This window comes from Micromonospora sp. NPDC048871 (genome assembly GCF_043198155.1).
Taxonomy (GTDB): Bacteria; Actinomycetota; Actinomycetes; order Mycobacteriales; family Micromonosporaceae; genus Micromonospora.
The window spans coordinates 444,797-501,547 of record NZ_JBICUM010000002.1 but is presented as its reverse complement, the minus strand read 5'-3'; the positions used below and the strand labels follow the sequence as shown (position 1 = coordinate 501,547).

Genomic DNA, 56,751 nt, shown 5'->3' with positions numbered 1-56,751 from the left:
GCCAGGTCCGCCACGGTGGACCAGAGCTGCCCGGCCGGTGCCATGGCCCCGGTGTCCGTAAGCGGTTCCTCCCGCAGGGTGTCGTGCCACGGGTGCACCACATAGCCGGGGGCGAACGGCGCGGTGGCGGCGTAGGTGGTGCGATGCATCCCCAGGGGGTCGAGGATCCGCTCCCGCAGCAGTTGCTCCCACGGGGTCTTCGTGATCCGTTCCAGGGCCCCGCCGAGCAGCCCGTACGCCAGGTTGGAGTAGTGGAAGGCGCGGTGCGGGGGGTACGCGACCTTCGCGGCGGAGAATCCGGCCAGCAGCGTACGTAGATCGACCCCGTCGCTACGTTCCCACCACGGTCCGTCCGGCTCCCGTTGCAGACCGCTGATGTGTCCGAGCAACTGCCGCAGGGTGACCGGCCCGGCCGCCTCGGCCTCCGGCAGATGCCGCCGCAGGGGGTCGTCGAGCGCCAGCCGACCGGCGTCGCGTTCCTGCATGATCAGCGCCGCGGTCATCGTCTTGGTGATCGAACCGATCCGAAACTGCAGGTCGGCGTCGGGAGTCGGGTGGGTGCCGGCGGCGCTCAGATGGACCAGAGCGCCGTCGCGGATCACCCCGACGATCAATGACGGAACGTGACCGGTCAACTGGGCCTCGGCCACCAGGACGTCGAGCTGACGGGCGGTTTCCGGACGTAGCGACATCTTCTACCCTCCGTAGTGGTGACCGAGAGCTTACGATCATGTCAATTCGATGACACGTGCATTCCCATGTCACGATCGTGTTATGGATGCCGTGTTCTGGATCGTGCTGGGCGTGGTGCTGGCGGTCGCTGAGATCTTCACGGCGACCCTGTTCGTGCTCATGTTCGCGGTCGGTGCGTTCGCCGCTGCCGGTGCCGCCGCGCTCGGTGCTCCGGTGGCGGTGCAGGCGGTCGTCTTCGCGGCCGTCTCGGCGCTGACCGTCCTGGCGGCGCGGCCGGTGATCCGGCGACACAGGCAGTCGGCGTTGGAGAGCGGCGACACCGCGTTCGGGATCGAGGCGATCGAGGGCTCCACCGCCCTGGTGTTGGAGCAGGTCGACTCCGACAAGGGCATGGTGAAGATCGACGGCGAGGTGTGGACCGCCCGAGCCTACGACGGCACCCAGGTTTTGGCTCCCGGCGAACGGGTGCAGGTTATTCAGGTCAAGGGAGCGGTAGCCCTGGTCTGGCGGGATGTTGCGACGCCCACTGAGCTACCCGAAGTGGAGAGGTGACCGGATGGAACTCGTGATTCCCGTCCTTTTGATAGGTATCGCCCTGATCGGGGTGATCACCCTGGCCAAGGCGCTGCGGATCGTCCCGCAGCAGCGCCAGGACGTGGTCGAGCGGCTGGGTCGCTACAAGCGCACCCTCAACCCGGGGCTGAACCTGCTCGTGCCGTTCGTCGACTCGGTGCGTACCAAGGTCGACATGCGGGAGCAGGTGGTCAGCTTCCCGCCGCAGCCGGTGATCACCTCGGACAACCTGGTCGTGTCGATCGACACCGTCCTGTACTTCAAGGTGGTCGACTCGGTCCGGGCCACCTACGAGATCTCCAACTTCCTCCAGGCCATCGAGCAGCTCACCGTCACCACCCTGCGTAACGTGATCGGCTCGCTGGACCTGGAGCGGGCGCTGACCAGCCGCGAGGAGATCAACCGGCACCTGTCCGGGGTGCTGGACGAGACCACCGGTCGGTGGGGCATCAAGGTGACCCGGGTGGAGATCAAGGCGATCGAGCCGCCGCCGAGCATCCGTGACTCGATGGAGAAGCAGATGCGCGCCGAGCGGGACCGCCGCGCCGCGATCCTCAACGCCGAGGGGCACAAGCAGTCGCAGATCCTCACCGCCGAGGGTGAGAAGCAGGCCGCGGTGCTGCGCGCCGACGGTGACCGGCAGGCCCGGATCCTCCAGGCGGAGGGCCAGGCCAAGGCGATCCGTACCGTCTTCGACGCGATCCACACCGCCAACCCGAGCCAGAAGGTGCTCGCCTACCAGTACCTCCAGGCCCTGCCGCAGATCGCCAACGGCACCGCCAACAAGGTGTGGATCGTGCCGGCCGAGCTGACCAAGGCCCTGGAGGGCATGGGCGGCGCACTCGGCGGGCTGAGCCAGATGGTCGGCGACGCGCCGAGCCCGAAGGCCTCCGACGACGCCAGCGCCGTCGAGCGCGAGGCCGCCGAGGCGGCCCAGGCCGCCGCCGCTGCCGCCCAGGAGATCCACAACGAGGTACGGGTGGCCGAGGCGCAGGCCACCGGCGGCAAGACCCCGCAGGGGCTGCCCGCCCCGGAGCCGGTCTCGCCGACCAGCCTGCTCAACGACCCGACCGACCAACGCGAACGCGCCTGATCCTCCCGCACAGCCGGCGGGCGCGCCCATCCCCTGGGCGCGCCCGCCGTTTCGCCGTTATGGCGCGGTCCGGCTGGCGTGGTCCCCGCCGTTACGCCGTAACGGCGCGGTCCGGCCCGCCTTGACCCCGCCGTTTCGGCGTAACGGAGTCGATCTTCGGCATCGGTAATGCGAGAAAGCCTCATGGCGGGCTGCGGTGTTTGCCACCATCGGTCGTAGGGCCGGTCCGGCCTGGGGCACCGGGGCGCTCTCGGGTGCGTCCCGCGCGAGGTCTGTGGATGAGCGAGGTGAGGCATGGATCCGCTGCGCCGTTTGTGGTCCGCGCCGCAGGTGCCGGGCAAGCACGATCCCCAGGGCCCGTTGGGTACCCGGCGGACCGGGGGTGGCTTCGGGGTACTGCCCTTCGTCGACGACCCGGGCCCACCCAGGCCGGCCACCAACGCCAGTTGGGCCTGGTCACTGCGCCGGCTGGCCCGAGCGGCGGTCTGGCTGCTGCCGGCGTACGCGATTCTTTATGGTCTGGTCGCGATGGCCAGCGACGGCGGGGTCGGCAATGATCCCTACCCGGCCGACGGGCGGGCCCTGTACCTGGTCGGCTGGGTGGCCGCGGTCTGGCTCGGCCTGCTGGCCCTGCTCGGGCTGACCGGCCTGCTGGCCGCCACCCGCAGCCGTCATTCCGCCGTCGCCGGACTGCTGATCAGCATCGCCGGTACGGTGCTGATGCTGCCGTTCGCCGGGCTGGCCGAACAGACACCGGTCTTCGGTACCACCGCACGGACCCTGGTGCTGGTGGGCGCCACCTGCTACAGCCTGGGCTGGCTGTGCACCGGTTGGGCGGTGGCCCGGTCGGGGGCGTTCAGCATCGGCGACGGCGTCATGCTGATGATCGCCAGCCCGCTGCTGGGTCTGGGGGGCGCGTTGATCGGTTCCTTGCAGACCTTCGGGGCGATCTTCGTGCTGATCGCCAGCATCGGCATCGCGTACCGTTCCGGGCGGCTGATGCCCCGGGAGATCCTCTACGACGCGGCCAGCGCCAGCGTCGCCACGGCCCGCCCACCCGGCCCGATCGGCCCCGGCCCGGCCTGACCAGGGCAAAGAGTGCTGGAGGCTTGCCGTGAATTGGCTGACAACCCGGCCGTTGAGGTGGTCGGTAGGTGGCTTTCGCGGCAATCCTGGGGACCATGGCCTCCCCTACGCCGCTGTCGCGGCTGTTCACCGTGCTGCTGACCGGCGTGCTCGCCGGACTCGTGCTGGCGGTCGCCGTACTGCCGGTCAATCTGGTGTTCGGCTTCGCCGCCCAGGCCGCGCTCGGTAACTACGCCGCACTGCCGGACGCCTTGCGGACCCCGGCCACCCCGCAGCGTTCCTACCTCTACGCCAACGACGGCAAGACGTTGATCACCACCTTCTACGACGTCAACCGCACGGACGTGCCGCTGGTGGAGATCGCGCCGGTGATGCGCCAGGCCATCGTGGCCGCCGAGGACCGCCGCTTCTACGACCACGGCGGGGTCGACCTGCGCGGCATGGCGCGGGCCCTGGTCAGCAACGCCACCTCCGGCACCGAGCAGGGGGGCTCGACGCTGACCATGCAGTACGTGCGCAACGTGCTCAAGACCGACCCGAACCGCACCGCGGAGGAACGGGCCGAGGCCACCGCGCCGACCATCGGGCGCAAGATCCAGGAGATCCGGTACGCCAACGCCCTGGAACAGAGCCTCGGCAAGGACGAGATCCTCAACCGCTACCTGAACATCGCGTACTTCGGTTCCGGGGCGTACGGCATCGCCGCCGCCAGCCAGCGCTACTTCTCCAAGGCACCGGCGGACCTGACCCTCGCCGAGGCGGCCCTGCTCGCCGGTCTGGTGCAGGCGCCGGAGGCGTACAGCCCGATCGACGGTGACGCCGACGCGGCGCTGACCCGGCGGGGGTACGTCCTGGATGCCATGGTCGCCACCGGGGCGATCACCGCCGAGCAGGCGAGGAGCGCGAAAGCCGAGAAGTTGAAGCTGGACCCCAGCGACCAGGCCAACGGCTGCGCGGCCACGGTCAGCTCCCGCGACGGGTGGGGCTTCTTCTGTGACTACCTGCGCCGCTGGTGGTTGGAGCAGCCGGCCTTCGGCGACACCGTCGCCGAGCGGGAGCAGGCGCTGCGCCGGGGTGGCTACAACGTGGTCACCACCCTCGACCCGCAGATCCAGAAGACCGCGCAGCAGCAGGCCACCAGCATCTACGGGTACGACAACAAGCGCGCGGTGCCGATCGCCGCGGTCGAACCGGGCACCGGTCGGATCCTCGCCATGGCGGTCAACCGGCACTACAGCCTGGACGACAACCCGGATGGGCAGGTCAACTACCCGAACACCGTCAACCCGCTGATCTCCGGTGGCGGCAGCGTCGCCGGTTATCAGGCCGGCTCGACCTTCAAGCTGTTCACCATGCTGGCTGCCCTGGAGTCCGGGCGTACCCTGGCGACCGGTTTCGACGCGCCCAGCAGGCTGCCCACCCGGTACGCCGCCGGCACCGACGACAGCAGCTGCAACGGCCAGTGGTGCCCGGCGAACGCCAACCCGCAGTGGATGAACGGCTACCGGATGATGTGGGACGGCTTCGGCCGCTCGGTCAACACGTACTTCGTCTGGCTGGCCGAGCAGGTCGGCCAGGACAAGGTGGTCGAGATGGCCCAGCGGCTGGGCATCACCTTCCGCGCCGAGGCCGACGCGCGCTTTGCCGAGGACAACGCGTCCAACTGGGGGGCCTTCACCCTCGGCGTGTCCGCCACCACCCCGCTGGACCTGGCCAACGCGTACGCCACCGTGGCGGCCGAGGGCACGTACTGCGCGCCGTTGCCCGTGGTGTCGGTGACCGCGCCGGACGGGCAGCGGCTGCCGGTCGGTGACCCCTCCTGCCGGCAGGTGCTCGACCCGGACGTGGCGCGGGCCGCCACCGACGCGGCGCGCTGCCCGGTGGGTCAGCAGTCGGCGTTCGCGCAGTGCAACGGTGGTACGGCCACTGCGGTGAACCGCATCCTCGACGGGCGTCCGGTGGCCGGTAAGACCGGCAGCTCCGAGCAGGCCGCCACGGAGACCTTCGTCGGCTTCACCCCGCAGGTGGCGGTGGCCGGCATCGCCGCCAATCCGGACGACCCCACCGACCTGGTCGGCTCCGCCGTGCAGGCCCGGGTCATCGAGGCGGTGGCCCGGATCATCCGTACGGCGATCGACGGCGAACCGGCTGAGTCCTTCACCGCCCCCAGCCGCACCCTGGTCGGCGACCCCCGCCGCCCGGTCGAGCGTCGTCCGATCGAGCGCGCCCCCTCGACCACGCCCCGCTCACCCGACCCGGGATCCGACCCGGAGTCCGACCTGCCCCGCTGGCTGCAAGGCCGAGGCTGACGGCCGCAGCGCCGGCGTGCTTTGTTAGCAAGGGGCCCTTCCTATACGCCAGGCGTTAATAAGGTGCCCTTCCTTTCATGCTCGGCGGGGGCGGTAGGTGGTGACCATGGTGGGTAGGCCGCGGCGGATGATGCCGGCCCAGTCGGTGTCGCCGCGCAGGATCGCGGCGGCGGTGTTGCGGGCCTGTTCGGCGGTGAAGTGTGGGGGCATCATCAGCTCGGCCGGGTCGACCAGGGCGTTGATGACGGTGGGGCGGTCGGCGTTCAACGCCCGCTCCCAGGCCCCGGCCACCTGATCGGGGCGGTCCACCATCTCACCGTGCAGCCCCAGGACCTCGGCCCAGCGGTGGTAGCCGATGTCCGGCAACTGCTGGCTGTCCGGGAACATCGGGGTGCCCTCGCTGGAGCGCTGTTCCCAGCTGACGAAGGCCAGATCCCGGTTGTTGAGCACCAGCACCACGAACCGGGGGTCGGCCCAGCCCCGCCAGTACTTCGCCACCGTGATCAGTTCGTTGACCCCGTTCATCTGCATCGCCCCGTCCCCGATCAGGGCCACCAGCGGCCGGTCCGGGTGGGCGAACTTCGCGGCCAGGGCGTACGGCATGGCTCCGCCCATGGACAGCAGGGTGCCGGAGAGGCTGGCCAGCATCCCGGGGCGGACCTTGACGTGTCGGGCGTACCAGGCGGTGGTGGTGCCGCAGTCCACGGCGAGTAGCACGTCCTCGGGCAGCCGTTCGCTGAGGCTGGCGAACCACCGTTGCGGGTTGACCGGGTCGGCGTTCTGCTCGGCGAGTTTCCGCTGGGACTGCCGCCAGGCGGCGGTGGCCCCGGCGATGGTCTGTCGCCAGCGGGTCGGCCCGGGGCCGGGGCCCAGTTCGCGCAGCAGGGCCCGCAGGGTGGGTGCGGCGTCCCCGGTCAGGTTCACCTCGGTCGGGTACCGCAGGCCCAGTTGGGTGCCGTCGTGGTCGATCTGCACCCCCCGGGCCTGACCGGGTGGGGGATAGAACTCCGAGTACGGCATGTTGCTGCCGACGATCAGCAGCCGGTCGCACTCGTTCATCAGCTGCCAGCTAGGGCGGGTGCCGAGCAGACCGATCGCCCCGGTCACCCAGGGCTCCCGGTGGTCCACCACGGTGAACCCGAGCAGGGCGGTGGCCACCCCGGCGCCGAGGCGGTGGGCGATCTCGCGTACCTCGGTCTCGGCGCCGATCGCCCCTTGGCCGACCAGCATGGCCACCCGCTCGCCACCGCGCAGCACCTCGGCGGCGTGCCGGATGTCGGCCTCCGGCGGCACGGTCGGGCCGGTGCTGGGCACGCTGCTGGTGTGGTAGAAGCCGTGGGCGTGCGGTGGATCCGGGACGGCGGCCAGGTCCTGCACGTCCAGGGGGAGCACCAACGCGGCGACCGTACGCCGGGCCAGGGCCGTGCGGCAGGCCCGGTCCACCAGGTGCCGTACCTGGGAGGGATGGTCCAGTTGGGCCAGGAAGGCCGCCGCGACGTCCTTGTAGAGGGCCAGCAGGTCCACCTCCTGGTAGTAGCCTCCTCCCTCGGCGGTCGAGGCGGTGTGCCCGACCAGGGCCACCACCGGCTGGTGGTCCAGCTTGGCGTCGTACAGGCCGTTGAGGGCGTGGATGGCCCCCGGCCCGCTGGTGACCAGTACGGCCCCGATCGGCCCGCCGCCGTACTTGACGTGGGCCGAGGCGGCGAAGCCGGCGGTCTCCTCGTGGCGTACCTGGACGAACTGGGTCTGCTGGCCGGTGCGTTGCAGGGCGGAGGTCATGCCGTTGATGCCGTCGCCGGGGTAGCCGAAGTACCGGCGTACCCCCCAGCAGGCCAGTCGCTGCACGATGTGGTCCGCCACGGTGGCGTTGCGGGGCAGGGGCCACGGGTCGGCTGGCACCAGAGTGCCGACATGTCCTGCGCTCACCTGGGCCGCCTCTCGGGTAGTACCGGCGAACGCACATTCCCGGCACCACCCGGACGAAACACCCCGACGTGGGTCAGGTCCGGCGCGGATGGTGGTGAAGAAGGTCCACCGGCCGCCCGGGGACGTACCCGGGCGGTGCGTGAAGTCGGTAACCCCGGCTCACCCCGTCATGGTTCAGGGTCAGGGCATGTTGCCCTGGGCCCGGCGACACGGCGGGGGCCGCCCCCGTCGTCGTGGGTGGCGTTTGCACATCGCCACTACCACACGCCGCGGCCCCCACCACCAGGCAAACCGACACGCACCACCCGAGCAGCCGACGCATGCCGCCCCCTCCCGGCCGTTGGTCTGCCTCACTCTCACCGGCGGGCCGACACCCCGACAACCCTTTCGGCGTACGCCGAAAAGCACCCCGGGTCCCTCCGGCGTACCCGGAAAACGCTTGCCCCCCCTCGGCGTACGCCCGGAACTGCTGGCAACCTTGAGGGGTGATCTCCCTGCGGCTCACTGCGGCGGACCTGACCCGGATCCGGTTCGGTAGCCGTCCACATCCGGTCGGCAACACGATCCTGGCCAGCCAGGCCCTGCGGGATCCGGTGGTGGCCGCGCGGATGCCGGAGATGGCCGCCCGTGCCCAGGCCGCCTCGGCGAGCACCGCCGCCCTGCGCCACCTGCTGCCGGCCCGGGGCCTGCTGCCCGACTTCCTCACCCCGGTGCAGGGGATCGAGTCGGTGGCCGCCGGCATCGAGACCATCCGGGCCACCCCGCGTCGCCAGATCACCGCAGAGCTCACCGAGACGTACGCCAAACTGCCGCCCAGCCTGTGGCGGCGGCGGTTCGTGTCGGCCGACCCGGAGATGCTGGATCTGCTGATGACGGCGGTGGACCACTACTTCGACGCCGTGCTCGCCCCGGCCTGGTCGCACCTGACCGCGGCCCACCGGGCGCATGTCGACCTGCGGGCCCGCACCTACGCCCGATCCGGAGTGGACGGCCTGCTCAACGAACTGCACCCGGCGATCCGGTGGCGTCCGCCGATCCTGGAGATCGACAGTTGGTGGAGCGCGGAGCTGACCGGAAACGGTGAGGGCATCCTGCTCATCCCCGGTCCACTGGCCGGTCTGCGCCCCCGGGTGCTGGTCCGAACCGGACAGCCGGTGCTGCTGGTGTACCCGGTCATCGCCCCGCCCGAACCCCCACCGACCAGGACGGACCCCCTGGCCCAACTGCTCGGCGGCACCCGGGCGGCCGTGCTGCGCCGACTGGCCGAACCCGGCCGGCACACCACCACGGCGGTGGGTCGACACCTCGGCATCAGCGTCTCCTCGGCCTCCGAACACGCCGCCGCGCTGCGGGCCGCCGGGCTGATCACCAGCGAACGTCTCGGCGGCGCCAAGGTGCACCGGCTGACCCCCCTCGGCATCCACCTGCTAGCCGGTGACAGCCGTCCGCCGGGCGGGTAGCGGGCACCTCACCCGGATGGGTGACACTCGGAACATGTCGCTCAGCGCGCAGGACGTGGAACTGTTCGAGGGGGCCAGGGGTCGGCTGGAGGCGGTGGCCTACCGCCTGCTCGGCTCGGCCGGGGACGCCGAGGACATGGTCCAGGAGACCTTCCTGCGCTGGCAGGCCGCCGACCGCGCCCGGATCGAGCAGCCCGTGGCGTGGCTGACCAAGGTGCTCACCAACCTGTGCCTCAACCAGCTCACCTCGGCCCGGGCCCGGCGGGAGAGCTACGTGGGCATGTGGCTGCCGGAGCCCCTGCTGGCCGGGGACCGGATGCTCGGCCCGGTGGACACCGTGGAGCAGCGGGAATCGGTGTCCCTGGCGGTGCTGACCCTGATGGAGCGGCTGTCGGCCAATGAACGCGCCGTGTACGTGCTGCGGGCCGCCTTCGGCTACCCGCACGCGGAGATCGCCGAGATCCTCGACCTCACCGAGGCCAACTGTCAGCAGCTCTACCGGCGGGCCAAGCAGCACCTGGCCGCCGGTCGCCACCGCGTCCAGGTCGACCAGACCGCCGCCCGCAACATCGTGGCGGAGTTCCTGGCTGCCGCGAACAGTGGTCAGACCACACGGCTGGTCGAGTTGCTGACCGAGGACGCGGTGAGCGTCGGTGACGGTGGTGGGAAGGTCCCCGCCCGGTCCACCCCGGTCGTCGGTGCGCTGGCGGTGGCCAGGTTGCTGCGCGGACTCTTCCAGGCCGTCGACCTGCGGCGGAAGGTGCTCGGGGGATCCGCCACCATGTACGCCGAGATCGTCAACGGCGAACCGGCCGTGGTGGTCGTCGTCGGCGACCGGATCGTCGGGGTACTGGCGCTGGAGGTGACCCCCGAGGGGGTGGCGGCCGTGCGCGCCCAGGCCAACCCCGACAAGCTGGCCCGCATCACCCGGCTCTGGTCGGCCAGCCCCCCGGCCGAACCCGTCCTGGACCGGTGGTGACCGGGACCACACCCGATCCCTGTCAGCAATCGCCGGGCTGCCCGGTTCAGAAGGCGTACGCCGACGACCGGCCCCCAGCGGCCGGCGCGGCACCGCCCGCAGACAGGGAGTGGGAGCATGACCCATCGCATCGTCGTCCTCGGTGCCGGTTACGCCGGGGCGATCGCCGCAGGTCGCCTGGCCCGGCGACTGCACCCCGACCAGACCGAGATCACCGTCGTCAACGCCGCCGCCGACTTCGTCGAGCGGGTCCGCCTGCACCAACTCGCCGTCGGGGCGGATCTAGCCGTCCGTCCGCTGCGGGACCTCTACACCGGCACCGGGGTACGGGTCCGACTGGCCCGGGTCACCGGGGTCGATGTCGACCGCAGGATCGTCACCCTAGCCGAGGCCGACACCTCGTCCGAGATCGGCTACGACACCCTCGTCTACGCCCTGGGCAGCACCGCCGCCGAGCACCCCGGCGGCGCCGACCACGCCTACGACGTGGCCGGCGCCCAGTCCGCGCAGCGGCTGCGTGAACGCCTGGCCGCCCTGGAGGCGGGCGGCCGGGTACTGGTCGTCGGTGGGGGCCTCACCGGCCTGGAAGCGGCCACCGAGATCGCCGAGGCCCGACCTGACCTGCACGTCGCGCTCGCCACCCGGGGCGGCCTGGGTGACTGGCTGGACGAGGGGGCCCGCCGCCACCTGCGGAAGGTGTGCGACCGGCTGGGCATCACCGTCCACGAGCACACCGACATCACCGAGGTCCGGGCCACCGGCGCGGTCACCGGCACCGAGGGGCTCATCCCGGCCCAGGTGACCGTCTGGTGCGCCGGCTTCGCCGTACCCTCTCTGGTCGCCGGCATGGCCGTGCGGACCGCACCCACCGGGCAGATCCTCGTGGACGCCACCATGCGCTCGGTGTCGCACCCCGAGGTGTACGCCATCGGCGACGCCGCCTGCGCCGAGGGGCCGGGCGGCAGGCCGCTGCGGATGTCCTGCGCCTCCGGAGTCCCGATGGCCTGGCAGGCGGCGGACGCCATCGCGGCCCGGTTGACCGGTCGGCCGGTGCCCAGGATGTCGATCCGCTACTACAACCAGTGCATCAGCCTCGGCCGACGGGACGGCATCACCCAGTGGGTGACCGCCGACGACCGGGCCAGGGGGGTGCACTTCCGGGGCTGGTGGGCCGCCCGCTACAAGGAACTCGTCTGTCGGGGCGCGGCCTGGGGGGTGTCCCACCCGACGCTCATGCTGCCGACCCGTCGCCGTCGCCTCAGCCCGGCCATCGAACCCCGCCACGCCCGTCCACCGGCCCTCGAGGCCAAGGAAATTTGAGTAGGGTGTGCCGCACGGGCGGCCCGGGCAGCACGTGGTAGCTGGTCCACCAGGGTGAGTCCCCCGGAGATCATGACCACGACGACACGCGATTGGGCGGCCTGAGAATGGGACCTCTGCGGTACTCCATCAATCTCACGGTGGACGGATGCAGCGATCACCTGGCGGTGGAACCCGACGAGGAACTGCACCGCCACCACATGGAGAACCTCACCCGGGCCGATGCCCTGCTGTTCGGTCGGGTGATCTACGAGATGATGGAGCAGGCGTGGCGGCCGTCCGCTGCGGCGGTGTCCAGGCCGGAGTGGACGGAACCCTTCGCACGGACCATCGACGCGGCGAAGAAGTACGTCGTGTCGAGCACCCTGGAGCGGGTCGACTGGAACGCCGAGCTGGTGCGGGGAGATCTGCGTACCGCCGTAGAGCAGATCAAGGAGCGGTGCCCCGGCGGGGTGTTCGTCTCCGGGGTGCAGCTTCCGACGACCCTGGCCGAGCTGGGGCTGATCGACGAGTACGAGTTCGTGGTGCATCCCCGGATCGCGGGTCGCGGGCCGCGACTGTTCGAGGGGCTGGCGAAACATGTCGACCTGAAGCTGGTCGGCCGGTCCGAGTTGGCCTCCGGAGCGGCGGTGATACGGTACGCCCCGGCCTAGGTGACGACGCTCGTCCAGGCCACCCGCAACGACAACGACCCGGCCAGGCTTCTCGCGCCTGGCCGGGTCGGTCGTGTCTGACTAGGCTGATCTGCGGTACCGGTCAGTGCCGTTTGGCCAGTTCGAGGAAGGACCGCCAGGCGGTGGGGTCGAAGGCGAGCACCGGCCCGGCCGGGTCCTTGCTGTCGCGTACGGCAACCACGCCCACCAGATTGTCAGCCACCTCGACACAGTCTCCGCCGGAGGAATTGCTGCGGGTGGCCTTCCGCCAACGGGCGTCACTGAGGTCCATGCTGGCTCTCAACTTCCTTGATGAGGTCGATGGAGAGGTCTTCGGGAAGGGCGACCGTCCGCACACCCTCCCATTTGCCGAGAAGCTTAAGCACCTTCTCGTCGGTGTCAGCCGCCTCGCCGCCGAGCTGGCTGTCCAGGTGCCCGATCCAGGTGCCGTCGGGCAGCATGGCGAGCAGCAGTGGCCCGTCCAGGCCGACGTGCAGGCCGGTGCGGGCCGGGATGATGTGGATGTGGACGTGCGGTAGCTCGGTCATCCGCAGCAGATGCGCCAGTTGCTCGGCCATGATGGCGTTGGTGCGGCGTAGCGCCGCCTCGTCGATCACCGCGAAGACCTGAGGTGGGCGCTCGCGGCGCAGGATCTCCTGGCGTTCCAGTCGGGCCGCCACCTGCTGCTCGATCTCCTGCTCGGGGCAGGTGTCGTCAAACCGCAGCACCGCCCGCGCGTAGTTCTCGGTCTGAAAGAGACCCGGAATCAGGGTCGGATTGAAGTAGCGCAGTTGTTTGGCGGCGCGTTCGGCTTTCAGCCAGGGCATGAACCAGGCGGGTTGGCTGTCCTGCTGGGCGGTACGCAGCAGAGACTCGAAGAGACCGCCGGTTTCCAGGATCTCGTCCGCGCGGCGGGCGTAGGGCAGGTCCACCGGGCGGGTGCCGGTCTCCACGGCGGACACTGTGGAGGCGGAGTAGTTCGTGCGTTTGCCGAACTCCTCCTGGTTCATGCCGGCCAGGGCCCGCTGCTTGCGTAGCTGGACCCGGATCAGATCCACGCTCTGTTCACCTTCCACCGCACCCCCAGGGGCCTCGTCAAGATCGCCAACTGTCGCCGAGTGGTGGCCGTGATCCACGCAGTGTCACCGCGGTCAGGCTCGATGCGTTCCGAGGGTAGCGGTGTGATCAGCAGACTGTCACGTAAGCGGATCCGCTCCCATCCAGCAGGGACGGGGCGGGTTCTGCCCCGGGGCCGCCCCGCGCCTTCCCCCCCCCCCCCCCCCCCGCGTCGGGGTGGCCCCGGTTCCATCGCTCGCTCTGGGTGCGTTTGTTGCTGCCAGGGCGACAAGAAACGCACCCAAAGATGCCGGCCCTGGGAGGTCATAGGTGATCACCACGCGGTTGCCGGGGGCGGGCCGTGGGCCGTACCCGGATCGTCCTCGGCGGGTCGGCGCGGACCCGCCGCACACCCCGCTGCGTCCGATGTGGTGCTGCCGGGCCTGCGGGCAGCCGTGGCCGTGTGCCACCGCGCGGCTGTTGCTGCACACGGAGTACGCCCACAACCGCACCGGCCTGTCGATCTACCTGGCCGGGCTGATGTACGAGGCCATGCGCGATCTGTACCACCTCAACCCGCACGACGGCCCGGACCCGACGAGCCTGTTCAACCGGTTCCTCGGCTGGGGATCGCCGCGTGGTCCGGGGCCTGGAGGGAGTCGATGATCAGGCGTTCGACCTCCGCCCAGGTGGGTGTGGGGTGACCGTAGTCGGGGACCGGGCGGCGCTGGGGGCCGAAGAAGTACTGGTGCTCGACGGTGCCCTGGATCGCGGCGTGCACCTCGGGATGGTCGTCGACGAAGTGGGTGAGGGTCAGGTCCAGGCAGTGGGACCGCTTGTCGGCCCGAGCCCGGCAGAACCGGACCTGCCGGGGGTCGACCCCGGTGCGGGTGTAGAAGTCGTGCGCGGCCAGCCAGCGCAGGGTACGGGCCTGCACCCGGGGGCCGCACTTGGAGATCAGCCAGACCCGGCCGTCGAAGTGGGGGACCAGTCGGGCGATGGTCGCCACCGCCTCGGGTACCTCGGGGGTGGCCAGCATGGCCGCCTCGTCGCCGCTGAAGAAGGCGGTGTCGTCGCCGCTGGGATGGGCGGAGCCGTCGATGATGACCCGGCCGATGTCGATGCCGAGTCGGGGAAGGTGCGCGTTCATGTGGCCCAGCATCGGCGGCATCGGGCGTACGCAGAACTATTGTTCTTTCGCCCATCTATAGTGTGGCGTTATGACTGGGCGGGAGTTGCTGGAGGCCGACGCCCTCCGGTCGTTCGCGGTCTTCGCCGAGCACCGCAACTTCACGACCGCCGCGGCGGCGCTGCACATCAGCCAACCCGCCCTGCATGTGAAGATCCGCAAGCTGGCCACGGCCCTCGACGTGGAGCTGTACGAACGCGAGGGTCGGCGGCTCAGCCTGACCGCCGCCGGGGAGCGCCTGGCCGCGTACGCCCTGGATTGTCGGCGGCGGGCCGACGAGTTCCTGCGGGAACTGCACCACGATTCGACCCCCACCCTGACCATCGCGGCAGGTCGGGGCGCGCTGCGTTGGGTGATCGGCGAGGCGATCCGGCAGGTGGGCCGGCAGGGACGTCGGGTCAATGTGATCACCGCCGACCGGGATGCCGCGCTGGCGGCCCTGCGCGCAGGGCGGGCCGATCTGGCGGTCATCGCCCACGATCCGCCTACCCGGCAGGTCGAGGCTACCCAGATCGCCGCGTACCGGCAGGTGCTCGTGGTCGACGAGCGACACCCCCTGGCGGAGCGTCGGGCGGTCCGGCTGCGCGACCTGGACGGTCTGGACCTGGTGGTACCCCCGGCCGACCGACCGCACCGGCGGGCGCTGACCCGGGCCCTGCTCGACGCGGGCGTACGGTGGCAGGTCGCCGCCGAGGTGGACGGCTGGGACCTGCTGGTGCACCTGGCCGGGTTGGGGGTCGGCGCCACCGTGGTCAACGGGTGTGTCGAACTGCCCGACGGGCTGCGTGCCGTGCCGATCCACGGCCTGCCGCAGATCCGTTACTGGGCCACCTGGCGGCTTCCCCGTGCAGAGCTGGTGGGCGACTTTTTGGGCCAGTTCCCGCCGGTGGCCGAGCGGGCACCCCGGTGACCGGGCGGCTCACCTCGACGAGCAGGTTCCTGGCGTACGTGCTGCGGCATCGCCCGGAGGCGGTCGGGATCACCCTGGACGAGGCCGGCTGGGTGGCGGTGCAGGAGCTGCTGGCCGCGTTGGCCCGGCACGGTCGACCGGTCACCGTGGAGTTGCTGGACCACCTGGTCACCGGTACCGACAAGCAACGTTTCGAGATCCGCGCGGGTCGGATCCGGGCCGCCCAGGGCCACAGCGTCGCGGTGGACCTGCAACTGGCACCGCAGGTGCCGCCGCAGGTGCTCTATCACGGTACGGTGGCCCGTTTCCTGCCCCGCATCCGTGTCGAGGGACTGGCGCCGGGTGAGCGTACCCATGTGCATCTGTCTGCGGACGCGGAGACCGCGGCCCGGGTCGGTGCCCGCCGGGGCGAACCGGTCGTGCTGCGGGTCGACGCCGCCGGTATGCACCGTGTCGGCCTGGTCTTCTACCGGGCCGCCAACGGGGTCTGGCTGACCGCCCAGGTGCCGCCGGATTTCCTGGCCTGATCGCCACCGGTCCGTCGACTCAAGACATCCAAATGTCTTGATATGTTATCGCTCACACGATACCTTCCGAGCGGGAGCCGGGCACACACTCGACGCGTCCCCGCCGGTCCGGGATCCCGGCGAGTGGGCGAGACACCCACGGTGCAGTGGCACCTTCCGCGCGTCCGTTGCGACGCGAGATGGAGCAACAAGATGGTGAGATCCAGATCGATCTTCGGGCCCGCCGCCCTCGCGGCGTTGCTCGTGCTGAGCGTGGGCGGGGTGGCGATGGCCACCGGCCCCAGCGCGACCGCCTCGACCACCGAGGTCGGCACCCAGGCGGCCACGGCGGGCTGCGGTCGGGCCCCCGGGCTCAACAGCGGCACCCACACGATCCAGAGCAACGGCAAGAGCCGTAGCTACATCCTGCGGATCCCGGCCAACTACAACAACAACCACCCCTACCGGCTGGTGCTCGGCTTCCACTGGCGCGGCGGCTCGGCCGTCGACGTGGACACCGGGCAGACGGTGCAGCGGGACGCCTGGTCGTACTACGGGCTGCGGCAACTGGCCGACAACAGCACCATCTTCGTGGCCCCGCAGGGGCTCAACGCCGGCTGGGCCAACTCCGGCGGCGAGGACGTGACCTTCGTCGACGACCTGCTGCGGCAGGTGGAGGCGAACCTCTGCGTGGAGACCACCCAACGCTTCGCCCTGGGCTTCAGCTGGGGCGGCGGGATGAGCTACGCCCTGGCCTGCGCCCGACCCAACGTGTTCCGGGCGGTGGCCGTGTACGCCGGTGGCCTGATCAGCGGATGCAGCGGCGGCAACGGTCGGATCGCCTACTTCGGCGCCCACGGCATTCGGGACAACGTCCTCGGCATCTCCGGTGGACGGTCGCTGCGGGACCGGTTCGTCAACAACAACGGCTGCACCCCGCAGAATCCGCCCGAGCCCTCCCAGGGCAGCCTGACCCACCGCACCACCACCTACTCCGGCTGCGCGGCCGGCTACCCGGTGGTGTGGGCCGCCTTCGACGAGGGCCACATCGCCGCACCCCAGGACGGGGCGCCCGGCGACAGCGGCTCCCGCACCTGGCTGCCGGCGGAGACCTGGCGGTTCTTCACCCAGTTCGGCAGCAGCACCCCGCCGCCGCCGGACCCCACCACCCCGCCGCCCGGCCCCACCACTCCGCCGCCCGGCCCGACGACCCCGCCCCCGGGTGGTGGCGCCTGCCGGGTGGCCGTGGCGGTCAACGCCTGGAACAACGGCCTGACCCAGGACCTCACCATCACCAACACCGGTGGCAGCGCGATCAACGGCTGGTCCCTGGTGTTCACCCTGCCGGGCGGGCAGAACATCACCGGTGGCTGGAACGCCAGCTACTCGCCGACCTCCGGACAGGTGACCGCCCGCAACGTGTCGTACAACGGCAGCATCGCCCCGGGTGCCTCGGTGGCCATCGGCTTCCAGGCCACCCACACCGGCAACTCCGCGAGACCCTCCTCGTACACCCTCAACGGCGCCACCTGCACCCTCGCCTGACCACCCCGGACCTGACCGACGTCCCGGGCCACGCCGCCTGCGTGGCCCGGGACGCTGGGCTGGTCGGCTGGCCTGGTCGGCTGGGCTGGTCGGTCGGGCTGGTCGGTCGGGTGATCGACTCCGTTTCGCCGTAACGGCGGTGTCCGACGGCTGCGGACCCCGCCGTTACGGCGTAACGGCGATCGCCGGCCCTCGCGGACCCCGCCGTTTCGTCGATACGGCGCGCGTCGGCGCTGCTGGGGCGCGGGCGTCGTGCCGGGGCCGTCCACTGGGGGGCGGCACGCTAACATTGCCGCGTCTTGAGACGGCTGCGGAGCGAGGCTGTATGGGGTGGCTCCAGCGTGTGCTGGGTGGGCGGCGGGTCGAGCACGATCCGGGTCGACAAGAGGCACTGCTAGAAGAGGTCCGGCACCGGTACGGCCTCCGCGTCCAGGTCGGCCTGCACGACCAGATCAAGGCGATCACGCAGCTGCTGGACGATGAGGACGGTCTGCTGGTAGCCATCCGGATCGTGCGTGAGGTCGCCGAGGCGGCCCACTCGGATCTCCAGGCTCAGGCCGCCGACCTGCACCGGCGTAACGGTTACCGGTTGGTGGTCGATCGGCGCAACTACCGTCCGTTGTGGCGGGAAGCCGGGCGGGCGCTGCGATGGCCGCTGTTCGATCCGCCGGGTGGCCTGCATCCGTACGTGCAGGTGGCCGCGGCGGTCACGGTGATCGGCGACCGCGCGGCCCGGGTCGTGAAGATCACCGACCCCGCGCCGGTCCTGGCCTCGGTCTTCGAGCTGTTCGACCTCGTCACCGCCGGTTGGGAGTACGGCCGGGTCCGGCCGGACACCAACGGGGCCGAGCTGGTCCTGCGGCTGATCTCTGCCGCGCAGCAGATCAACGCGGCGTGGCCGGATCCGCCGCCGTTGCCGCAGTCGGTCCGGGAACTGATGCGCCGGAACAACACCACCAACGTGTACGACCCCACCGTCGACCGGGTGGTAGGTGGGATCAATCTCGGCGGGGAACTGCGGCCGGCCCTGCTGTCCTGATCGCGGTCAGCACACCGGGCCGGTCATATCCGGCTGTGGCAGAGCCGCGTCTCGGCGGCTGACTGCTGCTTGTTAACAGGGGACCCCTGCTCTACCGCAGACGTTAAGAAGGGGCCCTTCCTTACACTCGGGCGGGTGGAGCTGATCACCGAGCCGGACGACGAGCGGATCGCCGACTATCGCGCGCTGACCGACGTGGAGTTGCGTACCCGTTGGGAGCCCCCGCATGGGCTGTTCATCGCCGAGGGGGAGTTGGTGCTGCGCCGGGCCCTGCGGGCCGGCTACCCGGCCCGGTCGTACCTGGTCGACGCCAAGCGGGTGGACCAACTCGCCGACCTGGACACCGGTGAGGCCCCGGTGTACGCCGCCACCCCCGAGGTGCTGCGGGAGGCCACCGGCTTCCATGTGCACCGGGGAGTGCTCGCCTCCTTCCGGCGCAAACCACTGCCCGAGGCCGCCGAGGTGCTGGCCACCGCCCGCCGGGCGGTCATCCTCGAAGACGTCAACAATCACACCAATCTGGGCGCGATCTTCCGGGCGGTCGCCGCGCTCGGGGTGGACGCCGTGCTGCTCTCACCGTCCTGCGCCGACCCCCTCTACCGGCGCAGCGTACGGGTCAGCATGGGGGAGGTGTTCGCGGTGCCGTACGCGAAACTGGACCCCTGGCCGACCGCGCTGGCCCAGGTACGCGACGCCGGTTTCACCGTGCTGGCGATGACCCCGGCCCCGGACGCGGTGCCCATCCAGCGACTGACCCCGGCTCAGCGGGCCCGGGCCGCGCTGCTGCTGGGTGCCGAGGGGGCCGGGCTGACCACGGCGGCGATGCAAGCCAGCGACGTGCGGGTGGTCATCCCGATGCGGCGCGGTGTCGACTCGTTGAATGTCGCCGCCGCCACCGCGGTGGCCTGCTGGGAACTCGGCCGCGACGATCCCCTCTGACCTGACCTGCGGTTATCGGAGGGCAAATCACGGACGGTAACGTGTCGCGGGTGTTCCCCACCGTACGCGAGGTCCTGGCCCTGGACCCGGTCCGCCGTGGCGCCCCGCGTCTGGTAGCCGGAGAGGTGGGTTTGGACCGACCGGTGCGCTGGGTGCACGTGGCCGAGGTACCCGACATCGCCACCCTGCTGGGCGGTGGTGAACTGGTGCTCACCACCGGCATCGGGTTGCCGGCCGACGACGCCGGACTGCGGGCCTTCATCGCCGACCTGGCCGGGGTAGGCGTCTCCGGACTGGTGGTGGAACTGGGCCGCCGCTACCTGACCGGGGTACCCAGGGTGATGGCCGCCGCCGCCGGACGACACGGCCTGCCCCTGGTGGAACTGCGCCGGGCCACCCCCTTCGTGCGGATCACCGAGGCGGTGCACGCCCTGATCGTGGACGCCCAGCTAGCCGAGTTGCGGGCCACCGAGGAGATCCACCAGCGGTTCACCGACCTGTCCGTGGAGGGCGCCGAACCGGACGAGGTGATCCGGCAGGCCGCCGAACTGTCCGGCTGCCCGGTGGTGCTGGAGAACCTGTCCCGCCAGGTGCTCGCCTACGACCCGGCGGGGGAGAACGCCGAACTGCTGCTGGACGGATGGGAGCAACACTCCCGACGGATCCGACCCACCGGGCGTACGGCGTACGACCCGGACAGCGGCTGGCTGGTCACCATGGTCGGCGCCCGGGGCGAGGACTGGGGTCGGCTGCTGCTGCGCTGGCCGGGCGGCGTCCACCTCAGCGGCCCGGGTGGCGTCGAGGTTGACGGGCCGGGGGAGGGCGACCCGGACGGGGCGGAGGACCCGAGGCCCGGCCCGGCCGTGCCGCCGACCCGGCTGACCATCCTGGTGGAGCGGGCCGCGTCCACCCTGGCCCTGGGCCGACTGATCCGCCGGGACACCGAAGGGTGGGTACGGCAGATCCACCGCACCCTGCTCACCGCCCTGATGGACCGCACCCGGCCGGTCGACGAGGTGGCCCTGCGGGCCCGGGCGCTGGGGCTGGTGCTGGACCGTCGGCACCTGGTCGGGGTGGTGGTCCGGCCGCGCGGCGACGACCCGACCGGGGAGTACGGCCCATCGACCGAACCGGCCGGTGAGCCCGGGTCGGCCGGTGCCGATGCCGGGGCGGGCCGACTGCGGGACCTGGCCGAGACGGTCGGGCAGGCGCTGCGCGAGGCGAACCTGACCGGCCTGACCAGCGCCATGGACGACCAGGCGGTCGGGGTGCTGCTGGCTCTGGCCGACCCGGCGGCGGAGGATCGGGCCCTGACGGCCTTCGCCGCCGCCCTGCGACGCGCCCGCCCCGACCTCCGCCTACCCGAGCCGCGCCGCCCCGGCGGCGGGGGCCTGGTCATCGCCGCCGGTTCCGGGGTGGGCAGTCTGCGGGAGGCCGGTCGATCCCTGATGGAGGCCCGGCAGGTAGCCGAGGCGGCCCGGCGGGACCGGCGGGACCTGCCGATCTTCCGGCTGCCGCATGTCGGGCTCGCCGGGCTGCTGCACCTGCTGCGCGACGAGCCGCGCCTGCAGACCTTCGTCGAACGCGAGCTGGGTGCCCTGCTGGCGTACGACGCCCGGCACCCCCGGGAGCACCTGCTCGGCACCCTGCGGGCGTACCTGGAGCAGGGGCGGAACAAGTCGGCGGCGGCCACCGCGGCGCACCTGTCCCGGCCGGCCTTCTACGAACGGCTGGCCCGGATCAGTCGCATCCTCGACGCCGACCTGGACTCGGTCGACACCTGCCTCTCCCTGCATGTGGCCCTGCTGGCCCTGGACGCCATCCGCGCCCCCTGACACTCACCCGGTCAGGGAGTGCAGGGCCTTGGCGTAGACGGGCGGGACGTAAGAGGGGCCGCCGCCCGGGGTGAAGGTGTCGGAGGTGGCGGCGGTGGCCCAGGCGCTGTCCGGAACGGCCGCGACCAGGGCGGTCACCACCGGAGTGTCCCGCCAGTGCGGCTGCTGGGCCAGCAGGCTCAACGCCACCACGGACTCCTCCACCTCACCGACACACTCGAAGGGCTTGTGCCCGTCCACCCCGAGCAGTTCCCGGTAACCCGGGATCTGGGTGGGGTCGGCGAGCAGGTCACCACCGAAGATGTGGGTGATCCGCTCCCGGGACATGAACGGGGCCAGGGCCAGGAAGACGAACCGGCACTTCGGGCAGTCACGGCACCAGCGTTCGCTGGCGTCCCGCAGCTTGAAGGCGGCGTTGCAACTGGTCACCACGTCGTCGTACCGGTCGATGGTGGCGAACAGTCGGGCGATGTGCAGCTCCGACAGCGGACGCAGCAGCGAGAAGTACGGCTCGGTCAGCCCGGCGTGCTCTGCCAGGGCTCCCCGCAGCAGCCCCTCGGCTGCCACCCCCTTCGACCACTGGTGGTTGATCTCGTGACCGTTCCAGATCAGGTTCGGATCCGACGCCGAACGCTCGTTGGACATCACCACCGGGCCCAGGCCGTGCAGCACCGCCGTGGCGACCGCGATCAGCGAGTTGATCGCGGTGACCGGGATGTGCCCGTTGCGGGCCCCGGCCGCGTTCAGCTCGAACAGCACCGGATCCAGGCGGCGCCGCGCCGCCAGCGCGGGGAGCCCGGAGGCGGCGTTCACCGCCTTGATCACATGGTTCGGGTTGACCGAGAAGGGCACCGGGTCCAGACCGGCCCGACGCAGGGCCTCCAGACTGACGATGGAGTCCTTGCCACCGCCGACCGCCGACAACGGACGCCGGTCGGAGTTGTCGTACTCGGCGGGAGGGCGCACCCGGCCGGGCGGGATCTGCGGGGTCAACTCCAGCACGTACGGCAGCTGGTTGCGGTAGGCGTACTCCGCCAGGCCCTTGGTGTAGACGGCGGTGACGAACTCGGCGGCGGCCGGGCCGAGCGGCGCCGGCAGCACGATCTGCCCCGGCGCGGCGGCCTTGTAGTAGCTGACCCCGGCCACCACGTGCAGCAGCTCCAGCACCCGGCCGAGGGCCGCCACGGCCGCATCCGAGGGGGACTGCTCGGGCACCGGCAGCGTGATCACCTCGGTGAACCGCTGTTCGCCGTCCGGGCCGGTCAGCGCGTAGTCGAACAGCGCCTCACCGGTGGAGAGGTCGATCGAGTAGGACGGGAAGGTGAACGCGTCCATCCGCGCCAGTTGCGTGTTGGGCACACGCCATACTAGGCCCTGGTTCGTCCGGCCGTGCCCGGCTCCGCCGTACCGTGTCCCTGCTCCACCGCCGTCGCCCCCGAGGAGAAGCTGTGCGCCTGTCTGACCTGCGCGGACGTTCCGTCGCCGTCTGGGGGGCCGGCCGGGAGGGCCGGGCCGCCGTGATCGCGATCGCCGCCCACGGGCCGGCGGAGCTGGTCGCCGTGGACGACAGCGCCAACTTCCTCACCCTGCCCTGGGAGGGGCCCCTGGCCGAGGCCGCCCCGCTGGTCACCGGCGAGGAGGGCTTCGAGCGGCTGGCCGCCGCCGAGGTGGTGGTCCGCTCGCCGGGGGTGCCGCAGACCCATCCCTGGCTGGTGGAGCTGCGCCGCCGGGGGGCCACGATCACCCAGGGCACCGCCCTGTGGATGGCCGACCACGCGGCACGCACCGTGGGGGTGACCGGCAGCAAGGGCAAGAGCACCACCTCCAGCCTGATCAGTCACCTGCTGAACGCGATGGACCGCCCCAACGTCTTCGGCGGCAACATCGGGGTACCGACCCTGGACCTGCCGGAGGCGGAGCTGTACGTGCTGGAGCTGTCCAGCTACCAGTGCAGCGACCTGACCGACTCGCCCCGGGTCGCCGTGGTCACCGCCCTGTTCCCGGAGCACCTGGACGCCCACGGCGGCGAACAGGAGTACTACCGGGACAAGCTCAACCTGCTGCAGTACGGGCCGCAGACCGTGGTGGTCAACGGCGCGGACCCCCGACTGGCGGTCGAGTTGGGCGACCGGGCCGTCATCCGGGCCGGCGCGGCCGACTCGGTGAACGTGGCCGCCGGGCCGGACGGCACACCCTGGTTCCACCTGGTCGACCGGCCGCTGTTCCCCCGGGCGGTACTGCCGCTGGTCGGGCGGCACAACGAGGGCAACCTCTGCGTGGCCCTGGCGGTGCTCGACGCCCTGGGGGTGGACATCGTCGGGCGCAAGGACGCCCTGGCGGTGGCGGTGGCCGAGTTTCAGGGCCTGGCCCACCGGCTGACCGAGATCGTCGACCCCTCCGGCCTGACCTTCGTCGACGACACCCTGGCCACCAGCCCGTACGCCGCCATGCACGCCATCGACGCGTACGACGGCCGCCCGTTGACCGTGATCGTCGGGGGCAACGACCGAGGCGTCGACTACACCCCCCTGCGGGAGCACCTGGCCGAGCGGGAACTGACCGTCATCGGCATCCCGGACAGCGGCCCCCGCATCATCCAAACCCTGACCGGCCTCCCCAAGGTGCGTACCGAACTGGTGGACGACCTCACCGAAGCCGTCCAACTGGCCCGCCAGCTGACCCCACCCAACGGCGTCGTCCTCCTCTCCCCAGCCGCCCCCAGCTACGGCCGCTTCCGCAACTTCGAACACCGCTCCGAAGTCTTCGCCGAAGCCATCCAAACCACCACCCACCCCTGACCCACCCCGGGCCTCCGGCCCTTCCCCCCGTTGATCATGAGGTTGGCCGGTGGTTTTGTCCTGATTCACTGCCGCTAACCTCATGATCATCGGGGCAAGGGTGGGGTGCGGAAAGCGTGGGTGGGGGGTGGGTTTGGGTGTGGGATGCGTGGGGTTTGGGGTAACGGGGTGCGGAAAGCGTTGACGTTGTGTCAGGGCGGGTGGGGCATCCGCGACACCTTGGCTCTTGTCGGGATAGTGATCGTGGTGGAAGCGTGCGGTTACCGCGAACCGAGAGGGTGCGACGATGACCGCCGATGACCTGCTGGCCCGGCACCGGGCCGTACTCCCGTCCTGGATGCCGCTCTACTACGCCGAGCCGATCGAACTCGTCTCCGGCGAGGGCCGCCGGGTCACCGACGCCCAGGGCCGCACCTACCTGGACTTCTTCGGCGGGGTGCTGACCAACATGATCGGGTACGACATCGCCGAGATCCGGGAGGCGGTGCAGCGGCAACTGACCACCGGGATCGTGCACACCTCGACGCTCTACCTGATCCGTCAGCAGGTCGAACTGGCCGAGAAGATCGCCCGACTCTCCGGCATCCCGGACGCCCGGGTCTTCTTCACCAACTCCGGCACCGAGGCCAACGAGGCCGCCCTGCTGATGGCCACCAACCACCGCCGCTCCCACCAGGTCCTCGCGGTCCGCAACAGCTACCACGGCCGGTCGTACGCGACGATGGGCATCACCGGCAACCGGGGCTGGTCGGCCAGCCAGCTCAACCCCCTCCAGGTGGCCTGGCTGCACTCCGGTGAGCGGCTGCGTGGCCTGCTGGCCCGGCTGCCGGAGGCCGACCGGATCGACGCCGCCGTGGAGGACCTGCGGGAGGTGCTGGCCACCCAGACCAGCGGAGACGTGGCCTGCCTGCTGGCCGAGCCGATCCAGGGGGTCGGCGGCTTCGTGCACGGCCCGGACGGTCTCTTCGCCGCCTGGAAGAAGGTCCTAGACGAGCACGGCATCCTGCTGATCTCCGACGAGGTGCAGACCGGCTGGGGGCGTACCGGGGAGCACTTCTGGGGCTACCAGGCCCACGGGGTGACCCCGGACCTGCTCACCTTCGCCAAGGGCATCGGCAACGGCTTCGCCCTGGCCGGGGTGGTCGGCCGGGCCGAGGTGATGGAGGCGGTACCGGCGATCAGCTTCTCCACCTTCGGCGGCAACCCGATCTCCACCGCCGCCGGCAACGCCGTCCTGGACTACCTGCTCGACCACGACCTGCAGGCCAACGCGGCCCGCACCGGCGCGATCCTCGTCGAGGGCCTACGCGCCGCCGTGGGCGACCTCGACTGCGTCGCCGAGGTACGCGGAAAGGGCCTGATGCTCGGTGTCGAGTTCGTCCGACCGGGCACCACCGATCCGGACCCCGCCCTGGCCGCCCGGGTCTTCGAGGGGTGCCGGGCCGGTGGCCTGCTGGTCGGCAAGGGCGGGCTGCACGGCAACGTGCTGCGGATGGGGCCGCCGCTGACCCTGACCGAGGAGGAGGCCCGGGAGGGCCTGGCCATCCTGGTCGAGGCGATCCGCTCCGGCGCCGCCGAGGCGGTCACCCCGTGAACATTATCGGGCACTTCATCGACGGCAAGCGGGTCGGCGGCAGCTCGGGACGGCGCAGTGAGGTCTTCGACCCGGCCACCGGTCGGCGTACCGCTCAGGTGGAGCTGGCCTGCGCCACGGACGTCGCGGTAGCGGTGGAGTCCGCCGAGCGGGCGGCCCGCGCCTGGCGGGACGCCTCCCTGGCCAAGCGGACCGCGGTGCTGTTCGCCTTCCGGGAGCTGGTGCACGCCCGCCGCGACCAGCTCGCCGAGGTGATCACCGCCGAGCACGGCAAGGTGCTAGCCGACGCCGCCGGGGAGGTGCAACGCGGCCTGGAAGTCATCGAGTACGCCTGCGGCATCCCCTCGGCCCTGCGCGGCGGGTTCAGCGAGAACGTCTCCACCGAGGTCGACTCGTACAGTCTGCGCCAGCCCCTCGGGGTGGTAGCGGTGATCAGCCCCTTCAACTTCCCGGTGATGGTGCCATTGTGGTTCGTGCCGGTGGCGGTGGCCGCCGGCAACGCCGTGGTGCTCAAGCCGAGCGAGAAGGACCCCAGCGCAGCCCTGCTGCTGGCCGAATGGTTCGCCGAAGCCGGCCTGCCCGACGGGGTGCTCAACGTCGTCAACGGCGACAAGGAGGCCGTCGACGCCCTGCTGGAACACCCGGCGATCAAGGCGGTGTCGTTCGTCGGGTCCACCCCGGTGGCCCGGTACGTCTACCAGCGCGCCACCATGGCCGGGAAGCGGGTGCAGGCCCTGGGCGGGGCGAAGAACCACATGGTGGTGCTGCCCGACGCCGACCTGGACCTGGCCGCCGACGCGGCCGTCAACGCCGGGTTCGGCTCGGCGGGGGAGCGGTGCATGGCGATCTCCGCCCTGGTGGCGGTGGAGCCGATCGCGGACGAGTTGGTGGCACGGATAGCCCGGCGGATGGCCGGCCTGCGTACCGGTGACGGGCGGCGGGGCTGCGACATGGGCCCGCTGGTCACCGCCGCCCACGCCGACCGAGTGCGCTCCTACGTGGAGGCCGGGGTGGCCGCCGGGGCGGTGCCGGTGGTCGACGGCCGCGAGGTGACCCCGAACGGTGACCCGGACGGCTTCTGGCTGGGCCCCACCCTGTTCGACCACGTGACCCCGGACATGTCGATCTACACGGACGAGATCTTCGGACCGGTGCTGTCGGTGCTGCGGGTCGGCTCGTACGACGAGGCCGTGGCCCTGGTCAACGCCAACCCGTACGGCAACGGCACGGCGATCTTCACCAACGACGGCGGGGCCGCCCGGCGCTACCAGCACGAGGTGGAGGTCGGCATGGTCGGCGTCAACGTGCCGATCCCGGTGCCGATGGCCTACTACTCGTTCGGCGGCTGGAAGTCCTCCCTCTTCGGGGACCTGCACGCCCACGGCCCGGACGGGGTCGCCTTCTTCACCCGGGGCAAGGTGGTCACCAGCCGCTGGCTGGACCCCCGCCACGGCGGGGTCAACCTCGGCTTCCCCACCCAGACCTGAGCAGCCGCAGGGTGCCCGCCCCGACCAGGTACGCCACCAGGGCGGTCACCGGCAGGCCCAGGGGTTCCGGTGCGGCCTTCGGGGCGACGCTGTTGGCTGCCATGGCGTACACGACGGCGGCGTATCCGGCGACGGCGAGTGCAACTGTCCACCACGGGGTCGGCCGTCCGTCTCCCCGCGGCCGGTCGACCCCGCCCTGTCGATGATCGGGCTGCCGCTGGCCGGCGGCCGGCCGGTCGGCGGGGTGTTGCCGGTCGGTGGCCGGCTGGTCGGTGGAATGGTGCCGGCTCGCCGTCGAGCGGCCGGTGCGGGCCTCGACCGGGCCGAAGATCGTCACCAGTACGGCCAGCACCACACTCAGCATCAGCAACCAGGGCAGCCGCCAGGCGAACCAGGCTCGCGTGCCGGCGGCCGGGGTGGGCAGCAGACCGAGCCCGTCGAGCCCGCCCACCAGCAGGATCACCGCGCTGAGGTGCCAGAGGAAGACCGTGAGCACTACCGCGTTGACCGCGATCACCGCCTGCCACGGGCGGCTGCGGCGCAGCCAGCGTTCGGCGGGTTCGCGCAGCAGCAGGATGAGTCCGAGTTGGGCGGTGGCCACGGCGAGCAGGGCCACGCTGGGCGGAGCGGCGTTGTCCAGCCGCTGACCCGGCAAGTTGATCATGCTCACCGGATATGGTCCCGGACCGGTGAGCAGCACCGCGACAGCCAGCCCGCCCGTGATCATCAGCACCGCCGCCCGCCGGGACATCGGCAGGCAGCGGGTCCGGATCCGGTTACCGGCGGCGGGGTCGGTGCGGTTCGAGGTGCCGTCAATGGCGGGATGTGTGCCGTGCAGTGGGATGCAGTTGCCTCGGCGGGCGTCGTACCAGGCGAACCCGATCTGGTGGATGGCGAGCCAGCCGAGCAGGTAGTTGGGCAGGGCCAACTCCGCCGGACCGAACGCGCGGCCCAGGTCCCCCAGTGCGACCAGCAGCACCAGGGCCACCGGCACCCTCAACCCGAAGCGGCGGTGTAGCGCGTACATCACCGGGGTCAGCGGCACCACCGCGAGGTAGGCGGCGAGGAACCACAGCGGGACGGTGGCGAACCAGACCACCGTACGCACCTGGCCCGGCTCGGCACCGACCAGTCGGGCGATCAGGGCGCTGCCGGCGAGCGCCAGCACCAGTGCGGTGGTCGGACGCAGCAGCCGGGCGCTACGGCCGAGCAACCAACCGGTGGCGTCCGCGCCCCGGGCCCGCTGCGATGCCAGGGACGCCGCGTTGGCGTACCCGCCGACCAGGAAGAACACCGGCATGACCTGGGCGGCCCAGGTCAGCGGATAGGCCCAGGGCATCGCCGGCAGGGCAGAGTGGCCGTCGGGCCGCCTGTCCGCGCCGTAGTAGATCGTCGCGATCATCCAGTGACCGAGAACGACAAGCAGGATCGCCAGCGCCCGGAGCAGATCGAGGTAACGCTCGCGGTCGGCCGGCGTCTGCGCGGCGAGTCGGGCCAACCGGCGCATCCTTCGAAAATAGGCCGACGACGACGTGCCCGGGATTATTCCGCCAATTGCTGCACCGCTGGTGGGACGGCCAGCGCCGCGAGCAGCGCCGCAGTGTCCCGCAATGCGGCGTCGCGCAATTCGAGGTGCGGTTCGCTGGGAAGCCAGGCGGGTATCCAGCGGTGTAGTCGGGTCAGCACCTCAACTGCCTCCTGGTGGGCGTACCGCCCGGCCCAGATCAGTGACAGGACGCGACTTACCGCATCGCTGAACTGTATGGTCTTCGGGCATTTCTGATTCAACGCTGCCGGATGAGCCAGCCAGCGGAGCATGATGTCATCGAGGCGGGCCCCGGCTAGCCCGCAGCGTAGAACCCGACGCCGGCAGAGCGCCTGGATGAGGCCGTCCAGTTCACCGTGTCCGTTCACCTCGACCGTCTCGTGCTCGACCGCGTCCAGGTAGCCTTCGACGGACCGCAGTAGTCGATCGGCCAGGCTTGGATAGCGGTCGAGACCTGCAGCAACGCCGGTCAGACGCCAGGGAATGTCGATATCCTGCGGATGGTCGGCGGCCCACTGTAACAGCACGTCGGCGGTGATCTGGGTGAGGGCGTTCTGTCGCGCGAGGTACTTGCTGACGAAGACGACGGCAGGCGCCGATCGGTGTCGGTGCGCCCAGCGGTCCACGAGCGGCGGCAGCCACTGTGGCAGGTCGGCCAGTCTGCGAATGGCCAGCAACCGCGGCAGGACGAACCCGGCATCGACCGTGTCGCTGTGCTCTTGAAGCCAGGTCAGAGCGACGTCCACAGCACGAGTCACCACTTCCTCCGGCTGATCGTCCCGGCCGAGTAGCGGATGTAGGACGAATTGGGCTTCGGTGAGATGGCCGTGTTGGTCGAGCCAGTGGAGGGCGTGTTGGATTGCGCGCGGTGTGTCCTGGGGTGTCAGGTCGTCTCGGTGGAGGAGCGGATGTAGGACGAATTGGGCTTCGGTGAGATGGCCGTGTTGGTCGAGCCAGCGCAGGGCGGCGTCGATCCCTTGGCGGGCGTCCTCCGGGGGCAGGTCGTCCCGATTCAACAAGGTCGCGGTCACGAAGCTGGCTTCCAGGGCTGTCCGGTGCTGGGCCAGCCAGGCGGTGGCCACACCGATCAGGTGGGCGGCCTGGGAGGTGGCGACGGTGCGCAGCCCCTTGTACAGGATGTGGCGCGCGGGGAGTGACGCTCCGTGTGCGGTCAGCCAGGGCTCCCCGAGTTGCGGCCAGTGCCGGAAGACGACTTGCGCCCACGCGGAGTTGTCCAGCACCGAGCCGAGGGCGTACGCACCCACGTTCTGCTCGCTGGCCAGCAGGGTGCCGGCCGCTGTCGCCTTGGCGGTCAACCAGGCCGTGCAGTGCGCGGCGAGTGGCCCGTCACGGTGCTGGAGCGCCATGTCGCGCAGCAGCCGGTCCAGGTTCATGGCGTACCGGCCGATGGTGCGGGCGCTGGTCAGGCTCGCGTCGAGGATCCGGTCGGCGACCTTGGCGCGGACCGTATTGAGCCCGGCCCGCACGGTGGTGTGCTCCAGCAGTTGGTCGACCACGATGTCGTGCACCGGTGCCAGGCCGTCCGGCGTATGGATCAGCCAGCCCATCGCGAGCAGGACGTCGAGCAGGTGTTCGGCGCGCGACTCGTCGCTGTGCTCGACCCGGGCGCCGCAGGCGACCAGGGCGGGACGCACCTGGGGGGTGGCGGCGGCCATCGCGGCGTAGACCTGTAGCCGCAGGTCGGGGTCGCGATCGTCGTCCAGCCGTTCGGCGTGATGGAGCAGATCGTCCTCGTTGAGCCGCCGAACCAGCCAGTCCAGGAGGTTCTCCGGCCGCAGGTCTCCGGTGTCCGCCGACAGCCGCCCACGATCGGCCTGTGCCTCGGCGGCGGCGGCGATCAGGGTGGCGATGACCGGGCGCCGGCCGCACAGCTGCAACAGCCGTTCGTCACCCAGGATCGTCCGTGCCCTGGGTGCCAGGGAGGTGACCACCTGGTGCCGGATCCGGTCCAGGTGTTCCTCGTCGGGTCGCAACTCGACCGGCTTGAAGACCTCGGTGAGTGAGGTGTTGTCCTTCTGGTGGAACCACCCGGGCCGGGCCGACCCGAGTAGGGCCAGCCGGATGCCCCGGGCCCGCGCGGCCGGCAGCAGCCGGTGCCGGATCGCGGGGTAGTCCAGGGCGCTGAGGTTCAGGTAGTCGATGATGATCAGCAGGCGCTCGTCGGTGCTACCGGTCACCACCTCGATCAGCTGCTCGGTGGTGACCAGCGGTTCACCGGGGCGTACGTGCAGCACCCGCCAACCCGCCTCGACCGCCCGGCCGGCGACCTCCAGGCAGGTGCGGGTCTTGCCGATCCCGGCCTGACCGACCAGCAGCAGACCGGACTGGCCGGCCTGCTCGTCGAGACGACTCAGCAGCCGTCCGGGATGGGTGGCGGTGTCGCTGTCGGCCGGCGACACGTACGGCAGCCGGTCGCCGCGCAGGTTGTCGGCCAGCTCGGTCAACGCCTCGGCGTGCTCGATGATCCCGGTCGGCAGCAGCTGCGGTGGTTCCCGTTCGACCTGGTCGAGTGAGGTGCCGACCAGGCCGGCGAAGGGGGGGTCGGCGAGCAGCCGGGTGAGGCGTACCGCGTCCAGCCGGCCCGGACCGTACCGGGACGGCACCGCCACCATGACGCCCAGCAGGAGTTGCCGGTCACCCGCGGTCAGCAGCGGGGCGCCGGAGTAACCGCTGTGCGGGTTTGGCTCCGTCAACACCGGGGCGCCGTTGTCGTCGCGGATCACCGCACCGGTGTCGTCGCGCAGCGGTTGCGGTGGCTGCGGGGCGATCCGGGTGGAGTCGAGCGCGTACCGATGCTCCTCGAAGCCGAGGCTGGGCATGACCTGCCCCGGCAGCTCGTCGAGAAGGCGACCCTCCGGCCCCACCCGAACCCAGGGATAGCCGACGGTCAGGCAGCGTACCGGCTGATGTCCCCGCAGCTCGCCGTACCGGGTGCGGGTTTCCTCGGCCGTCCACAGCGGTACGTCCAGCCGGATCAGGGCGGCGTCGGCGTCCAGGCTGTCGCCGCGCCAGATCACCGTCGCCCGGTGTTCCGGTTCGTCCGGGCTGTCGCTGCGGGAGACCCAGGTCGGCTCCCCGCGCGCGCCCACCACATGACCGGCGGTGAGCACCAGATCCTCCCCGACGGCGTACCCGGAACCGAGCAGCCTGCCGCGTACCTTCACCACTCGTCGGACGTGCGGTTCCAGTCCCGTCACGACAGGTGGCCCGCGCAGGTGTGTCGGTTGTCGTCGCTGTTGGTGCCGTCGGGGCAGATGGTGTTCCGCCAGATCACGCCGTTGATCGAGGCGCCGGTCAGGTCCGCGCCGGTCAGGTCGGCGTTGGTGAGGTCGGCATGGTCCAGCTTGGCGTTGCGCAGGTCGGCGTCACGCAGGTACGCGTCGACCAGCCGGGCGTTGCGCAGGTCTGCGGTGGGCTGGGCGGCCGGCGGGTTGGCGGCCCAGGCGAAGGCCACGATGCCGACCGCGGCGACGGCGGTGGCCAGCAGCAGTTTGCGCAGGGCCCGTCGGAACTGGCTCTTCAACGCCTCATGGGTGGCGGTGTCCTCGATGGCGGTGATCCGCTCGTCGAGGTCGGCGATCTCCGCCGCCAACTGTGTCCGTACGTCGTCAGCGGTCGACGGCTCACGCTGCGCGGCGATCAACTCCTCGCGGGCGGCGATGATGTCGGCCGGCGCGGAGAAACCCTGTAGATACTTGGGGTTGCGGCGGAAATGCTCGACCACCGCGCCCAACTCGGACCGCCGCTGCCCCCACGCCTCGTTCAGGTCACTGACCAGCACCAGCTTCGGCAGCAGGATCTGTACGGCGGTCCAGATGGCGTACACCACCGTGGAGAGCCCGGCGACCGCGCCGAGCACCGCGACCCACAGCCGGGCGGTGTCGACGGAGTCGGGTACCCCTAGCGGCAGTTCCCCGATGCTCGACAGTTGGCTGCCGGCCAGCATGGCCGCACCCACCGCGGCGGCGCTGGCGACCAGCCATTTGGCCGCGTCCCGGATGCGGTCGTTGCCCCGCTCCAGGGCGTCGACGCCTCCGGGGTCCGGGTCAGTGCTCATCGCGATCGATGTCCAGGCCGGGCTTCGGGCGGACGATCGGCGGTAGTTGGGCACTGCCGATCCGATCAGGGTCGAGGCCCACCTGGCTCTCGTCCACCCCACGGGTAATCCGGTCGGGATGCCCGGGCACGATATCGGGGAGTTGCCCTTGCTGGGAACGGGGCTGGCGTTGCCGGGAAACGGAAGGGTTCTGCCGTGGTTGCCGCCATGGATGGACCGTCATCCGAATGCGATGGGCGTGGGGGTCCTCGGCCGGCGCGAGATGCCAGGTGACCTTGCTCCCGTTTTCCCGGGCGGCCAGGTGCAGTTCCACGTCGACACCCTCGTCGGCCTGGCCGGAGGTCGTATCCCGCAGGTCCCGGATCAGCGCGGCCAGTGCGTCCGTCAGGGAGATCTCCGGCACCGTGCCTCCAACATGGACTTCGACTGCCATCTGCTTGCCTGCACGTTAACCGACCGGTCTTCTCGATGAATCCACCGGTAGGCGCATCGACGGTGGCCTGGCGCAGGAAACACTTCAGCCAGTCGGCAATACGACTTTCCTGAGACGCCCCGTGGCAATTCTGCTAGCCATTCCCCGCATTACCGCAGAACCGATCTCGACCTGGGGCCGAGGGAGTTCATGAGCGAGGGCTCCGGTGTCTACGCCGGCCGGTCATCCACGATCAGAGGGGTTGCCTGCCGTCGCCGGGCGGGGCGGTCGCCGTCGAGCGTCATCGCGGGGGAGTGGCGTACCCCTGCGGTCCAGATCGACCGCGACGGTGCCGGGCGACCGTCCCACCTTGATCGACAGGCGTTCATGCAGCTAGCGCCTACTGCCGGTCGCCGTGACGGTCCGGATGCCTCAGGTAACAGTTTGAAAACATCGCCCACGGTCTTGACACGGAGGTGGCTTCAGTAAGAACTTTTACCACTAACAGTTAACAGTCTTTTCGGAAAGGTGTCCCATGGTTGATCACGAGGCGGACACCTCCGCGGGCACCGCGGTGGCCGACGCCGACGGGGTCGACCGGCGGGGCCTCGGCGTCGCCTCCAGCGGGGTACTGGCCCGGGTGCGGGCCGGCACCGACGAGTTGACCGGGGCGCTGCGGCGGGTCGCCGAACACGTGCTCAGCGACCCGGCGGCGGCGGCCCGCGCGACCATCGTGGAGCTGGCCGAACGCAGCGGCACCTCACCGGCCACGGTGACCCGGTTCTGCCGGGCGATGGGCTTCGATGGCTACGCCGACCTGCGGTTGGGCATCGCCGCCGAGACCGGCCGGGCCCGCTCGGCCGGGTGGAGCGTCGACATCGGACGGGAGATCCAACCGGGCGACCCCCTGGAACGGGTGTTGGAGCAGATCATCGCCGCCGACACCCGGGCCATGCACGACACCGCCGCGCTGCTCGATCTCGCCGAGGTGGAACGGGCCGCGGTCGCCATCGCCGGAGCCAGCCGGGTCAACATCTTCGGCGCCAGCGGCAGCGCCCTGGTCGGGGAGGAGATGCAGTTCAGCCTGCACCGCATCGGGGTGGCCGCCTGGGCGTGGAACGACGTGCACTCCGGACTCGCCGCCGCCGCCCTGCTGCGGCCCGGCGATGTCGCGTTGGGCATCTCGCACAGCGGTCAGACCCGGGAGGCCATCGAGATGCTCGCCGAGGGTGGCAGCCGGGGGGCCACCACGATCGCGCTGACCGGGTTCCGCCGTTCCCCACTGGCCGAGTTGGCCGACATCGTGCTGCTCACCGCCAGCCAGGCCACCACCTTCCGGCCGGACGCCCTGTCGGCCCGGCATCCGCAACTGGTCGTGTTGGACCTGCTCTACATCGCGGTGGCCCAACGGACCCATGACCGTGCCCACGCGGCCTTCCGGCGTACCGCCCAGGCCGTCGACGGGCACAAGGCCGCGCGAGCGGCCTCCACCTGAACCACGACGCCAGGCCGCCGCACCGCCGATTCACCTGACCCGACACCACAAGGAGAGCCGAAGAATGTCCGTCAACCCCGAACTCGACCGCCGGACCCTGCTGCGCCGCGCGGCGGCCGCGGGTCTCCTGGTGACCCCCGCCGCCGGTCTGCTCAGCGCCTGCGCCGGCAGCACGCCCAGCCCGAGCAACGACATCGCCGGGGAGAAGAGCGACGACAACCCCTTCGGGGTCCAGGAGAACAGCGCCGTGAAGGTGGTCATCTTCAACGGTGGTCTCGGTGACCAGTGGGCTAAGGAAGACCAGGCGATCTTCAGCGCCAAGCACCCCGACGTCACGGTCAACATGAGTTCCACCCAGAAGATCAAGACCGAAGAGCAGCCGAAGATGGCTACCACCCCCAGCGACGTGGTGATGAACTCCGGCGCCGACATGATGGACGTCAGCACCCTGGTCAACGAGGGCGCCATCGAGCCCCTGGACGACCTGTTGGCCGCGCCGGCCTGGGACAGCCCGGGGACGGTTGCGGACACCCTGCTGCCGGGCACCGTGGCCGACGGCACCTTCCAGGGCAAGTTCTACGTGGTCAACATCGCCTACACCGTCTGGGGCAACTGGTACAACGACGCCCTGTTCAGCAAGGAGGGCTGGGCGCCGCCGAAGACCTTCGACGAGTTCTTCGCCCTGGCCCCGAAGATCAAGGCCAAGGGCATCGCACCGTACGTGTACGACGCCGTGCACGGTTACTACCCGCGCTGGGCGCTGATGGCCACCATCTGGAAGTCGGCCGGCAAGCAGGCGGTCATCGACATCGACAACCTGAAGGAGAACGCCTGGCGGGCCGAGGGGGTGCTGCCCGCGCTGGAGCAGTGGGAGAAGCTGGTCAAGGACAAGCTGTTGCTGCCCGGCCGGCTGGACCACACCCAGTCGCAGCAGGCCTGGCTGGACGGCAAGGCGGCCTTCATCCAGGTCGGCACCTGGCTGAAGAACGAGATGGCGGCGACCATCCCGCCCGGCTTCGAGATGAAGATCTCCGACTACTGGGGTCTGGGCGCCACCGACAAGGCCCCCAACGACGTGTACGCCGGTGCCGGTGAGGGCATCGTGGTGCCGAGCAAGGCGCCGAACAAGGCGGCGGCCAAGGAGTTCCTGCGGGCGGTGCTCTCCAAGGCCGGTTCGGCGAAGTTCGCCGAGCTGACCAAGTCCCTGGCCTCGACCGTGGGCTCCGGGGACAAGGTCCAGGACTCGGCGCTGGCCAGCGCCAACGAGCTGATGAAGAACGCCCCGAAGGACCTGGTCTCGGTGAAGTTCTGGAATTTCTACGCCGACCTGGACAAGGAGAGCCAGAACCTCTCCCAGGAGTTGATGGCCGGCCGGATCACCGCCGCGCAGTTCGTCGACAAGATGCAGGCCGCCGCCGACAAGGTGGCCAAGGACTCGTCGATCACCAAGCAGACCCGCGACGCCTGACACCCGACCGAACGAGGAAGTGAGCGGCGATGCGGCACGGTGTGGGGCGTTTCGTCACGGGTTTCCTGGCGCTGCCGGTCGGGCTGTACCTCTTCTACGTGGTGTGGCCCTTCCTCCAGGCGGCCGGGTACTCGCTGACCGACTGGGGTGGCTACTCCGACCGGCAACAGTTCGTCGGGCTGGACAACTACCTCCGGCTGTTCTCCGACGAGCTGATCAGGAAGGCGTTCTGGCACAACGTCTTCTTCCTGGTCACCGTGCCGCTGTTCACCATCGCGCTGGCCCTGTTCCTCGCGTTCCTGCTCAATGTGGGCGGACGCGAGGACAAGGCCGGCATCCGGGGGGTGTTCGGCTCCGGCCTGTACAAGGTGATCTTCTTCTTCCCGCAGGTGCTGTCCCTGGTCGTCATCGCGGTGATGTGGCAACAGATCTACCGCGCCGACGGCCAGGGCCTGATCAACGGCGTACTGATGAAGATCGGTCTGGTCGACGAGAACGACCCGATCACCTTCGTGTACGACCCGGAGCCCTTCCTCGGCGTACCGGCGGTGTTGTGGTGGCTGCTGGTGATCGCGGTCTGGAGCGGGGCCGGCTTCTACATGGTGCTGTTCTCCGCGGCCATGCAGTCCATCCCGAAGGACATCTACGAGGCGGCCATCCTCGACGGCGCGGGTCGCTTCCACACCTTCTTCCGGATCACCCTGCCCCTGCTGCGGGACACCGTCTCGGTGGCCTGGGTGTATCTGGGCTTCATCGCGCTGGACATGTTCGCGCTGGTCTACATCATGACCCCCAGCCAGGGCGGCCCGAACCACGCCAGCGAGATCTTCGCCTCGGTGATCAACTTCAACGCCTTCCAGCGGGGCCAGTTCGGCTACGCCTGCGCGATCGCGGTGGCCCTGGCGATCTTCACGATCCTGCTGGCCGCGTTGCAGCTACGGATCACCCGTCGTGAGCGCATCGAGTACTGAGGAGACACCGACGATGAGCACGGTGACCCACCCTCCGGCCGGGGCCGGCCAGGCCCCACCCTCGGACCGTACGCCGGGCCCACCCGCCGCCGTCGGCGGCGGCGCCGGGGCGAAGGTCTTCAACGGCTTCTCGCATCTCTTCCTGGCCGTCTGGGCGATCATGGTGGTCTACCCGCTGCTGTGGGTGATCATGTCGGCACTCAAGACCGACTCGGAGGTCATCCGCAAGCCGCTGTCGCTGTTCCCGGAGACGTTGCAGTGGGACAACTTCGCCCGGGCCTGGACCGAGGGACAGATCGGTTCGTTCTTCCTCAACACCGTGCTGGTGCTGACCGGAAGCGTCTTGCTCACCATGCTGCTCGGCTCGATGGCCGCGTACGTGCTGGCTCGCTACGAGTTCCCCGGCAACCGCTTGATCTACTACATGTTCCTGTCCGGGCTGACCCTGCCGGTCTACCTGGCCGCGGTGCCGCTGTTCAAGGGCGTCTACAACATGGGGGTGACCCTGCCCTTCCTCGGCCCGAACAGCTATTTCATGCTGATCCTGGTCTACGTGGCCTGGTCGTTGGCGTTCACGGTCTTCTTCATGCACTCCTTCTTCCGTACCCTGCCGAACGCGATCGCCGAGGCGGCCATGGTCGACGGGGCCTCCCACAGCCGGTTGTTCTTCAGCGTCATGCTGCCGATGGCCAAGCCGGGCCTGATCAGCATCGGCATCTTCAACGTCCTCGGGCAGTGGAACCAGTGGTACCTGCCGACCCTGCTGATGCAGTCGGTGGCGGACGAACCGAAGAAGCAGGTCATCTCCCAGGGCCTGATCGAACTCTCCGTCAACCAGGGCTACCGCTCCGACTGGTCCGGCCTGTTCGCCGGGGTCACCATGGCGATGCTGCCGGTGCTGATCGTCTACATCGTCTTCCAGCGCCAGGTGCAGTCCGGCCTCACCGCCGGGGTCAGCAAGTAACGAGACCCGCGCGCAGCCGGCTCATCCGGTTGATCAACTCCGTTTCGGCGCCATGGTGGTATCCCGCTCGCGCGGATCCCGCCATCGCGCCGTAACGGTTTCGTAGCCCCGTCGTCACGCTTCCGCCGAGGGTGAGTGAACCGACATCAGGTGCTTGACTCGTCAATATCTTAACGAGTAAGTTCGACAGGCATCGATACTTGTCTCACGGAAAGCAGGTGAACCGTGCTGAAGTCCCTTGCTGTCGCCGCGGCCGTGGCAGGAGTGCTGGTCGCGGCCCCTCCCGCCTCGGCGGCAACCGCCGAGTCGGGGTGGGGAAGATATCTGCCCGGCAACTGCGTGCCGGGCACGTTCTGCGGCTGGCCCAACTGGGACCACCCGCCGGAGGGCCCCACCGCGACTCCCTCCCTGGTGACCACCACCGACTGGTCCGGCAGCGTCACGGTGTTCAACTTCTACAACTACACCTCCCGCAACGTCGACATCGACTGGCACCTGCCGGGGACGACCTACGCCGGCACCTTCTGCGCCACCCCTGGCGACGCGGACCTGTACGTGCCGATGACCGTGACGAAGGTGGTCTTCCACACGCGCAACTGCCGATGAATCCCACAACGAGAAGTAGGTGAACCATGCTCAAGTCCCTCGCTGTCGCTGCGGCCGTCGCAGGCGTACTGGCCACCGCCCCTCCCGCCTCGGCGGCCCCCGCCCAGGCGTCAGACGGAATGTGGCCGGCCGGGAACTGCCCGCAGGGCGTGTTCTGCCTCTGGCCCGAATGGAACGAATGGATGACGCCGGCCCTGACGACCAACACCGACTGGTCCGGCGAGATCCCGGGATACCTGTTCTACAACAACACCTCCCGCAACGTCGACATCACCTTCCGCTGGCAGCATGACTCCCCGTGGGGCCCCTTCACCATCTGCCTCACCCCCGGCAACGGGCAGGACACGTACTGGCCCGGGATCGTGACGAAGGTGAAGGTCCACACGCAGCCCTGCGTGTGGTGATCCCGTAGCACTGCCCGGACGGACCGAGGCGCCAGAGCGTGTCGGTGGGTACGGGCAGGATGGGGGTGTGCTGGTCGCGGTGGTGGCGGGGGAGGGCGGTGCGGGCGTGCTGTGCCCGCTGCGCGTCGACGGGCGGTGCGCCGGTCCGCCCGAGCCCGTCACCGACCTCGCCACCGCCGTCGCCTCGCGGGAGGCCCAGGACCGGCCCCGCTGGGTCTGGGCCTCCGGCGCGACCCTCTACCCCGGCCTGCTGCGCGCCGGGGTCCGGGTCGAGCGCTGCCACGACGTCGAGCTGACCGAGTCCCTGCTGCTCGGCCACGCCGGCCGCTGGGGTGAACCGCGTTCCCTGGCGGCGGCCTGGGCCCGGCTGACCGGCACCCCGGTGCCGCCCGATCCGCCGCCGCGGGCCGCCGCCCCACCCGGGGCCGGGCAGGCCGCACTCTTCGAGGCCGTACCCGGGCCGCCGGGTCCCGGCATCACCGCGTTGACCCGGGTGTACGCCGACCAACTCGACCGCATCGCGGCCACCGGGCATCCGGGGCGGTTCCGCCTGCTGGCGGCCGCCGAGTCGGCCGGCGTGCTGATCGCCGCCGAGATGGGGGCGGCCGGGCTGCCCTGGCGGGCCGACGTGCACGACAGCATCCTCACCGAGCTGCTGGGAGAGCCCTCCCCGGTGGGTGGCCCGCCGCGTCGCCTGGCCGAACTGGCCGCCCGGATCGCGGAGGCCTTCGGCGTACGCCAGTTGCATGCCGATTCCCCGGCGGAGCTGCTGCGGGCCTTCTCCCGTGCCGGCATCGACCTGCCCAACACCCGGTCCTGGGTGCTGCGCGGGGTGGACCATCCGGCGGTGCCGTTGGTGCTGGAGTACAAGGAGCTGTACCGGATCTGGACCGCGCACGGTTGGGCCTGGCGGGACGCCTGGGTCCGCGACGGCCGCTTCCAACCGGAGTACGTGCCCGCCGGGGTGGTGTCCGGTCGGTGGGCCACCCGGGGCGGTGGCGCGTTGCAGATCCCGAAGGTGATCCGCCGGGCCGTGGTGGCCGACCCGGGTTGGCGATTCGTGGTGGCCGACGCCGGGCAGTTGGAGCCCCGGGTGCTGGCGGCCGTCTCCGGTGACGGCGGGCTGGCGCGGGCAGGGGCCACCGGGGACCTCTACGCGGCCCTGGCGCGGGACGCCTTCGGCGGCGACCGGGGGCGGGCGAAGCTGGCCCTGCTAGGGGCGATGTACGGGCAGACCGGCGGGGCGGCCGTACCGGCCCTGGCGGTGTTGCGGCGCAACTACCCGACGGCCTTCGGGTACGTCGAGGCGGCGGCGCGTACCGGTGAGGCCGGCGGGTTGGTGCGCTCCTGGCTGGGGCGTACCTGCCCGCCGGGCACGGCGGGTTTCGCCACCGATGAGGGGCCGGTCGATCCGGACGCGGCCGGCGACCCGCAGTCGCCCCGGGCCCGGGCGGCGCGGTCCCGGGGCCGGTTCACCCGCAACTTCGTCATCCAGGCCACCGCCGCCGAGTGGGCCTCCACCCTGCTGGCGGTGCTGCGTGGCGAGCTGGCCGGCACCGAGGCCGAGCTGGTCTTCTTCCAGCACGACGAGGTGATCGTGCACTGCCCGGCCGAGCAGGCCGAGACGGTGGCCGAGGCGGTCCAGCGGGCCGGTCGGCGGGCCACCGCCCTGCTGTTCGGCGACACTCCGGTGCGCTTCCCGCTCGATCTGTCGATCGTCGAGTCCTACGCCGACGCGGCCTGAGCAGTCGTACCTGCCCCTCCGAGGGGCACCTTCACCTGGCTGACGACCCGGCCGCTGTGCCAGGCAACCTTTCCTCCGGTGCGGCCGGTACTACCGGTGACCGACTTGCGGGGAAGGGCGGGCACGTTGAACACACCGGAGGGTTTCGACGACTTCGTCGCGACCCGGTCACCGCGGTTGCTGCGTACCGCCTTCCTGCTCACCCGGGACTGGTCGCTGGCCGAGGATCTGTTGCAGACCGCGCTGGCGCGGGCCTGGGAGGCGTGGCGGCGCATCGACGGCGACCCCGAGCCGTACGTGCGCCGGATCATCGTCAACACGTACGCCTCCTGGTGGCGGCGGCGGTGGCGCGGAGAACTACCCACCGCCGACCTTCCCGAGGCGGCTGTGACGATCGATCCGCAGACCGGCCTCGACGACCGCGACCAGCTGTGGCGCGCATTGGGACGACTGCCGCGCCGTCAGCGGGCCGTGCTCGTCCTGCGCTACTTCGAGGACCTCGCCGAGGCGGAGGTCGCCGAGATGCTCGGCTGCTCGGTCGGCACGGTCAAGAGCCAGGCCAGCCGGGCGCTGGCGAAGCTGCGACTGGACGAGACGCTGGCTCCGGAAGGGTTGCCGCGATGAACCTGACCGATCTCAAGCAGGTGCTCGACGAGCGCTCCCATGATGCCGTCGAGCAGGCCGCGCACCGGGTGCGGCTGCGTGGCGTACGGGCCAGGGTGCTTGCGCGCCGTCGTCGGCGGATCGCGGCCTGGGCCACCGTCGGGGTGGCGGCGATGGCGGCCGTCGTCGTGGCCGTCCCCGGAACGCGTCCGGACGTGCCACCCACCCCTGCGGTCAGTCCCTCGTCGACCCCGACCGTCGAGGGATTCCCGGAGTACGCGAACGGTGCTCGCGTAGTGGCTGCCCGCAGTGTCCCGCTGTCGACGCGTCGGGTAGAGGTGACAGTGGTGCCGACCACCCTCGAACTGGTCATCTTCACCCGCTGCGACGGCGTCGACGAGGACATCACGGTGGAGCGGACGGTACGTGTTGACGGCCAACTCGTCACCGAGGGAAGTTGCCACGACGGCAGCCTGCGTCCGCACGACTGGGCGGGCCTGGGCGTCACGGTCGGCCAACCGGCCACCGTCGTGCTGACCGTCACCGGTGTCTACCGGGCCGGCGACGCGGGCGAAATGGCGGTGCCGGTCCCCGAGCGCGGGGAAATCGGGCTCGCCATCGGCGAGCGGATGCCGTTCGACCGCTTTCCGTTGCCGCCCCGGCCGGCGGGCACCCTCACCCCGCTGACCCAGACGGATCTGCCGGCGGGATGCAGCGAGGCGCTGTGCCAGAACGCCATCATCCTCCGATCGGATCCCCAGGACCCGACCCGCCCGGTGAGTAGGGAGCTGACGTGGCCGACGCTGACGTCGATCGACATGGTGTCCCAGACGCCCGGTCTGCTGCGCGTACGGGTCGCCGGTGTGCAGGTCGCCGTCGGCGAGTGGTGGGACTACCGGGCGACCGGTACCGCGATGTACGGCGATACCGACGGCCAGTGGAAGAGTGACTTCGACCTCGACCTGCGCCGCGGTGACAGGGTGGTCGTCGAGGTGGTGCCCGAGCATGTCACCGGGGCCTGGCAGGTCGTCCTGATCTCGGCGACGAGCATCGGCGGGTAGCGTCCGCCGGGGCCTGTCCGACGCTTCGCCGGCTTCTCAAGGAGAAGGCGACTAGCGAAGGATACCCAATTCATCCGATTTGCCCCGCGACTTCCCTTCCTCGCCGGTCGTTGCAATCGGTGTGCGTAGGAAGGGGACGGCCAGGCCGCCCCACACGGGAGGGAGCCCGGCTCTGAACCGGATCGCAGGAATGATCATCGCTGCGGGGGGTGGTCGCCGCATCGGCGGCCCGGAAGCCCTGCTGCACCAGGGCGGCAAGCCCCTGGTCGACCAGATGATCGACACGCTGACCGAGGCGGGCTGCCGGCCCATCGTGGTCGTTCTCGGTGCCGCGGCCGACCAGGTCCGCGAGACCGCTGACCTGGACCGCGTCACCGTGGTGGTCAACCGGGCCTGGGGCACCGGGGTCGGCTCGTCGATCCGAGCCGGCCTGGCCGGGCTCGACGACGACCGGATCGAGGCGGTGGTGGTGGTGCCGGTGGACATGCCCGGTCTGACCGCCGCCGCAGTGCGCCGGGTGACCGCCCTGCCCTTCCCCGACGTGCTGGTCTGCGCCACCTACAACGGCCTGCGCGGCTACCCCATGCTGTTCGGTCGCCGCCACTGGGCCGGCATCGCCACCCTGGCCAGCGCCGATGTCGGGGCCCGCCCCTACCTGCTGGCCCACAAGGACCAGATCGTCGACATAGCCTGCGACTCCGTAGCCGACGGCAGCCGGGTCGACACCCCCGAACTCATGGCCCTCTATGGCCTCTCCGTCCCCGAACAACGCGTCCCCGCCTGACCCACCCCGCCCAGCGCCCGTCGATCTTGCACTTTTGGTCGCCGAGATGGGTGGAATATCACCTTTGCGGGGACAGAAAGTGCAAGATCGGGGCGGAGAGGGGGGCCGCGCCGGGTTGGCGGGCGGGGCGGGCGTGGGGGAGGTCAGGGGAGGGTGTTGGTGGTGGTGAGGGTGCGGTACCAGTGGGCGGAGTCTTTCCAGGTGCGCTGCTGGGTGTCGTAGTCGACGTGGATGATGCCGAAGCGGCGGTCGTAGCCGTACGCCCACTCGAAGTTGTCCAGCAGGGACCAGACGAAGTAGCCGCGGATGTCGGCGCCTGCCGTCCTCGCCTCGTGGGTGGCGGCGATGTGGCGGCGCAGGTAGTCGACGCGGCGGTCGTCGTGGATCGCGCCGTCGGGGGAGACCTCGTCGTCGAAGGCGGCACCGTTCTCGGTGATCATCAGCGGCAGGTCGGGGTATTCACGGTGCAGCCGCAGCAGCAGCTCGGTCAACCCGGCCGGTTCGATGTTCCAGCCCATCGCGGTGTACGGGCCGGGCTGCGGCAGGAACTCCACCTGCTCCGAGCCGACCCAGGCCGAGTGGGCCGAGCGGCCGTGCCCGTCGGAGTCCGACTTGGGTGACTCCCCGTCCCAGGCACGGACCAGGGTGGTCGAGTAGTAGTTGACCCCGAGCACGTCCAACGGCACCGCCGCGGTGCGCTCGTCACCGTCGCGGACGAAGGACCAGTCGGTGACCCCGGCGGTGTCGGCCAGCAGGTCGGCCGGGTACGCCCCGTCCAGCATCGGGCCAAGGAAGGCCCGGTTGGCCAGCGCGTCGATGCGGCGTACCGCGTCGGCGTCGGCGGCCGAGTCCGAGGCCGGGCGGATCACGTGCAGGTTCAGGGTGACCGACAGTTGCGCGGCGGGTGCCAGCTCCCGGATCACCCGCCCGGCCAGCCCGTGCGCCAGGTTCAGATGGTGTACGGCGGCCAGCGCCGCAGCCGGTTCGGTACGCCCCGGCGCGTGCACCCCGGAGGCGTACCCGAGGTAGGCCGAGCACCACGGCTCGTTGAAGGTGGTCCAGGTGTGCACCCGGTCGCCGAGGGCCCCGACGATGGCGGTGGCGTAGTCCGCGAAGCGCGCGGCGGTGTCCCGCGCCGGCCAGCCCCCGGTGTCCTCCAACTCCTGCGGCAGATCCCAGTGGTACAGGGTGGCCACCGGCTGGATGCCCAGCTCCAACAGCCGGTCCACCAGTCGGGAGTAGAAGTCCACCCCGGCCTGGTTGACCGGCCCGGAACCGCCGGGCTGCACCCGGGGCCAGGCGATCGAGAACCGGTACGCCCGGACACCCAGGGCGGCCAACTGGTCGAGATCGGAGGCCCAGCGGTGATAGTGGTCGGCCGCCACGTCGCCGGTGTCCCCGTTGAGGGTGCGTCCCGGGGTGTGGCTGTAGGTGTCCCAGATGGAGGGTCCCCGGCCGCCCTCCTTGGCCGCCCCCTCGATCTGGTACGCCGCCGTGGCCGTACCCCAGATGAAGCCCGGGGGGAACCGTGCGTCGCTCACCTTGCCACCTCCGTGATCTCGCAGCGGTATCCGGCCGAGACTCCCGCCACCACCTCGGCGGTGGCCGTCCCGTCGCGGTAGTGCACCTCGAACTCGGTGCCCGGACCGTCGCCCGGCGACGGGATCCGTACCCGGGTGCGTTGCCCCGGCGTCGGGGCGTACAGCCGCAACCGGACGTCGTCGGCCCACGGGTAGTCGGGCCGGTCGGTGACCGCCCCGAAGGGGATGACCGCGCCGGGCCGGGCCAGCACCGGCACGGTGTCGAAGCCGTGTTTCTCGTTCACCCAGCCCGGCCCGGTGACCTGGGCCCCGGTCATCAGGTTCGTCCAGGTGCCGGCCGGTACGTAGTAGGTGACCTGTCCGTCGGCGCTCATCACCGGGGCGACCAGCAGGTCCGGGCCGAGCATGTACTGCCGGTCCAGGTAGGCCGTGGTCGGGTCGTCCGGGAACTCCAGGATCATCGGCCGCATCACCGGTATCCCCTCCCGGTGGGCCTCGTCGGCCGCCGCCGCCAGGTACGGCATCAGGCTCAACTTGAGCCGGGTGAACCGGCGCAACACCTCGACGGCCTCCTCGTCGTACGCCCACGGCACCCGGTACGAGCCGGAGCCGTGCAGCCGGGAGTGGGAGGAGAGCATCCCGAAGGCGATCCAGCGTTTGAACACGGCCGGATCGGGGGTGCCCTCGAAGCCGCCGATGTCGTGGCTCCAGTACCCGAAGCCGGAGGCGGCCAGGGACAGCCCGCCGCGCAGGGACTCCGCCATGGCCACGAAGGTGGACTCGCAGTCGCCACCCCAGTGCACCGGGAACTGCTGCCCACCGGCGGTCGCCGAGCGGGCGAAGACCACGGCCTCACCCGTGCCGCGTTCGGCCTCCAGCAGCTCGAAGACGGTCTTGTTGTAGAGGTAGGAGTAGTAGTTGTGCATCCGCTGCGGGTCGGCACCGTCATGCCAGATCACCTCGGTCGGGATGCGTTCCCCGAAGTCGGTCTTGAAGCAGTCGACACCCATGTCGAGCAGCACCTTGAGCTTGTCGGCGTACCACCGGGCGGCCTCGGGGTTGGTGAAGTCGACCAGCGCCATCCCGGCCTGCCACTTGTCCCACTGCCAGATCGACCCGTCCGGGTTACGGACCAGATAGCCGGCCTGCCGTCCCTCCTCGAACAGGTACGACCGCTGGGCGATGTACGGGTTGATCCAGACGCACACCTTCAGGCCGCGCTCGTGCAGCCGACGCAGCATCCCCTCCGGGTCGGGGAAGGTGGCCGGGTCCCAGATGAAGTCGACCCAGTGGAACTGCCGCATCCAGAAGCAGTCGAAGTGGAACACCGACAGGGGCAGGTCCCGCTCGGCCATGCCGTCGATGAACTCGGTCACCGTCTTCTCGTCGTACGAGGTGGTGAACGAGGTGGACAGCCACAGCCCGTACGACCAGGGGGGCACCCGGGCCGGGCGACCGGTCAGCGCGGTGTACCGGCGCAGCACCTCCTTGGGGCTGGGCCCGTCGATCACGTGGTAGGTCAGCGACTGTCCGGGCACGCTGAACTGGGTCTGCGACACCACCTCGGAACCCACCTCGAAGGACACGTGCTCCGGGTGGTCCACGAACACCCCGTAGCCGGCGCTGCTGAGATAGAACGGCACATTCTTGTACGCCTGCTCGCTGGCCGTACCCCCGTCGGCGTTCCAGATCTCCACCGTCTGACCGTTCTTGACGTACGCCCCGAAGCGCTCACCCAGCCCGTAGATCGTCTCGCCGACGCCGAGGGCCAGCCGGTCGTGCACGTACTTGCCGCCCTCGGCGTCGGTGACCACCCCGATGCTGCGTTCCGTGGAGGAGGTGACCAGCCGGTCGCCGCGCAGGAAGTCGACCTGCCAGGGCCCGGTCAGCGCCACCCGGACGGTCAGCTCCCCGGTGGTCAACCGGGCGCTGAGCCCGGTCACCTCCACCTGCACCGGATGATCGGTGGCCTCGGCCAGGGTGAAGCGGGGCTGTTTGGGCAGCCCACCGTGGTGGTGCCCGACGGTCACCCCGACCACCCCGGGGGCGGGGGAGAAGAAGCGTACGGTGACCACCGGGCGGTTGAGGGTGTCACCCCGACCGGTGATCCTGCCGATGGGCGCGAACACGGTGAACGAGCGTTCGTCCGGCTCCACCGATTCCACCGCGCCGGGTCGCAGCACGGTGACGCCGGGACGCAGTTGCCAGTACCCGTCGGTGAACTTCACTTGTCGGCTCCTGCCTGATGAGTGTCGGGCCGGTTCTTTGTCAGGGCCCGCGTCGGGTCACCGCACGACGCAGGGCCGCGGTGTCGTCGTCCGCACCGGGCCGTCGGCGGCCACCGGCTCGCGGGTCCGCCGCCCTGCCGCCTCCGGTACGCGGTGGGCCGCTCGATCCGCGTACCTGAAGGGCGCACGGCAGCAGTTGCTGGTGGATCTCCCGGTCACCGCCGTCGACCTGCCGCAGCAGCATCTCGATGGCGATGCGGCCCAGCGCCGTCCCGGGCGAGTTCATCGCGGTCAGTGCCGGGGTGGCCAGTTCGGCCACCTGCGGCGAGGTGACCATCGAGACGACGGAGACGTCGTCCGGCACGCTCATTCCCCGGCTGTGGAGTTCACCGAGCAGACCGAAGACCGCGCTCTCGTTCATCGCCAGGATCGCGGTCAGGTCCGGTGCCTGGCACAGGGCGGTGGCCAGGGCCCGGCGCCCGCCGGCCGCACTGTCCTGGGTGGGGATCATCAGCGGCTCCAGACCGTGTGCGGCCATCGCGGCGGTGAAGGCATCGCGGGTACGCAGGGCCGGGCCGTACCCCTCGGCGATGGCGTCGGCGGAGTGGTTGACGTACACGATCCGCCGGTGGCCGAGGTCCACCAGGTGACCGACCGCTTCGGCCACGGTCCGGTCGAAGTCGATATCCACGTACGACAGGTCGGTGGTGTCGGCGGTACGGCCGATGAGCACCAGCGGGATGTCGAGTTCACGCAGCACCTCCACCCGCGGATCGTGCAGTTGCACCTCCATCAGCAGCGCTCCGTCGAGCATCCGCTGACTGGCCAGCCGGCGCAGTTCGTCGCGTTCGCCGACCCCGATGGGGGCGAGCACCAGGTGGTAGCCGGCCGCGCTGGCACCGGCCGCCGCGCCGGTGACGAAGGCGGTCTCGGTGGCGCCCAAACCGCGCTCATCCATCGGCAGCAGCAGACCGAGGATCCGGCTGCGCCGACTGGCCAACCCACGCGCCATGGCGTTGGGCTGATAATCCAACTCCGCCATGGCGGCCAGCACCTTGTCCCGAGTGGCCTGGGAGATCGGCCGGGCCCCGGTCAACACGTACGACACCGTGCTCACCGACACCTGCGCCAGCCGAGCCACGTCGTGCATGGTCGCCATCGCGCCACCTCCCCCCGATGAGCCCGGCCACCGTGCCTACCCCGTCGAAGCGGTTAGTCGAAACGGTTCGACGAACGTAGGCCACCGATCACACCCACGTCAATAGCCAACCACGAATGGACCCCCCGCCCCGTTGATCATGAGGTTAGCGGCAGTCAGGGAGATCAACTTCGCCGTCAACCTCATGGTCAACCACTTCGGGGGTTTGGCCGGTGGGGGGGCGGGTCAGCCGTTGATGTTGAACTTGTTGAGCAGGGAGGGGGCTAGCAGGCCGATCGAGGCCAGGATCGAGATGACGGTCAGTGCGGGGCGGACGATGGCCACCTCGGTGCGCCCGCCGGCCCGCAAGGCGATCTTGTCGGGCAGGCTGATCGGCGTCCACATCCGGCGCTTGATCGGAATCGGCCAGAGGATCGGCACCCCGGCCCTGGTGATCATGTCACCGATGATGTGCACGAAGGCACCCACCCCGACCGCCAGGCCGATCATCGGGTACCCCCGATCGCCGGGCAGGTTCGCGGCGGTGAAGGCGGCCGCGCTGGCCGAAACCAGGGTGACGATCACCCAGCCGGCGCGTTCGGCCCACTTGTCGAACAGGCCGCGCAGCGCCAGGCCGATCATGAAGAACAGGATGCCGATGACCGCCCACTTGCCGTACGTCGCGCACAGCGTGGTGGTGCCCCAGCCGAGCAGTACGGTGAACGGAATGGTGTGGGTCAGCGTACGGTGGCCGTTTGTGCGTTTCGGGTCGCGGCTGAGCTTGGTGGCGTAGTAGACGCCCAGCGAGATCTTCTCCACCACCTCGGCGATAAACAGCGAGAAGACACCGAAGGTACGGGCCACCGTCGCGCCGCCCTTGTTCCGGGTCACCTTGCCGGACAGGTCGAGGTCGGGCAGCAACGCCCCACCGGCACAGACGGCGGTGCCCACGGCGAGAGCCAACGGAGACTGCTCGTAGTCGTAGAACTGCTGTAGCGCCCAGGACCCGCTCAGCCATACCGCCGCGCCGGACAACGCGTGCGATGGACCCATCATCTCGGCTCGCCCTCCCCAGGGATCTTGAGCGCCAAAACTACGTCACTGTAGTTCGCCGCACCGCCGCAGGGGCATCACTGCGACGTCCACAAGGGACGACATCGGAGCGTGGTCCGGAGACCGAGCCGACCACCAGGGATTATGGCAGTCGGAACGGGCTCGCCAGAGCCCTGTGTCGGCCATGGGACGCGGCGTGCGCCCTTCGCGTTGTGCGTGTCAGGAGTCCTAGCAACGCTCAACGCATGGAGAGTCCTTCTGCTACCCAGGGCCCCGGCAAAGTCCTCAGGTGATGCCGAGTAGGGCCAGTGGTCGGTTGCTGTCGCGGGCGTGGTGGCGGTTGGCGGCGGCGATGTTGGTGACGCCGGTCAGGCGTAGGGCGCCGATGGCGGCGTTGCGTAGGGATGCCATGACTTGGGGTCCGGTGCCGATGCGGATCTGGGATCGGCCTTCGTCGTAGGTGACGTCGCGGACCCAGTGGACCTTGTTCTCGATCGACCAGTGACCGCGGATCCACCCTGCGAGGTGCTCCGGCCTGGCTTGGTGAACGAGTAGGTCGGTGATGGCTAGACGGTTTCGGTGGTGAAGCGTTTCGGCTGGTCGAGGCGCCGGCGGCGGCGTCGGATCTGCAGTGCTTGGGCGGCGTGGGGGAAGTCGATCCCGGTGGAGATGGACAGGATCTTCAGGGTGCGGATCTCCCGGCGGCCATGACCACGGTCGCTGTCACGGGTGGGGTCGGGAACGCCTCGCCAGGGCAAGCGGGCCAATTGGGCGTGCAGGCTGGGCTGGTTGCCCTTCACGGTGAGAATCCAATGGGAGCCGCGTTCGGCGAGGTAGGCGACGTGTTCACGCTGGCAGTGCAGGGCGTCGGCGGTCACCACGACCTCGCCGAGGTCGCCGAGTTGGTCGAGCAGGGGTGCGAAGCGGGTGATCTCGTTGGTCTTGCCGTCGACGTCGGTGCTGGCCAGCACGACACCGGTGGCCTGGTCGGCGGCGGCCAGGACGTGCCGGGCGACGGTGTCGCCGGTCCGGGAGCCGCGTAGCGTCTTGCCGTCCACGGCGATCGCCCGGGGTGTTCCCGCCGACGGCGCGGGCAGCTGTGTGGCGAGCCAGGCTCCGATCACCATGGCCAACCGGTCGGCGTCCAGGGTTTGCAACAGCCTGCGGATCATGGCCTCTGACGGCCGCCGGCCAGGGTCGATCCCGAGCACAGCCGCGGTATCAGCGGGTAGATCAGCGACCCATTCACCGATCGCCGCATACGAGCGGTAACCAGCGACGACCGCGCAGACCGCCGCCGCGACCACGGTTACCAGAGCATGCCGGACTCCACGCCGGGCACGTGGATCGGGCAGGGAACCCAACGCCGTGAGCAGGCCGGCAGCCGAGGCCACCGCAGATGCCCTGGGTGGTGCGGTCGACAACGATGAGATCAGCGATGGTGACAGCGCGGGCATGGTTCACTTCAGGTAGATCAACAGGCCTCGAGAACCTCGATGATCTTCTGGAACGTCATGCCCGCCCTGCTGCCCACACCAAGGGCGCGTCTACGCCAACCACCTCAACCCAGACACCTCTCACGACTTGGCCGGGGCCCTGACCCGCTGGGCCAGTCGTCACATGACCAGACCATTCGCCATCCTCGAACTCACGAAGTGATCTTCAAACGGCCGTGGGCAGAGGAGCAGGGGATCCGCGTGACGACCACGCCCAATCCTTATCTCGCAACCTTATTCACCGAGAGATAGCTCACGTCCATCGATGCATCACGCTTCGTGTTGGGCGGCGTTCGACCTGGACTGGTCGAACGCCATTGTGGTAAGTCATTTACCTTCGCGACATAACTTACAGTCACGAGGTGGTTACTTGACGCTTCTGCCGGGGCTTGTGAGGATCCTTCTATCGCAAGTGGCATCAGCTACTTAACGAACCGTCGGTACAACCTTGAAAGGGAGGCCCGCATGAAGGCCCGGAGAATCGCGCTGCGCCGTTTCGGAAGTTTTACTGCCGCCATCTCTGTTGCCGCCCTACTTGCCGCATCGAGCAGCCTTTCGGCGGCAAGCGCAGATCCAAGTCCGGGTCCCTCGCTACCCGACCAAGGCTCTACGACGGCACCAACCAACGGCGAGCTGACCGTTAAGGACATTCTTCGTGCTAACCCTGACGCGAAGCAGGTGCGCGCGGGCGTGGTCAACATCGCTCCGGGCGTCGACGTAATCCTGCCGCCCAGCGACGGCAGCGCCAACAACGCGCGTGCTGCCGCCGATATCTGCGACTACTACTACCTTTGCGTGTGGGAGCACGCGCTTGTCGACGATTTCGGTGCAGGGCTCGGATTCTATGACTGCCAGCCCTCAGGAAGCCTGATCAATCTGGGCGGGATGCGGTACCCGGACGGCGCCTGGGTCGGCACTGGCACCTCGGGGCCGAAGTGGAACGATCGCATCTCAATGTTCGACAACAACCAGACGCCTGGTACGGCCACCTACTTCTACAACTACACTGGAAGTAGCTGGTCGAACGTTCTGACTAGCTACGCGTACCAACGCGTTTCCAATCTCCGCTATAGCCCGAACGGCAACATTAACGACATTATCGACGGAGTCCACGTCTGCACCAGCTGACGACACCTTTCGCTGACAGTGCGTGGGCTTTCCGAAGCAGGAAAGCCCACGCACTGTTCCTTCATTATCCTATAGACGAGCGGCGGTCGTATTCGAGGAAAAGGTTGTAGGCAACCACCTGTTGTGGAGTTGCGAGGCGGACATTCTCGTGCGCCAACAAGTCACCGGTCCTCGGATCGAAGACCAGGACCATCTGGAAGCCGTGCTGCCTGTCGTCTGTAGTCACGGCGACGCCCTGACGTCCCGCTCGGTCAGTCACCGCTCCGCGCCACTGGAATCCCTGGACATCAGCGAGCGTTTCGATGATTTTGCTACGAATCGCCAGCGGCACCACGTGCACGCGGTAGAGCTCGTTGACAGCCTTCGCCACTGCGGGGGCGCCCGAATCGGTCCGGAGCATGGAGGCCAGATCGCCCGGATCAAGAGGTTCCCGGGCTCCCACCGCTCCGGACGAGGCAACGACGGGCCCGGCCGAGCCCGAGTTCGCACCACTGCTAGCCAAGATCGACTCCCAGTAACGTCGGGACTCCTCATCCGGGAACTCGGGTTGAAGGTCCCTCACCCGACTCTCACCTGTCCCGCGAGAGTCGGACCATGTCCAAGCCTCCCGTGCTAGACCCATCTGCCGATTGTCCGGACCCAGTGCCCGCGTCGCTCCCCACGACCGCAGATGGTGGTACACGTAGCCGTCCGACTTCGCGTCATGGTCTGCGGCCGTGATACTGGCTGCCAGATTGCGCAGCGCGGGAGCCGCGTCGGGAGCCGCGTCTCTGATCTCGTAGGAGATCGGTGTGAGGACGGTGCCAGCGACGGCGGGCCCGGCCTGCGGAGGTAGCGGTAGCACATTCGGATCTGCCGACGGCCGCCCGAGCACAACGGCGACCGAACCGGCGAGCAACACGGCGGCAAAGGCAGGTGCAGCCACCAGAACAGCACGTCGACGGGATCGAGTGGCCCTCGGGCGTGACGGGGACGGATCAGCGCGCTCGGCGCGGGCGATGACCTGGCCAGCCGATAGCGTTGGCTCCACCAGCGCCACACGTTGGGCGGGGTCAGCCGGACCGAGAAGGTCCCGTAGCTGCTGCGGCGTGTTCATCGTTCTTCCCTCCCGGGATTTGCGTGTTCTTGACTGACGAGGTTGTTCCCATCGCGTTTCGCAGCCGCCAACGCGCGCGGTGCAGACGCACACCCGCGGTAGGTCGGCTGCAGCTGAGCACGACAGCTGCCTCTGCCAGCGTCAGCTCCTCCCACCCGATCAATCGCAAGATCTCCTGGTCGGTCTCGCTGAGGCTGTGTAGGGCGTTGATCAGATCCAGCAGGTCTCCGGCCGACTCCGGGTTCTGGGTATCCGCCTGATGTTGAGGGAGATCGATCATCGAGGTGACGATGGGTCTGCCGCGGCGACTGCGCCACCGGTTGGCGAGAACCCGCCTGGCTACCCCGTACAGCCACGGCAGGCCGTGCTGGGGGACATCGACGCGACGCTGCCATGCCACCACGAACACCTCTTGCGCGACTTCCACCGAGTCATCCATGCCCGCGGTGCGGCGAAGCCCGTATCTCACTATGTCCTGGTAGTGGGTGGCGTACAGGTCGGTGAACCAGTCCTCGCCACGCTCACCCGACGGCCCCATCCGGCCTCCTGACTCACGCTTGGAAACAACTACTACTGCTTGTGTCAGCCAAGGCCCCGCCGTTACCCCTCCAGGAGAAAATTCTTATGATCGGATGCCTCGCCGTCCATGCCGACCCCGGGCCAACTCTGCAAAAAGTGCGGCGATCACATCGACGTGGACGGGTTCGGCGGCCACGGCCGTGGTCACGACTGTGTCCTTCCTGGCGGCCTTGACCTTGACTATTCGGCACGCTTCGCGTGTTGCTACCGCTGCACCCCGTCGCGCACGAAGGCCGTTGCGGCGGCCACCCCGTCGGCGGGGCCTGTCTTGCCAACGGCTCTGTTTCACATACGAGACAAAGCCCCTCGTCCTGCACCACGTCGAAGCCAACCGCTACGCACGATGAAAATGGCTGTCAGTAGTACGTCGGCTGCCGCTCTTCCGGGTCCGCATGCACCACGTCAAGGTTCCTGTTTGCGACGAGGCGGTCGACAACCCCACGGTCGGCTCCGATGCCGGCCCAATGAGGGTCGACGTCGCTGGCGAAACACCACGCATGATCCGCAGGCCAGACGAATGCCGGCGCTGAGTAAACTTCGGAGTCGAACAAGTCGCTCCACCCCATCAAGTCGTCCAGGGTGCCGGTGAACAGGACGTATCGCCGGTGCGGAAGGTCCAGCATGGGTCCGCCAGTCAGTGCGGGATTCCGGAACGTCGCGCCGCCCTCCCATACGCAGACATGGCAGTCGCGCGTGGAGGAGCTGTAGTCGGCGAGGGCCTCCAACGCTGTTCGGGCTATGTCGATCTCAGTAGATCGGCGAGATGGCAGCCGCACGTCCGACTCGCGCATCTCCGGAAGGACCGGATCGGGCAGGTAGCGAAGGCGTGCGTACGCGGGGAACGAGGCCGGCCCGAAGGTGATCAGCCGCGTCGGGTCGACATCGGTCGCATACAGCCACGCCGCAGCAGAGAGCTCGTCAGTGGGCTGCAGTGTCATCGTCGGAATAACAGTTCGCTAGTTGTAGTGGCCATGAGCGTCTTTGACGGCGTGTCGGCTTGAGCCATGGAGAGGCCCCGGCGAGGTGTGAGGCGCTGACGCCCATACCTACCGGAGGCCTCTATGGCCCACCGTAAACGCTACGGCTAGTTCACTACGCAGTAGGGGCCGTACTAGGGGGTTCACTGTGAGTTCCCTGAGTGGTGGATCCGGCTCGATATCGGTGCATCGCCGGGAGGTGATGCGGCCGGGTAGGTTGCTGGTCGGGAGTCCGTTCTCGGTCGCGGGGTGATTGACGTGTCGAGCATTGAGGAAATCGACGGCGAGCTGCGGGCTGTAATTGCAGGTCTGGAGCGAGGGCGGAGCCTCACCGCAGCGGCCGACCATCAGGTCCAGCAGGTCGCTGCCCGAGCTGTCGGGGCCGGGTTTGCGGCGGTCGCGGCGGGAATGGCGCGGGTTCGCGCCGCGATTTCCGCTATCCAGGCGGGGTTGAGTGGGGCTGCTGGGACGGTGGGTGAGGCGACTCGCGCTGCCGCGAGTGTGCCTCGGGAGGCTGCCACTCCGCAGGAGACCATCGCCGCGCTGGCGCAGGTGCAACAGGCCATCGCGGGTGCCCGCGAGGGGACCGCCGCGACGATCGGCCATGTCGATCAGGCCCGGCAACTCGTCGGTACGGTGCTGCGGGGTGGACAACCGGGGTCCACTTCTGCAGTCTCTTGACAGCATCAAGCAGGTCTTGGTGCTTGTAGTGCAGCGTTGTGGCGCAGTGCAGCAGGCTGCGGAGGCGGCGGTAGGGCAGGCGCGGGGACTGGGGTCGTCGGGAAACTGATCGGGGCTGGTCGTCCTCTACCGGCCAGCCCTGCGCCGACGATCCCCGGCGACGTGTCGCGTGTGGTGACCGAGCAGCAACAGGACGACCTTCCGGCGTGGGGCAGGAAAGCCACGGGGATCGAGAATGGCACCCCGACTGGTCCACGGACCCGAGTCGGAGCCAGGACGGACGACAGCACCCGACGAGCTCTGGAGTTGGAGAACGAGTGTGCCGACACCGTTGCCGTCAAGGGTTACCGGGTGCATCAGAACCCCACGGCGCAGCAGGTCGGCGACGCCCGCGTCCGTACCGGTGACCGTGGTAATCCGGACAAGGACCCCGACTATCTCATCGAGGGGCACGTCTTCGACTGCTACTCGCCGCAGGCCCGGACGTCGGTGCGCAACGTGTGGAGTCAGGTCCGGGAGAAGGTCGACGATGAGCAGACGCAGCGGGTGGTGCTCAACTTGAAGGACTGGGAGGGTGACGTGGCGGCTTTGCGGCGGCAGTTCGACAAGTGGCCGATTGGCGGGTTGAAGGAACTGGCGGTGGTCACCCGCGACGGTACGATCCGTCAGATCGTCCGCGAGACTGAGAGGGCGTCCTGATGGCCGTGGAGTTCCGCCTGGTCCTGGCCGGTGACCCGCCCGTTGCAGAGGTAGCTGCCCTCACCGCTGCCGACCCCCGCGAAGTCCCACGGCCAGCGTCGACCCCGGCCCTTTTCTCCGCCCGTCTGTACGAGCAACGCGGCTACGCCATCACCGTCCGCGCCGGAACCGACGGCTATTGGGAGGCCGAAGCGGACGGCGAGACCCGCTGGGAATGGGCACCCACGTCGTACGTTTCCGTGACGTTCTCCATGCGGGCCGACGACATCGTCGAGACGGGAATCCCCAACATGATGGCGGCGGTCAGGAGGGTCCTCGCCGGCCGCGCCGAGGACGCGGCACTGGTGCAGGACGGCAACTACCTTCTCCTGACCCGAACCGACGGCGTCGTCCACACCTACCGCCCGGACTGGTGGCACCACTACCACCTCGACCGTTCCTTCGCCGGCTGACCTGCGCTGCGTGCCACTGGCGGGGCTGGGGGAGTCAGATCATGTGGATCGTGATGAGGTGGTTGTCCCACCAGGCTGGCCGGTGTTTGCGTAGGGTCCCGGCGACTCGGGTGAGCAGCAGCCAGTTGCCGTTCAGTACCAGCGCGGCGTCCTCGGGACGGCCGGCGAGCACGCGGGCCACGGCCGCGACCATGTTCGGTGTTGCGGCGCGCAGAGAGTCGTCCTTGGGCATGTGGAAGACGATGTTGACGTAGGTGTCGGGTTCCCATTCCCACTGGGAACCGTCGTCGTCTTCGGCATCGAAGTAGCCGTTGCTGCCCGCATAGATGCTGAGGCTGTACCCGGACGTGTGCGTAAGGTCCGCGCCCAGCAGTCGTGGATAGCCGGGCCGGATCGACTCCTCGACGCCATCCGGGGCGGCGAGTTCAGCCACCTGTTCCAGCGGGATGTTGCCCGCCAGCGTCACTCGGTATTCAATAGCCACGCGCGCCTGCCTTCTCAGTCTCGCCGAACGATTTGAATGATCTCACCGCTGCGGGTCACCGCCATCAGTTCCT

51 protein-coding genes and 1 pseudogene (1 of these 52 running past the window's edge) are annotated in these 56,751 nt (G+C 69.8%); 32 read left to right on the top strand and 20 right to left on the bottom strand.

Annotation, left to right across the window (positions count from 1 at the left end; genetic code table 11):
- On the bottom strand, nucleotides 1–692 hold the 5' portion of the coding sequence (locus ACGFIK_RS06880) for a serine hydrolase domain-containing protein (RefSeq protein WP_393338143.1). 628 nt of this gene lie to the left of the window's left edge; the window shows 692 of its 1,320 coding nt (coding positions 1–692); the start codon lies at nucleotides 690–692; its stop codon lies off the left edge, out of view.
- Nucleotides 693–774: 82 nt separating this feature from the next.
- On the opposite strand from ACGFIK_RS06880, the gene ACGFIK_RS06875 reads away from it, so the two are divergent.
- The 4 genes from ACGFIK_RS06875 (at nucleotide 775) to ACGFIK_RS06860 (ending at nucleotide 5,754) form a co-directional block, all read left to right on the top strand.
- Nucleotides 775–1,245 carry an NfeD family protein gene (locus ACGFIK_RS06875; RefSeq protein ID WP_327025052.1) on the top strand — a complete coding sequence of 157 codons (471 nt, stop codon included), beginning with the start codon at nucleotides 775–777 and terminating at the stop codon, nucleotides 1,243–1,245.
- Between the two features lie 4 nt (nucleotides 1,246–1,249).
- Complete coding sequence (locus ACGFIK_RS06870; protein WP_357529716.1) at nucleotides 1,250–2,359, top strand: SPFH domain-containing protein; 1,110 nt, start codon at nucleotides 1,250–1,252, stop codon at nucleotides 2,357–2,359.
- 294 nt (nucleotides 2,360–2,653) lie between these two features.
- A complete protein-coding gene (locus tag ACGFIK_RS06865; protein WP_327025054.1) occupies nucleotides 2,654–3,445 on the top strand; it encodes a hypothetical protein in 792 nt (263 codons plus the stop codon).
- Between the two features lie 95 nt (nucleotides 3,446–3,540).
- Complete coding sequence (locus ACGFIK_RS06860) at nucleotides 3,541–5,754, top strand: transglycosylase domain-containing protein (RefSeq protein WP_393338545.1); 2,214 nt, start codon at nucleotides 3,541–3,543, stop codon at nucleotides 5,752–5,754.
- 75 nt (nucleotides 5,755–5,829) lie between these two features.
- Here the strand turns inward: ACGFIK_RS06860 and ACGFIK_RS06855 are convergent, their stop codons facing one another.
- Nucleotides 5,830–7,680: a thiamine pyrophosphate-requiring protein gene (locus ACGFIK_RS06855; protein WP_393338140.1), complete on the bottom strand. Its 1,851-nt coding sequence runs from the start codon at nucleotides 7,678–7,680 to the stop codon at nucleotides 5,830–5,832.
- 485 nt (nucleotides 7,681–8,165) lie between these two features.
- Between ACGFIK_RS06855 and ACGFIK_RS06850 the strand changes: the two genes are divergently transcribed.
- From ACGFIK_RS06850 to ACGFIK_RS06835, 4 genes are all read left to right on the top strand, one after another.
- Entirely contained in the window at nucleotides 8,166–9,140 is a 975-nt protein-coding gene (locus ACGFIK_RS06850) for a winged helix-turn-helix domain-containing protein (protein ID WP_327025056.1), read from the top strand.
- Nucleotides 9,141–9,174: 34 nt separating this feature from the next.
- Nucleotides 9,175–10,119 carry an RNA polymerase sigma-70 factor gene (locus ACGFIK_RS06845; protein WP_327025057.1) on the top strand — a complete coding sequence of 315 codons (945 nt, stop codon included), beginning with the start codon at nucleotides 9,175–9,177 and terminating at the stop codon, nucleotides 10,117–10,119.
- A gap of 117 nt (nucleotides 10,120–10,236) precedes the next feature.
- Nucleotides 10,237–11,439: an FAD-dependent oxidoreductase gene (locus ACGFIK_RS06840; protein WP_327025058.1), complete on the top strand. Its 1,203-nt coding sequence runs from the start codon at nucleotides 10,237–10,239 to the stop codon at nucleotides 11,437–11,439.
- A 107-nt stretch (nucleotides 11,440–11,546) separates the two neighbouring features.
- Complete coding sequence (locus ACGFIK_RS06835; RefSeq protein WP_327025059.1) at nucleotides 11,547–12,092, top strand: dihydrofolate reductase family protein; 546 nt, start codon at nucleotides 11,547–11,549, stop codon at nucleotides 12,090–12,092.
- Nucleotides 12,093–12,195: 103 nt separating this feature from the next.
- Here ACGFIK_RS06835 and ACGFIK_RS06830 read toward each other — a convergent pair whose 3' ends face one another.
- Nucleotides 12,196–12,384 (bottom strand): DUF397 domain-containing protein, encoded by a 189-nt coding sequence (locus ACGFIK_RS06830; protein WP_327025060.1) that lies wholly within the window; start codon nucleotides 12,382–12,384, stop codon nucleotides 12,196–12,198.
- Nucleotides 12,371–13,168, bottom strand: a complete 798-nt coding sequence (locus tag ACGFIK_RS06825; RefSeq protein WP_327025061.1) for a helix-turn-helix transcriptional regulator — start codon at nucleotides 13,166–13,168, stop codon at nucleotides 12,371–12,373. Before ACGFIK_RS06825 ends, ACGFIK_RS06830 begins: the two co-directional genes overlap by 14 nt.
- Before the next feature lie 310 nt (nucleotides 13,169–13,478).
- On the opposite strand from ACGFIK_RS06825, the gene ACGFIK_RS06820 reads away from it, so the two are divergent.
- The gene (locus ACGFIK_RS06820; protein ID WP_327025062.1) at nucleotides 13,479–13,814 is read left to right on the top strand and encodes a hypothetical protein; all 336 of its coding nucleotides are present in this window, start codon (nucleotides 13,479–13,481) and stop codon (nucleotides 13,812–13,814) included.
- On the opposite strand, the gene ACGFIK_RS06815 is transcribed toward ACGFIK_RS06820, so the two are convergent.
- Nucleotides 13,756–14,298: a hypothetical protein gene (locus ACGFIK_RS06815; RefSeq protein WP_327025063.1), complete on the bottom strand. Its 543-nt coding sequence runs from the start codon at nucleotides 14,296–14,298 to the stop codon at nucleotides 13,756–13,758. The genes ACGFIK_RS06820 and ACGFIK_RS06815 overlap by 59 nt on opposite strands.
- A 70-nt stretch (nucleotides 14,299–14,368) precedes the next feature.
- On the opposite strand from ACGFIK_RS06815, the gene ACGFIK_RS06810 reads away from it, so the two are divergent.
- From ACGFIK_RS06810 to ACGFIK_RS06785, 6 genes are all read left to right on the top strand, one after another.
- Nucleotides 14,369–15,247 carry a LysR family transcriptional regulator gene (locus ACGFIK_RS06810; RefSeq protein ID WP_327025064.1) on the top strand — a complete coding sequence of 293 codons (879 nt, stop codon included), beginning with the start codon at nucleotides 14,369–14,371 and terminating at the stop codon, nucleotides 15,245–15,247.
- A complete protein-coding gene (locus ACGFIK_RS06805) occupies nucleotides 15,244–15,774 on the top strand; it encodes an RNA 2'-phosphotransferase (protein ID WP_327025065.1) in 531 nt (176 codons plus the stop codon). Before ACGFIK_RS06810 ends, ACGFIK_RS06805 begins: the two co-directional genes overlap by 4 nt.
- 192 nt (nucleotides 15,775–15,966) lie before the next feature.
- Nucleotides 15,967–17,298: a cellulose binding domain-containing protein gene (locus ACGFIK_RS06800; RefSeq protein WP_393338133.1), complete on the top strand. Its 1,332-nt coding sequence runs from the start codon at nucleotides 15,967–15,969 to the stop codon at nucleotides 17,296–17,298.
- Nucleotides 17,299–17,623: 325 nt separating this feature from the next.
- Nucleotides 17,624–18,337: a hypothetical protein gene (locus ACGFIK_RS06795; RefSeq protein WP_393338130.1), complete on the top strand. Its 714-nt coding sequence runs from the start codon at nucleotides 17,624–17,626 to the stop codon at nucleotides 18,335–18,337.
- Between the two features lie 135 nt (nucleotides 18,338–18,472).
- On the top strand, nucleotides 18,473–19,276 hold the full coding sequence (locus ACGFIK_RS06790; RefSeq protein ID WP_327025067.1) for an RNA methyltransferase: 804 nt from the start codon (nucleotides 18,473–18,475) through the stop codon (nucleotides 19,274–19,276).
- A 14-nt stretch (nucleotides 19,277–19,290) separates the two neighbouring features.
- The gene (locus tag ACGFIK_RS06785; protein ID WP_393338542.1) at nucleotides 19,291–21,111 is read left to right on the top strand and encodes a PucR family transcriptional regulator; all 1,821 of its coding nucleotides are present in this window, start codon (nucleotides 19,291–19,293) and stop codon (nucleotides 21,109–21,111) included.
- A 3-nt stretch (nucleotides 21,112–21,114) separates the two neighbouring features.
- Here ACGFIK_RS06785 and ACGFIK_RS06780 read toward each other — a convergent pair whose 3' ends face one another.
- Nucleotides 21,115–22,470, bottom strand: a complete 1,356-nt coding sequence (locus tag ACGFIK_RS06780; protein ID WP_393338127.1) for a hypothetical protein — start codon at nucleotides 22,468–22,470, stop codon at nucleotides 21,115–21,117.
- A gap of 89 nt (nucleotides 22,471–22,559) precedes the next feature.
- Here ACGFIK_RS06780 and murD point away from each other — a divergent pair, with 89 nt between their 5' ends.
- From murD to ACGFIK_RS06765, 3 genes are all read left to right on the top strand, one after another.
- The gene (gene murD, locus ACGFIK_RS06775; protein WP_393338124.1) at nucleotides 22,560–23,909 is read left to right on the top strand and encodes a UDP-N-acetylmuramoyl-L-alanine--D-glutamate ligase; all 1,350 of its coding nucleotides are present in this window, start codon (nucleotides 22,560–22,562) and stop codon (nucleotides 23,907–23,909) included.
- Between the two features lie 286 nt (nucleotides 23,910–24,195).
- Nucleotides 24,196–25,503, top strand: coding sequence for an aspartate aminotransferase family protein (locus ACGFIK_RS06770; RefSeq protein WP_393338122.1), 1,308 nt, complete (start codon nucleotides 24,196–24,198; stop codon nucleotides 25,501–25,503).
- The gene (locus ACGFIK_RS06765; protein ID WP_393338119.1) at nucleotides 25,500–26,990 is read left to right on the top strand and encodes a CoA-acylating methylmalonate-semialdehyde dehydrogenase; all 1,491 of its coding nucleotides are present in this window, start codon (nucleotides 25,500–25,502) and stop codon (nucleotides 26,988–26,990) included. Before ACGFIK_RS06770 ends, ACGFIK_RS06765 begins: the two co-directional genes overlap by 4 nt.
- Here the strand turns inward: ACGFIK_RS06765 and ACGFIK_RS06760 are convergent.
- From ACGFIK_RS06760 to ACGFIK_RS06745, 4 genes are read right to left on the bottom strand one after another with little or no spacing between them, the layout of a single operon-like run.
- Nucleotides 26,962–28,497 carry an acyltransferase gene (locus ACGFIK_RS06760; protein ID WP_393338117.1) on the bottom strand — a complete coding sequence of 512 codons (1,536 nt, stop codon included), beginning with the start codon at nucleotides 28,495–28,497 and terminating at the stop codon, nucleotides 26,962–26,964. The genes ACGFIK_RS06765 and ACGFIK_RS06760 overlap by 29 nt on opposite strands.
- Before the next feature lie 35 nt (nucleotides 28,498–28,532).
- Nucleotides 28,533–31,754 (bottom strand): trypsin-like peptidase domain-containing protein, encoded by a 3,222-nt coding sequence (locus ACGFIK_RS06755; protein WP_393338114.1) that lies wholly within the window; start codon nucleotides 31,752–31,754, stop codon nucleotides 28,533–28,535.
- A complete protein-coding gene (locus ACGFIK_RS06750) occupies nucleotides 31,751–32,614 on the bottom strand; it encodes a pentapeptide repeat-containing protein (protein WP_393338113.1) in 864 nt (287 codons plus the stop codon). Before ACGFIK_RS06750 ends, ACGFIK_RS06755 begins: the two co-directional genes overlap by 4 nt.
- Complete coding sequence (locus ACGFIK_RS06745; protein WP_393338111.1) at nucleotides 32,604–33,017, bottom strand: hypothetical protein; 414 nt, start codon at nucleotides 33,015–33,017, stop codon at nucleotides 32,604–32,606. The genes ACGFIK_RS06750 and ACGFIK_RS06745 overlap by 11 nt, the downstream gene beginning before the upstream one ends.
- Before the next feature lie 544 nt (nucleotides 33,018–33,561).
- Between ACGFIK_RS06745 and ACGFIK_RS06740 the strand changes: the two genes are divergently transcribed.
- The 10 genes from ACGFIK_RS06740 to ACGFIK_RS06695 all read left to right on the top strand — a co-directional run bounded on the left by ACGFIK_RS06740 (nucleotide 33,562) and on the right by ACGFIK_RS06695 (nucleotide 43,126).
- Complete coding sequence (locus ACGFIK_RS06740; RefSeq protein ID WP_393338109.1) at nucleotides 33,562–34,521, top strand: MurR/RpiR family transcriptional regulator; 960 nt, start codon at nucleotides 33,562–33,564, stop codon at nucleotides 34,519–34,521.
- 64 nt (nucleotides 34,522–34,585) lie between these two features.
- Entirely contained in the window at nucleotides 34,586–35,989 is a 1,404-nt protein-coding gene (gene ngcE, locus ACGFIK_RS06735) for an N-acetylglucosamine/diacetylchitobiose ABC transporter substrate-binding protein (protein WP_393338106.1), read from the top strand.
- Nucleotides 35,990–36,018: 29 nt separating this feature from the next.
- A complete protein-coding gene (locus ACGFIK_RS06730) occupies nucleotides 36,019–36,960 on the top strand; it encodes a sugar ABC transporter permease (RefSeq protein WP_327025079.1) in 942 nt (313 codons plus the stop codon).
- A 160-nt stretch (nucleotides 36,961–37,120) separates the two neighbouring features.
- Nucleotides 37,121–37,924 carry a carbohydrate ABC transporter permease gene (locus tag ACGFIK_RS06725; RefSeq protein WP_393338539.1) on the top strand — a complete coding sequence of 268 codons (804 nt, stop codon included), beginning with the start codon at nucleotides 37,121–37,123 and terminating at the stop codon, nucleotides 37,922–37,924.
- A 225-nt stretch (nucleotides 37,925–38,149) separates the two neighbouring features.
- A complete protein-coding gene (locus tag ACGFIK_RS06720) occupies nucleotides 38,150–38,530 on the top strand; it encodes a hypothetical protein (protein ID WP_327025084.1) in 381 nt (126 codons plus the stop codon).
- A gap of 26 nt (nucleotides 38,531–38,556) precedes the next feature.
- A complete protein-coding gene (locus tag ACGFIK_RS06715; RefSeq protein WP_393338104.1) occupies nucleotides 38,557–38,934 on the top strand; it encodes a hypothetical protein in 378 nt (125 codons plus the stop codon).
- A 67-nt stretch (nucleotides 38,935–39,001) separates the two neighbouring features.
- A complete protein-coding gene (locus ACGFIK_RS06710; RefSeq protein WP_393338103.1) occupies nucleotides 39,002–40,678 on the top strand; it encodes a bifunctional 3'-5' exonuclease/DNA polymerase in 1,677 nt (558 codons plus the stop codon).
- Nucleotides 40,679–40,804: 126 nt separating this feature from the next.
- Nucleotides 40,805–41,302, top strand: a complete 498-nt coding sequence (locus ACGFIK_RS06705) for a SigE family RNA polymerase sigma factor (RefSeq protein ID WP_327025086.1) — start codon at nucleotides 40,805–40,807, stop codon at nucleotides 41,300–41,302.
- Nucleotides 41,299–42,342 carry a hypothetical protein gene (locus ACGFIK_RS06700; RefSeq protein ID WP_393338100.1) on the top strand — a complete coding sequence of 348 codons (1,044 nt, stop codon included), beginning with the start codon at nucleotides 41,299–41,301 and terminating at the stop codon, nucleotides 42,340–42,342. The genes ACGFIK_RS06705 and ACGFIK_RS06700 overlap by 4 nt, the downstream gene beginning before the upstream one ends.
- 190 nt (nucleotides 42,343–42,532) lie before the next feature.
- Complete coding sequence (locus ACGFIK_RS06695) at nucleotides 42,533–43,126, top strand: NTP transferase domain-containing protein (RefSeq protein WP_393338098.1); 594 nt, start codon at nucleotides 42,533–42,535, stop codon at nucleotides 43,124–43,126.
- Between the two features lie 143 nt (nucleotides 43,127–43,269).
- On the opposite strand, the gene ACGFIK_RS06690 is transcribed toward ACGFIK_RS06695, so the two are convergent.
- The 6 genes from ACGFIK_RS06690 to ACGFIK_RS06665 form a co-directional block, all read right to left on the bottom strand.
- Entirely contained in the window at nucleotides 43,270–44,667 is a 1,398-nt protein-coding gene (locus ACGFIK_RS06690) for a GH1 family beta-glucosidase (protein WP_393338095.1), read from the bottom strand.
- Complete coding sequence (gene yicI, locus ACGFIK_RS06685; protein ID WP_393338093.1) at nucleotides 44,664–46,895, bottom strand: alpha-xylosidase; 2,232 nt, start codon at nucleotides 46,893–46,895, stop codon at nucleotides 44,664–44,666. The genes ACGFIK_RS06690 and yicI overlap by 4 nt, the downstream gene beginning before the upstream one ends.
- A 40-nt stretch (nucleotides 46,896–46,935) precedes the next feature.
- On the bottom strand, nucleotides 46,936–48,054 hold the full coding sequence (locus ACGFIK_RS06680; RefSeq protein WP_393338090.1) for a LacI family DNA-binding transcriptional regulator: 1,119 nt from the start codon (nucleotides 48,052–48,054) through the stop codon (nucleotides 46,936–46,938).
- A 225-nt stretch (nucleotides 48,055–48,279) separates the two neighbouring features.
- The gene (locus ACGFIK_RS06675; protein WP_393338087.1) at nucleotides 48,280–49,089 is read right to left on the bottom strand and encodes a metal-dependent hydrolase; all 810 of its coding nucleotides are present in this window, start codon (nucleotides 49,087–49,089) and stop codon (nucleotides 48,280–48,282) included.
- Between the two features lie 282 nt (nucleotides 49,090–49,371).
- The gene (locus ACGFIK_RS06670; RefSeq protein ID WP_327025094.1) at nucleotides 49,372–49,497 is read right to left on the bottom strand and encodes a hypothetical protein; all 126 of its coding nucleotides are present in this window, start codon (nucleotides 49,495–49,497) and stop codon (nucleotides 49,372–49,374) included.
- Between the two features lie 155 nt (nucleotides 49,498–49,652).
- Nucleotides 49,653–50,543: an ISAs1 family transposase gene (locus ACGFIK_RS06665; RefSeq protein ID WP_393338084.1), complete on the bottom strand. Its 891-nt coding sequence runs from the start codon at nucleotides 50,541–50,543 to the stop codon at nucleotides 49,653–49,655.
- Nucleotides 50,544–51,047: 504 nt separating this feature from the next.
- Here ACGFIK_RS06665 and ACGFIK_RS06660 point away from each other — a divergent pair.
- Nucleotides 51,048–51,710 carry a hypothetical protein gene (locus ACGFIK_RS06660; RefSeq protein WP_393338082.1) on the top strand — a complete coding sequence of 221 codons (663 nt, stop codon included), beginning with the start codon at nucleotides 51,048–51,050 and terminating at the stop codon, nucleotides 51,708–51,710.
- Between the two features lie 64 nt (nucleotides 51,711–51,774).
- On the opposite strand, the gene ACGFIK_RS06655 is transcribed toward ACGFIK_RS06660, so the two are convergent.
- The 3 genes from ACGFIK_RS06655 to ACGFIK_RS06645 all read right to left on the bottom strand — a co-directional run bounded on the left by ACGFIK_RS06655 (nucleotide 51,775) and on the right by ACGFIK_RS06645 (nucleotide 54,323).
- On the bottom strand, nucleotides 51,775–52,806 hold the full coding sequence (locus ACGFIK_RS06655) for a CU044_5270 family protein (protein ID WP_393338079.1): 1,032 nt from the start codon (nucleotides 52,804–52,806) through the stop codon (nucleotides 51,775–51,777).
- Nucleotides 52,763–53,344 (bottom strand): RNA polymerase sigma factor, encoded by a 582-nt coding sequence (locus ACGFIK_RS06650; protein WP_393338077.1) that lies wholly within the window; start codon nucleotides 53,342–53,344, stop codon nucleotides 52,763–52,765. Before ACGFIK_RS06650 ends, ACGFIK_RS06655 begins: the two co-directional genes overlap by 44 nt.
- 397 nt (nucleotides 53,345–53,741) lie before the next feature.
- The gene (locus tag ACGFIK_RS06645) at nucleotides 53,742–54,323 is read right to left on the bottom strand and encodes a hypothetical protein (RefSeq protein ID WP_393338075.1); all 582 of its coding nucleotides are present in this window, start codon (nucleotides 54,321–54,323) and stop codon (nucleotides 53,742–53,744) included.
- Between the two features lie 297 nt (nucleotides 54,324–54,620).
- Between ACGFIK_RS06645 and ACGFIK_RS06640 the strand changes: the two are divergent.
- The 3 genes and pseudogenes from ACGFIK_RS06640 to ACGFIK_RS06630 all read left to right on the top strand — a co-directional run bounded on the left by ACGFIK_RS06640 (nucleotide 54,621) and on the right by ACGFIK_RS06630 (nucleotide 56,194).
- Nucleotides 54,621–55,152, top strand: a pseudogene (locus tag ACGFIK_RS06640) (DUF6244 family protein).
- 191 nt (nucleotides 55,153–55,343) lie between these two features.
- Nucleotides 55,344–55,742, top strand: a complete 399-nt coding sequence (locus ACGFIK_RS06635) for a hypothetical protein (protein WP_393338536.1) — start codon at nucleotides 55,344–55,346, stop codon at nucleotides 55,740–55,742.
- A complete protein-coding gene (locus tag ACGFIK_RS06630) occupies nucleotides 55,742–56,194 on the top strand; it encodes a SitI3 family protein (RefSeq protein WP_393338073.1) in 453 nt (150 codons plus the stop codon). The genes ACGFIK_RS06635 and ACGFIK_RS06630 overlap by 1 nt, the downstream gene beginning before the upstream one ends.
- A 34-nt stretch (nucleotides 56,195–56,228) precedes the next feature.
- Here ACGFIK_RS06630 and ACGFIK_RS06625 read toward each other — a convergent pair whose 3' ends face one another.
- Entirely contained in the window at nucleotides 56,229–56,678 is a 450-nt protein-coding gene (locus ACGFIK_RS06625) for a SitI3 family protein (protein ID WP_393338070.1), read from the bottom strand.
- Between the last annotated feature and the right edge of the window lie 73 nt (nucleotides 56,679–56,751).

Excerpts from the sequence above, each read along its gene's own strand:
- ACGFIK_RS06750 (WP_393338113.1), bottom strand. The coding sequence starts at position 32,614 with ATGAGCACTGACCCGGACCCCGGAGGCGTCGACGCCCTGGAGCGGGGC.
- ACGFIK_RS06700 (WP_393338100.1), top strand. The coding sequence starts at position 41,299 with ATGAACCTGACCGATCTCAAGCAGGTGCTCGACGAGCGCTCCCATGAT.
- ACGFIK_RS06865 (WP_327025054.1), top strand. The coding sequence starts at position 2,654 with ATGGATCCGCTGCGCCGTTTGTGGTCCGCGCCGCAGGTGCCGGGCAAG.
- ACGFIK_RS06870 (WP_357529716.1), top strand. The coding sequence starts at position 1,250 with ATGGAACTCGTGATTCCCGTCCTTTTGATAGGTATCGCCCTGATCGGG.
- ACGFIK_RS06835 (WP_327025059.1), top strand. The coding sequence starts at position 11,547 with ATGGGACCTCTGCGGTACTCCATCAATCTCACGGTGGACGGATGCAGC.
- ACGFIK_RS06795 (WP_393338130.1), top strand. The coding sequence starts at position 17,624 with ATGGGGTGGCTCCAGCGTGTGCTGGGTGGGCGGCGGGTCGAGCACGAT.
- ACGFIK_RS06680 (WP_393338090.1), bottom strand. The coding sequence starts at position 48,054 with ATGGCGACCATGCACGACGTGGCTCGGCTGGCGCAGGTGTCGGTGAGC.
- ACGFIK_RS06830 (WP_327025060.1), bottom strand. The coding sequence starts at position 12,384 with ATGGACCTCAGTGACGCCCGTTGGCGGAAGGCCACCCGCAGCAATTCC.
- ACGFIK_RS06810 (WP_327025064.1), top strand. The coding sequence starts at position 14,369 with ATGACTGGGCGGGAGTTGCTGGAGGCCGACGCCCTCCGGTCGTTCGCG.
- ACGFIK_RS06650 (WP_393338077.1), bottom strand. The coding sequence starts at position 53,344 with ATGGGGCCGTCGGGTGAGCGTGGCGAGGACTGGTTCACCGACCTGTAC.
- ACGFIK_RS06740 (WP_393338109.1), top strand. The coding sequence starts at position 33,562 with ATGGTTGATCACGAGGCGGACACCTCCGCGGGCACCGCGGTGGCCGAC.
- ACGFIK_RS06675 (WP_393338087.1), bottom strand. The coding sequence starts at position 49,089 with ATGATGGGTCCATCGCACGCGTTGTCCGGCGCGGCGGTATGGCTGAGC.
- ACGFIK_RS06645 (WP_393338075.1), bottom strand. The coding sequence starts at position 54,323 with ATGACACTGCAGCCCACTGACGAGCTCTCTGCTGCGGCGTGGCTGTAT.
- ACGFIK_RS06840 (WP_327025058.1), top strand. The coding sequence starts at position 10,237 with ATGACCCATCGCATCGTCGTCCTCGGTGCCGGTTACGCCGGGGCGATC.
- ACGFIK_RS06630 (WP_393338073.1), top strand. The coding sequence starts at position 55,742 with ATGGCCGTGGAGTTCCGCCTGGTCCTGGCCGGTGACCCGCCCGTTGCA.
- ACGFIK_RS06875 (WP_327025052.1), top strand. The coding sequence starts at position 775 with ATGGATGCCGTGTTCTGGATCGTGCTGGGCGTGGTGCTGGCGGTCGCT.
- ngcE (WP_393338106.1), top strand. The coding sequence starts at position 34,586 with ATGTCCGTCAACCCCGAACTCGACCGCCGGACCCTGCTGCGCCGCGCG.
- ACGFIK_RS06660 (WP_393338082.1), top strand. The coding sequence starts at position 51,048 with ATGAAGGCCCGGAGAATCGCGCTGCGCCGTTTCGGAAGTTTTACTGCC.
- ACGFIK_RS06800 (WP_393338133.1), top strand. The coding sequence starts at position 15,967 with ATGGTGAGATCCAGATCGATCTTCGGGCCCGCCGCCCTCGCGGCGTTG.
- ACGFIK_RS06730 (WP_327025079.1), top strand. The coding sequence starts at position 36,019 with ATGCGGCACGGTGTGGGGCGTTTCGTCACGGGTTTCCTGGCGCTGCCG.
- ACGFIK_RS06770 (WP_393338122.1), top strand. The coding sequence starts at position 24,196 with ATGACCGCCGATGACCTGCTGGCCCGGCACCGGGCCGTACTCCCGTCC.
- ACGFIK_RS06815 (WP_327025063.1), bottom strand. The coding sequence starts at position 14,298 with ATGAACGCGCACCTTCCCCGACTCGGCATCGACATCGGCCGGGTCATC.
- ACGFIK_RS06760 (WP_393338117.1), bottom strand. The coding sequence starts at position 28,497 with ATGCGCCGGTTGGCCCGACTCGCCGCGCAGACGCCGGCCGACCGCGAG.
- ACGFIK_RS06715 (WP_393338104.1), top strand. The coding sequence starts at position 38,557 with ATGCTCAAGTCCCTCGCTGTCGCTGCGGCCGTCGCAGGCGTACTGGCC.
- ACGFIK_RS06655 (WP_393338079.1), bottom strand. The coding sequence starts at position 52,806 with ATGAACACGCCGCAGCAGCTACGGGACCTTCTCGGTCCGGCTGACCCC.
- ACGFIK_RS06725 (WP_393338539.1), top strand. The coding sequence starts at position 37,121 with ATGGTGGTCTACCCGCTGCTGTGGGTGATCATGTCGGCACTCAAGACC.
- ACGFIK_RS06695 (WP_393338098.1), top strand. The coding sequence starts at position 42,533 with ATGATCATCGCTGCGGGGGGTGGTCGCCGCATCGGCGGCCCGGAAGCC.
- ACGFIK_RS06845 (WP_327025057.1), top strand. The coding sequence starts at position 9,175 with ATGTCGCTCAGCGCGCAGGACGTGGAACTGTTCGAGGGGGCCAGGGGT.
- ACGFIK_RS06665 (WP_393338084.1), bottom strand. The coding sequence starts at position 50,543 with ATGCCCGCGCTGTCACCATCGCTGATCTCATCGTTGTCGACCGCACCA.
- ACGFIK_RS06860 (WP_393338545.1), top strand. The coding sequence starts at position 3,541 with ATGGCCTCCCCTACGCCGCTGTCGCGGCTGTTCACCGTGCTGCTGACC.
- ACGFIK_RS06670 (WP_327025094.1), bottom strand. The coding sequence starts at position 49,497 with ATGGCATCCCTACGCAACGCCGCCATCGGCGCCCTACGCCTGACCGGC.